The sequence below is a fragment of the Duganella sp. BJB476 genome (assembly GCF_003416895.1).
Classification (GTDB): domain Bacteria; phylum Pseudomonadota; class Gammaproteobacteria; order Burkholderiales; family Burkholderiaceae_D; genus Rugamonas.
This window is the reverse complement of sequence record NZ_QVIO01000006.1, coordinates 1-57671: the sequence shown is the minus strand read 5'-3', so window position 1 is coordinate 57671 and position 57671 is coordinate 1. Positions and strand designations below refer to the sequence as shown.

41 protein-coding genes (1 of these 41 running past the window's edge) are annotated in these 57671 nt (G+C 62.8%); 14 read left to right on the top strand and 27 right to left on the bottom strand.

The genetic code is table 11. From position 1 onward, the window contains the following. Nucleotides 1–60, top strand: the 3' portion of a protein-coding gene (locus D0T21_RS22180; protein ID WP_116993572.1) for a 2-hydroxyacid dehydrogenase. Its footprint begins 936 nt before the window's first position; the window shows 60 of its 996 coding nt (coding positions 937–996); the start codon falls outside the window, past its left edge; it ends in the stop codon at nucleotides 58–60. Between the two features lie 3 nt (nucleotides 61–63). Here D0T21_RS22180 and D0T21_RS22175 read toward each other — a convergent pair whose 3' ends face one another. Continuing rightward, a complete protein-coding gene (locus D0T21_RS22175; protein ID WP_116993573.1) occupies nucleotides 64–2022 on the bottom strand; it encodes an ATP-binding protein in 1959 nt (652 codons plus the stop codon). After that, nucleotides 2019–2567, bottom strand: a complete 549-nt coding sequence (locus D0T21_RS22170) for a YfiR family protein (RefSeq protein ID WP_116993574.1) — start codon at nucleotides 2565–2567, stop codon at nucleotides 2019–2021. The genes D0T21_RS22175 and D0T21_RS22170 overlap by 4 nt, the downstream gene beginning before the upstream one ends. A 197-nt stretch (nucleotides 2568–2764) precedes the next feature. On the opposite strand from D0T21_RS22170, the gene D0T21_RS22165 reads away from it, so the two are divergent. The 3 genes from D0T21_RS22165 to D0T21_RS22155 all read left to right on the top strand — a co-directional run bounded on the left by D0T21_RS22165 (nucleotide 2765) and on the right by D0T21_RS22155 (nucleotide 7731). Next, nucleotides 2765–4879: a TonB-dependent siderophore receptor gene (locus D0T21_RS22165; RefSeq protein ID WP_116993575.1), complete on the top strand. Its 2115-nt coding sequence runs from the start codon at nucleotides 2765–2767 to the stop codon at nucleotides 4877–4879. Next, a complete protein-coding gene (locus D0T21_RS22160; RefSeq protein WP_116993576.1) occupies nucleotides 4863–6170 on the top strand; it encodes an ABC transporter substrate-binding protein in 1308 nt (435 codons plus the stop codon). Before D0T21_RS22165 ends, D0T21_RS22160 begins: the two co-directional genes overlap by 17 nt. A 178-nt stretch (nucleotides 6171–6348) precedes the next feature. Beyond that, on the top strand, nucleotides 6349–7731 hold the full coding sequence (locus D0T21_RS22155; protein WP_116993577.1) for a DUF3422 family protein: 1383 nt from the start codon (nucleotides 6349–6351) through the stop codon (nucleotides 7729–7731). 5 nt (nucleotides 7732–7736) lie between these two features. On the opposite strand, the gene D0T21_RS22150 is transcribed toward D0T21_RS22155, so the two are convergent. Both D0T21_RS22150 and D0T21_RS22145 read right to left on the bottom strand, forming a co-directional pair. Beyond that, nucleotides 7737–8870, bottom strand: a complete 1134-nt coding sequence (locus tag D0T21_RS22150) for a hypothetical protein (protein ID WP_147328155.1) — start codon at nucleotides 8868–8870, stop codon at nucleotides 7737–7739. An 11-nt stretch (nucleotides 8871–8881) separates the two neighbouring features. Next, nucleotides 8882–9718 (bottom strand): alpha/beta hydrolase, encoded by an 837-nt coding sequence (locus D0T21_RS22145; protein ID WP_116993579.1) that lies wholly within the window; start codon nucleotides 9716–9718, stop codon nucleotides 8882–8884. Between the two features lie 141 nt (nucleotides 9719–9859). On the opposite strand from D0T21_RS22145, the gene D0T21_RS22140 reads away from it, so the two are divergent. The 3 genes from D0T21_RS22140 to D0T21_RS22130 are packed head-to-tail and all read left to right on the top strand — an operon-like array spanning nucleotide 9860 to nucleotide 12868. Next, nucleotides 9860–10639 (top strand): alpha/beta fold hydrolase, encoded by a 780-nt coding sequence (locus D0T21_RS22140; protein WP_116993580.1) that lies wholly within the window; start codon nucleotides 9860–9862, stop codon nucleotides 10637–10639. A 58-nt stretch (nucleotides 10640–10697) separates the two neighbouring features. Continuing rightward, nucleotides 10698–11699, top strand: a complete 1002-nt coding sequence (locus D0T21_RS22135; protein ID WP_116993581.1) for an acetamidase/formamidase family protein — start codon at nucleotides 10698–10700, stop codon at nucleotides 11697–11699. Beyond that, entirely contained in the window at nucleotides 11696–12868 is a 1173-nt protein-coding gene (locus tag D0T21_RS22130; protein WP_116993582.1) for a M23 family metallopeptidase, read from the top strand. The genes D0T21_RS22135 and D0T21_RS22130 overlap by 4 nt, the downstream gene beginning before the upstream one ends. On the opposite strand, the gene D0T21_RS22125 is transcribed toward D0T21_RS22130, so the two are convergent. Next, nucleotides 12865–13257 (bottom strand): MerR family transcriptional regulator, encoded by a 393-nt coding sequence (locus D0T21_RS22125; protein WP_116993583.1) that lies wholly within the window; start codon nucleotides 13255–13257, stop codon nucleotides 12865–12867. The genes D0T21_RS22130 and D0T21_RS22125 overlap by 4 nt on opposite strands. A gap of 70 nt (nucleotides 13258–13327) precedes the next feature. Here D0T21_RS22125 and D0T21_RS22120 point away from each other — a divergent pair, with 70 nt between their 5' ends. Continuing rightward, nucleotides 13328–14569 (top strand): NADH:flavin oxidoreductase/NADH oxidase family protein, encoded by a 1242-nt coding sequence (locus D0T21_RS22120; protein WP_199538614.1) that lies wholly within the window; start codon nucleotides 13328–13330, stop codon nucleotides 14567–14569. On the opposite strand, the gene D0T21_RS22115 is transcribed toward D0T21_RS22120, so the two are convergent. The 13 genes from D0T21_RS22115 to D0T21_RS22055 form a co-directional block, all read right to left on the bottom strand. Then, nucleotides 14558–16759 (bottom strand): glycoside hydrolase N-terminal domain-containing protein, encoded by a 2202-nt coding sequence (locus tag D0T21_RS22115; protein WP_229211594.1) that lies wholly within the window; start codon nucleotides 16757–16759, stop codon nucleotides 14558–14560. The genes D0T21_RS22120 and D0T21_RS22115 overlap by 12 nt on opposite strands. Before the next feature lie 46 nt (nucleotides 16760–16805). After that, on the bottom strand, nucleotides 16806–18350 hold the full coding sequence (locus D0T21_RS22110) for a beta-xylosidase (protein WP_116993584.1): 1545 nt from the start codon (nucleotides 18348–18350) through the stop codon (nucleotides 16806–16808). A gap of 1 nt (nucleotide 18351) precedes the next feature. Beyond that, a complete protein-coding gene (locus tag D0T21_RS22105; protein WP_116993585.1) occupies nucleotides 18352–21228 on the bottom strand; it encodes a TIM-barrel domain-containing protein in 2877 nt (958 codons plus the stop codon). Nucleotides 21229–21242: 14 nt separating this feature from the next. Further along, entirely contained in the window at nucleotides 21243–22889 is a 1647-nt protein-coding gene (locus tag D0T21_RS22100; protein WP_199538615.1) for a DUF5597 domain-containing protein, read from the bottom strand. 20 nt (nucleotides 22890–22909) lie between these two features. Beyond that, on the bottom strand, nucleotides 22910–25897 hold the full coding sequence (locus D0T21_RS22095) for a TonB-dependent receptor (RefSeq protein ID WP_116993586.1): 2988 nt from the start codon (nucleotides 25895–25897) through the stop codon (nucleotides 22910–22912). Nucleotides 25898–26227: 330 nt separating this feature from the next. Beyond that, complete coding sequence (locus D0T21_RS22090) at nucleotides 26228–27370, bottom strand: sugar ABC transporter permease (RefSeq protein WP_116993612.1); 1143 nt, start codon at nucleotides 27368–27370, stop codon at nucleotides 26228–26230. Between the two features lie 5 nt (nucleotides 27371–27375). Then, on the bottom strand, nucleotides 27376–28899 hold the full coding sequence (gene xylG, locus D0T21_RS22085; RefSeq protein ID WP_116993587.1) for a D-xylose ABC transporter ATP-binding protein: 1524 nt from the start codon (nucleotides 28897–28899) through the stop codon (nucleotides 27376–27378). A gap of 58 nt (nucleotides 28900–28957) precedes the next feature. Then, entirely contained in the window at nucleotides 28958–29962 is a 1005-nt protein-coding gene (gene xylF, locus D0T21_RS22080) for a D-xylose ABC transporter substrate-binding protein (RefSeq protein ID WP_116993588.1), read from the bottom strand. A gap of 38 nt (nucleotides 29963–30000) precedes the next feature. Beyond that, a complete protein-coding gene (locus D0T21_RS22075; RefSeq protein ID WP_116993589.1) occupies nucleotides 30001–31773 on the bottom strand; it encodes an IlvD/Edd family dehydratase in 1773 nt (590 codons plus the stop codon). Next, nucleotides 31770–33704, bottom strand: a complete 1935-nt coding sequence (locus tag D0T21_RS32880; protein ID WP_373886693.1) for an SDR family oxidoreductase — start codon at nucleotides 33702–33704, stop codon at nucleotides 31770–31772. Before D0T21_RS32880 ends, D0T21_RS22075 begins: the two co-directional genes overlap by 4 nt. Before the next feature lie 133 nt (nucleotides 33705–33837). Then, nucleotides 33838–35064 (bottom strand): DNA-binding transcriptional regulator, encoded by a 1227-nt coding sequence (locus D0T21_RS22065; RefSeq protein ID WP_116993591.1) that lies wholly within the window; start codon nucleotides 35062–35064, stop codon nucleotides 33838–33840. 84 nt (nucleotides 35065–35148) lie between these two features. Further along, nucleotides 35149–38487, bottom strand: coding sequence for a GDSL-type esterase/lipase family protein (locus D0T21_RS22060; protein ID WP_116993592.1), 3339 nt, complete (start codon nucleotides 38485–38487; stop codon nucleotides 35149–35151). A gap of 106 nt (nucleotides 38488–38593) precedes the next feature. Then, nucleotides 38594–39763, bottom strand: coding sequence for an MFS transporter (locus D0T21_RS22055; RefSeq protein WP_116993593.1), 1170 nt, complete (start codon nucleotides 39761–39763; stop codon nucleotides 38594–38596). Between the two features lie 87 nt (nucleotides 39764–39850). Between D0T21_RS22055 and D0T21_RS22050 the strand changes: the two genes are divergently transcribed. Then, complete coding sequence (locus D0T21_RS22050) at nucleotides 39851–40132, top strand: hypothetical protein (RefSeq protein WP_229211593.1); 282 nt, start codon at nucleotides 39851–39853, stop codon at nucleotides 40130–40132. A gap of 26 nt (nucleotides 40133–40158) precedes the next feature. On the opposite strand, the gene D0T21_RS22045 is transcribed toward D0T21_RS22050, so the two are convergent. Both D0T21_RS22045 and D0T21_RS22040 read right to left on the bottom strand, forming a co-directional pair. Then, nucleotides 40159–42054, bottom strand: coding sequence for a methyl-accepting chemotaxis protein (locus D0T21_RS22045; RefSeq protein WP_229211619.1), 1896 nt, complete (start codon nucleotides 42052–42054; stop codon nucleotides 40159–40161). Between the two features lie 174 nt (nucleotides 42055–42228). Further along, a complete protein-coding gene (locus D0T21_RS22040) occupies nucleotides 42229–44928 on the bottom strand; it encodes a phosphocholine-specific phospholipase C (RefSeq protein ID WP_116993594.1) in 2700 nt (899 codons plus the stop codon). 401 nt (nucleotides 44929–45329) lie between these two features. Between D0T21_RS22040 and D0T21_RS22035 the strand changes: the two genes are divergently transcribed. Further along, nucleotides 45330–46910, top strand: coding sequence for an isocitrate lyase (locus tag D0T21_RS22035; RefSeq protein ID WP_116993595.1), 1581 nt, complete (start codon nucleotides 45330–45332; stop codon nucleotides 46908–46910). A gap of 131 nt (nucleotides 46911–47041) precedes the next feature. Here D0T21_RS22035 and D0T21_RS22030 read toward each other — a convergent pair whose 3' ends face one another. Further along, entirely contained in the window at nucleotides 47042–47920 is an 879-nt protein-coding gene (locus D0T21_RS22030; protein ID WP_229211592.1) for a GNAT family N-acetyltransferase, read from the bottom strand. A gap of 94 nt (nucleotides 47921–48014) precedes the next feature. Here D0T21_RS22030 and D0T21_RS22025 point away from each other — a divergent pair, with 94 nt between their 5' ends. Next, on the top strand, nucleotides 48015–48533 hold the full coding sequence (locus D0T21_RS22025) for a transglycosylase SLT domain-containing protein (RefSeq protein WP_158568037.1): 519 nt from the start codon (nucleotides 48015–48017) through the stop codon (nucleotides 48531–48533). Between the two features lie 93 nt (nucleotides 48534–48626). Here the strand turns inward: D0T21_RS22025 and D0T21_RS22020 are convergent, their stop codons facing one another. Both D0T21_RS22020 and D0T21_RS22015 read right to left on the bottom strand, forming a co-directional pair. Beyond that, nucleotides 48627–49457, bottom strand: coding sequence for a CPBP family intramembrane glutamic endopeptidase (locus D0T21_RS22020; protein ID WP_116994526.1), 831 nt, complete (start codon nucleotides 49455–49457; stop codon nucleotides 48627–48629). Nucleotides 49458–49486: 29 nt separating this feature from the next. After that, nucleotides 49487–49960 (bottom strand): MarR family winged helix-turn-helix transcriptional regulator, encoded by a 474-nt coding sequence (locus tag D0T21_RS22015; RefSeq protein WP_116994525.1) that lies wholly within the window; start codon nucleotides 49958–49960, stop codon nucleotides 49487–49489. A 129-nt stretch (nucleotides 49961–50089) separates the two neighbouring features. On the opposite strand from D0T21_RS22015, the gene D0T21_RS22010 reads away from it, so the two are divergent. Beyond that, nucleotides 50090–50431, top strand: a complete 342-nt coding sequence (locus tag D0T21_RS22010; protein ID WP_116994524.1) for a YciI family protein — start codon at nucleotides 50090–50092, stop codon at nucleotides 50429–50431. A 51-nt stretch (nucleotides 50432–50482) separates the two neighbouring features. Here D0T21_RS22010 and D0T21_RS22005 read toward each other — a convergent pair whose 3' ends face one another. Next, nucleotides 50483–51391, bottom strand: a complete 909-nt coding sequence (locus D0T21_RS22005) for a proline dehydrogenase family protein (protein WP_116994523.1) — start codon at nucleotides 51389–51391, stop codon at nucleotides 50483–50485. 602 nt (nucleotides 51392–51993) lie between these two features. Between D0T21_RS22005 and udk the strand changes: the two genes are divergently transcribed. After that, complete coding sequence (gene udk / locus D0T21_RS22000) at nucleotides 51994–52635, top strand: uridine kinase (protein ID WP_116994522.1); 642 nt, start codon at nucleotides 51994–51996, stop codon at nucleotides 52633–52635. Nucleotides 52636–53057: 422 nt separating this feature from the next. Here udk and D0T21_RS21995 read toward each other — a convergent pair whose 3' ends face one another. Both D0T21_RS21995 and D0T21_RS21990 read right to left on the bottom strand, forming a co-directional pair. After that, nucleotides 53058–53624, bottom strand: a complete 567-nt coding sequence (locus D0T21_RS21995; RefSeq protein ID WP_147328154.1) for a hypothetical protein — start codon at nucleotides 53622–53624, stop codon at nucleotides 53058–53060. Nucleotides 53625–53750: 126 nt separating this feature from the next. Next, nucleotides 53751–54635 (bottom strand): serine protease, encoded by an 885-nt coding sequence (locus D0T21_RS21990; protein WP_116994520.1) that lies wholly within the window; start codon nucleotides 54633–54635, stop codon nucleotides 53751–53753. A gap of 220 nt (nucleotides 54636–54855) precedes the next feature. On the opposite strand from D0T21_RS21990, the gene D0T21_RS21985 reads away from it, so the two are divergent. Next, nucleotides 54856–55866 carry a helix-turn-helix domain-containing protein gene (locus D0T21_RS21985; protein WP_116994519.1) on the top strand — a complete coding sequence of 337 codons (1011 nt, stop codon included), beginning with the start codon at nucleotides 54856–54858 and terminating at the stop codon, nucleotides 55864–55866. A 42-nt stretch (nucleotides 55867–55908) separates the two neighbouring features. On the opposite strand, the gene D0T21_RS32080 is transcribed toward D0T21_RS21985, so the two are convergent. Further along, the gene (locus D0T21_RS32080; RefSeq protein ID WP_158568036.1) at nucleotides 55909–56076 is read right to left on the bottom strand and encodes a hypothetical protein; all 168 of its coding nucleotides are present in this window, start codon (nucleotides 56074–56076) and stop codon (nucleotides 55909–55911) included. Between the last annotated feature and the right edge of the window lie 1595 nt (nucleotides 56077–57671).

Sequence of the window (57671 nt, the reverse complement as noted above, 5' to 3'; positions counted from 1 at the left end):
AACCTGGCCTGCCACATGAACGGCGCGCCATGCGCCAACCTGCTGCCGGTCAGCTCATGACGGTCAGCTGGTGACGGGCAGCGTCAGCACGAAGCGGGTGCCGGCGCCAAGTTCGCTCTCCACTTCGATCTTGCCGCGCAAGACGCCGTAGACGATGTTGTAGACGATGTTCAGGCCCAGGCCCGAGCCGCCCCGTCCCAGCTTGGTGGTAAAGAACGGATCGTAGATGCGGCCCATGTTCTCGGGCGCGATGCCGGCGCCGTTATCGCGGATGACCACCTGAACCCACTCCGCATCGAGCATGCGGGCGGAGATCAGTATCTCGCCCTCGCTGCAGCCTTCGAAGGCGTGCGTCAGGCCGTTGTTGATCAAGTTGATGAGCACCTGGCCGAACGGCCCCGGATAACTCTTCATCTGTATCGTCACCGGTATCTCCTGGCGCACCGTGATGCCGCTCTTCTTGAACGACGGCAGCAGCAACAGCAGGATCTCATTGGCCAGGTCGCACAGCAGGAACTCTCGGCACTGCGAGGTCGTGCGGTCCACCGCCACCTGCTTGAAGCTCGACACCAGGTCCACCGCCCGGTGCAGGTTGCGCAGCACGATCTCGCCGCCGCTGGCGACATCGTCGACAAAGGCTTGCAGCGTCGAGCGCTTCATGCCATCGGCGGTCAGCTTGGTGAAGGAGCGGGTCTGGTCGATCAGCGTGCTGACCGCCAGCAGGCTGTTGCCGATCGGCGTATTCAGTTCATGCGCCACGCCGGCCACCAGCGATCCCAATGCCGCCAGCTTCTCGCTGCGCACCAGCTCATCCTGCGCGCGCCGCAGCGTCTCCAGCGATTCGGCCAGGTCCTTGTTGGCGTCGACCATCTGGCCGGTGCGCAGCTGCACCAGCTCTTCCAGCTTGTCGCGGTACTGGATCAATTCCACCTCGCTCTTCTTGCGGTCGGTGATGTCGGTCGAGATGCCGCCCATCGCCCACACCCTGCCGTGGTCGTCGCGCAGGCAGAATTTTTCCGAGATATAGGTGCGCACCACGCCCTGCGCATCCGGCACGCCTTCCTCGTAGATGTAGGAATGGCTCGATTCCAGCGCGCGCCGGTCACCCTCGCGTATCACCTTCACCGTGTCGTCGTCGAACATGTCGGCGTCCCTGTGGCCGATCGGATCGGGCGAGCCTGGCGGCAGCACTTGGCGCAGCCGCTCGTTGACCATCAGGTAGCGCCCCTCCAGGTCCTTGACGTAGATGACGGCCGAGGACTTGTCGGCGATATTGGTCAACAGCGACTGGCTCACCCGCAGCGCCGCATCGCGCGCGGCGACGGTGGCCAGCATGGTGTTGAAGGCTGCCGACAGCCGCCCCACTTCGTCATTGGAAAAATGCGGCGCGCGCAGATCGTAGCGCTCCTCGCGCGTCACCTGGTCCGCCACTTTCGACAGCGCCAGCAAGGGCTGCGTCACCAGCCGCCGCAGGCCAACCGCCTGCAATATGCCGCCGATCAGCAACGTCATCATCACCACCGCCAGCACCAGGCCGTATTTGCTCAGGCGTTCGGCCAGCGGCTGCAAGGCGTATTCCACCTGCAGGTAGCCAACCACCTCATGCTGGAAGCGCACCGGCGCCAGCATCGACAGATAGTCGCCGTGGAAGCGGTGGCCGGACGGCGCCATCTCCTCCGACCAGTCGCATTGCGCGGCGCCGCTGCGCGCATAGTCAGCGAAGCGCTGGTGCTGTGCATCGAACAGGCAGGCGCTGTGGATGTCCGGCGTGCCGCGCAGCGCCGACAGCGTGCGGGCAGCGGCCGGACGGTCGCCGAAATTCAGGTCGACGTCGAGGTTGAGCGACACCAGGTCCATGCGGCTGGCCAGGTCCTGCACCAGCCGCACCCGCACCACGCTGAAGTCGTAGGCGATCAGCGCCACCAACGCCACCAGCATCGCCGTCATCGCCGTCATCAGCGAGACGATCAGCAGCTTGCGCTGCAAGGCCAGGTCGTGCCAGCGCAGGCGAAGCCCGCTCACTTGGGATCTCCGCCGACCACGCGTTCGGCCAGCGCCAGCATGCGCGGATTGAGGCTGACGCCGGAATGCTTGGCCGCCGTCAGGTTGACTTCAAAGCGGATGCTGCCATCGACCAGCAGCATATTGATCATGCCGCCGTCGGCCAGGAAGGAGGCGGAGTCGCCGATGGTGAGGATGGCCTGTTCGCGCATGCGCGTCAGCCATGCGCTCTGGCGGCTGCGCTCGGGCAGCGCCAGGTAGACCGCGTGACAGGGTTCGGTTTCCTCGACCCGGTTGACGATGCGCAGTTCCAGCGGATGACTGCCGGCTGCGCGTTTTTGCAACTGCCGCGCCATCTCGACCGCGCCGGGGCCCACCATGCACACCACCAGCGGCGCATGCGGCTCGACCAGCGCCGGCGCCGGCCAGCTGGCGTAGCGGGTGAAGTTGAGGATGTAGGCGGCCTTGACCTGCTGCTCGGGGATAGCCTGCTCGGCACGCACGGATACGCTTGCCAGCAACAGCGTGGCCAATATCCTGATTTTCGCAGCGCCCAGTCGTCTCATCACGAACGCCCCTCCCGGCGGTTCCAACGCCCGTTGATTTTATCCGAATAGCCCCCGATGCAATATTTTTTTGCATAGTGGTAAGGCCTTGTTCTCTAAACACAACGCATCGTGCGGACGGCAAACTTGCAGCTTGTGATCGTGTCGGAATTGGTGAATACTTTGTTAAATAATTCGTGCAGCATAGGGGAAACCTCTTGAGCGAACGCACACTGTATCGCAGCACTTCCCGCCGGCGCCTGGCACTGCTATCGGCTGCCTGCGCGCTGCTGCTGCCGCTGGCCGCCGCCGGCGCCGACGGCGCCAGCGATGACGACACGCTGTTCGACCTCAGCCTTGACCAGCTGCGCAACGTCAAGGTGCTGACCGCCACCAAGACCGCCACCCCGCTGTACGCCACGCCCGCCGTGGTCACGCTGGTCACGGCCGACGACATCGCCCGCTACGGCTACCAGACGCTGGCCGAAGCCTTGTCCCACGTGGCCGGCTTTGTCGAGAGCGACGACCGCCTCAACCACAACTTCGGCGTGCGCGGCATCAACGCCGGCGCGCAGTCGGCCAGCCGCGCCATCAAGATTTTGCTGGACGGCCAGCCGATCGCCTTCCGCAGCACCCAGCAGCAGTTGACCGGGCTGGAATTCATCCCGCTCAACATGGTCGAGCGCATTGAGATCGTGCGCGGCCCGGTGTCGGTGCTGTACGGCGCCGACGCGCTGCTGGGCGCCGTCAACGTCATCACCCGGCGCGACGGCACTGAGCAGCGCCTGGCGCTCAACCACGAATGGTCCGGCGGCGGCCGCAGCGCCGACCTGCTGTCGGCCAGCGGCAGCGTCCAGTTCGGTGCGGCCGGCGGCGCACCATCACCGTACTGGCTGGCCTGGGGCCTGCAGGCGGCCAAGGCCGACCGCAGCGGCCTGGCCTTGCCGCGCATCTCGCCCGACTACAAGCGCTACGCCGCGCTCAGCCCGGCCCCGGTGGACGACGCCGATCCGCGCAGCCTGTACCTGCGCGGCGGCTGGCGCGGCGCCAGCGACGAGGTGCAGGCCAGCGCCTTCTGGCAACGGCAGGACAGCGACAACGTCTTCGCCAACCTGAATCCGCTGCTGCGCCCGCCCAGCCACGTGGTGCTGGAACAGGGCTTTGTGCACCTGGAGGCCAGCCACCGCTTCAACGAGCAGCATACGCTGCGCGCCAGCCTCAATTACGGCCAGGGCGAGCCGGGCAGCGGCGACATCTTGCGCACCGGCGCCGCCGACTACTACCTGCTGCGCGACTTCGGCTACAAGGCGGTCGACGGCAGCGCCGAATGGCTGTGGCAGCCAGGCCCGCAGACCAGCCTGCTGCTGGGTGCCGATGTGCTGCGCGACCGCGAGACGCTGGAATCGTTCCGCCGCCACAGCCTGGTCGACGGCAGTAATTTCCAGCTCAGCCAGCCTGGCGAAAAAACCCTGCGCAACACCGGCCTGTATGCGCAATGGCAGTTCCCGCTGGTTGGCAAGTGGCAAGCCATCCTCGGCGGCCGCCAGGACCGGCACTCGGTCTACGGCACCCAGGAATCGCTGCGCGCCGGCGTGGTCGGCACGCTGCCGGGCGACTGGGGCTTGAAAGTGCTGGGCGGCACGGCGTTCCAGGCGCCGTCCGCCGAGCTGCTGTACCGCACCGCCGTGCAGCCGGGCGACATCAAGGGCAACCCCGACCTGGCGCCGCAAAAATCGCGCACGCTGGAACTGCAGCTGAGCACGCCCCCCCGGCCGCACTGGAACGGCGCGCTGACGGTCTACCACACCAAGGTCAGTGAGCTGGTCACGCTGGAGCAGGAATTCTTCAACCTGGTGGCGCGCAACACCAGCGACAGCAAGGTCAACGGCGTGGAGCTGGAGCTGCGCTACCAGCAGGACTGGTTCAACGCCTATGCCAACCTCAGTCGCGCCAACGGCAGCCGCGGCATCAACCGCTACACGCTGGCGCCGCTGGCCCAGCGCAGCGACGGCGAGCTGTTCCCCACCAACAGCGCCAACGCCGGCGCCAGCGCCAGCCTGATGGGACAGAAGCTGCTGCTCAGCCTGGACAACCGCTATGTCGGCCCGCGCCCGGCCGCCACCTCCAACGTGCTGCTGGCCAACCAGGCCTACCATCTGGCCAGCTATGTCGACACCACGCTGGGCGCGCGCTGGAGCATCAACGCCCGCTCCAGCCTGCGCCTGCAGGTGCGCGACCTGTGGAACAGCCAGTACGTCGATCCCGGCGTGGGCGGCATCGATTATCCTTCGCTGGGACGGCGCTATGGAGTGCAATATGAATACCGCTACTAGCCGCCTGCTGGCCGCCGCGGCATTGGCCACAGCCTTGGCGCTGCTGGCGTCCTGCGGCGGAGGAGGCGGCGGCAGCGGCGACGCCACCACGCCGCTGCCGGCCAATCCGATCCAGGCCATGATCGATCCCGCCGCCATCAACATCGGCTCGGTCGGCTGGCGCACTTCGACCCGCGACGCCTTCCTGCTGGCGGCCAAGCAGATCAACGATGCCGGCGGCGTGCTGGGCAAGCGCCTGAACGCCATCGCGCTGGTCGCGCGCGACAACGCCGAGGCGCAGGACATGGGCCAGCAATTGCTGGACGCCGGCGTCATCGCGCTCAACGTCTCGACCTCCACCCGCGTGCTGAACCTGCTGCCGCAGGCACTGGCCAAGGGCGTGCCCATCCTCACCGAATCGAGTTCCGCGCCGTCGCTGAGCACCGTGGCCGACAACGACCTGATCTACCGCATCGGCGTCTCCGACGTCGACGCCACGCCGGTGCTGGCCAAGGTGGCGTGGGAGGCGGGCAAGCGCCGCGCGGTGGTGCTGATCAACGCCGGCGACGCCTTCGGCGCCGGCCTGGCCAGCCTGTTCTCGCCCGCCTTCCAGAAGCTGGGCGGACAGGTGGTGGCCACCGTCACCATTCCGTTCGGCCTGAAGAACGGCTTCGCCAGCTACCTGCAACAGGTCTACGACGCCAAGCCGGACGTGATCCTGAACGGCATCCTGGCGGCCGACATCTCGGCCAACGTGCTCAACGAATCGCTGCCGTTCCAGAGCGGCGCCATGTGGCTGCTGCCCGGCACCGCCGCCGGCAACCAGACCTTCCTCGACAACCTGGCCGATCCGGGCAAGCTGATCGGCGGCGCGCGCGGCTCGGCCGCCACCATCGGCGCCTACGGCAACAGCTCGTATCAAAGCTTCCGCACCGGCTACATCGCCCAGTACGCCAGCGAACCGCAGGACTTCACCGCCCCCACCTACGACATCGCGATGGTGATGGCGCTGGCCATCGAGCGGGCCGGCCTGGTCAACAACAGCAAGAGCCCCACCGGCCTGATGGTGCGCGACAGCCTGCGCTTCGTCATGAACGCGCCGGGCGACAAGGTGAGGCCGGAAAACATCGGCGCCGCCCTGGCGCTGGTCAGGGCCGGCAAGGACGTCGACTACGCCGGCGCCTACGCCGACATCGACTGGGACGGCGTCGGCGACATCGTCGGCCAAGTGCCGTTCACCGTGTTCCGCCTCGACACGGCGGCCCGCAGCTGGGACGCCAGCCAGCAGCTGATCATCGCCCTGCCCCGTTGAGCGGCATCACTGGCGCTCAAAAAGTGATCGCTTCGACACGTTTTCCCCGGTAACATCAGCGTTCCGCATGACTGGTATGCGGAATGCGTGGTTGTGCCGGTGCGATACGCTGGCTATACTGCACTGCAACAATGCGCGTTTTTTCACATCCGATCGCAGTCTATTCCCGGGGAAGGTCATGTCTCTCGCTTACCGCGCCAATGCCGATTTCGCCAAGTTGAACCATCCGATGCGGGTGCCGCTGTCGGCGGAAATCCACTCACGCCCCTTCCTGCAGCTGCAAGCGCCGGAAAGCCTGACCCATTTCGCGCTCTACGTGCAGCAGGACCAGCCGTCGCAGAAATTCCACCGCAGCAGCCAGCACCAGATCCTGGAACAGCTGTGCATGCACTACGGCGTGGCCGCGCCGGCCCCGCAGGCGCGCTATTTTTTCCATGACTTCGACCGCTTCCGCCTGAAGTGGGAATGCCACACCGAGTTCGCCACCTACACCTTCGTCGAACGCGGCGAGCCGGGCGCGTCCTGCGGCGAGGCCTTCGAGCGCATGCCGCTGCAACACGTGCCGCAGGAATGGCTGGCCGGACTGCACGGCAAGATCATCGTCGCCGCCCATGTGCTGCTGTGCAAGGGCGAGCCGGACGACAATGGCGCGGTGGGCGCCATCCGCGACCTGTTCCAGGGCAAGTCGCTGGTCGGCAGCAGCGTCGGCAGCGGCGCCGAGGTGTGGACCGATTTCCTGATCCAGCCGGACGGCTTCAGCCGCTTCGTGGTGCGCGACCTCAGCCTGCGCGAATTCCAGGCCGGCCGCCTGGTCGGCCGCCTGCTGGAAATCGAAACCTACCGCATGATGGCGCTGCTGGGCCTGCCGCAGGCGGAAGCCAGCCAACCGGTGCTGAACGGCATCGAGAACGAACTGGCCGACCTGACCGCCACGCTGGTGCAGGGCGACCAGTCGGACGGCGCGCCCAACGAGGCGCGCGAAGAGCAGGCGCTGCTACACCGCATCACCAGCCTGGCGGCGCGGCTGGAAAAACTGTCGGTCAACAACAGCTACCGTTTCGCGGCGGCGCAAGCCTACTTCAGCCTGGTGCAATCGCGCATCCAGGAGCTGCGCGAAGTACGCATCGCCGGCATGCCGACCCTGGCCGAGTTCATGGGCCGCCGCCTGGCGCCGGCCATGCACACCTGCACCTCGGTCTCGCAGCGGCAGGAAACGCTGGCCAAGCGTATCGCCCGCAGCAACGATCTGCTGCGCACGCGGGTCGGCATCGAGCAGGAACGGCAGAACCGCAAGATCCTGCAATCGCTGGACGCGCGCGCGGCGCAGCAGCTGCGCCTGCAACAGGCGGTGGAAGGTTTGTCGGCGGTGGCGATCTCGTACTACACGCTGGGCCTGATCGGCTACGCGGGCAAGGCCATGAAGGCCAGCAACGTGCCCATCAATCCGGACATCCTCACCGGCCTGGCGGCGCCGCTGGTGTTCATCGGTGTGTGGATGGGCTTGCGCAGGCTGCACAAGCAGCTGACCGGACCGGGCAGTTCGCAGGCCCGCCACGCCTGACGGTCTCAGGGAGCGACGCTGACGTCCAGCTCCTTCTTGCCGGCCCAGCGGCCTTGCAGCGCGTGGGCTGGCTCCGACCAGCCCAGCTGCAGCGTCGCACTGACCTTGTCGCCGCTGCGCTCGTTCAGCACCAGCTTGCCGTCGCGCTCCGCGCCGTCGAGCGCGATGGGCTGGCGGAATTTATCGTAAAAATACGTCCCGTGGACGCCGCCGTCGTCGTCTTTGTCCAGCATCATCGTCACCGCCATCGTCCCCAGGCTGCCATGCAGCACCTGGCCGAAGTATCCGCCGCCCGCCGGCACCGGCCCCGTTCCCAACAGCAGCGCCTTGCCGTATCCGCTCAACTGCGGCGACAGCTCGGCATAGGATATCGCCAGCTTCACGCTGCCGACATCGTCCAGCGCGCGCTCGGCATGGCTGGAGCAGCCCGACGAATAGATGGTGTACTTCTGCGCGGCCGCCTCCAGCTGGTAGGAGCGGAACGCCGCCAGCAAATCGGCGTCCGACTGGGTGGCCCGCTGGTTTTCCGCGTCGGCGCAGTCGGAATTGAGCGCCACGCGCTGTTCAAGATCGTCGAGGTCGTCCTTGGATGCGTTCTTTTGCTTGCGCAGCGCGTCCAGCGATGCTTTCTGCTTAGCCGTCTCGCCGCGGTAGATCGCCAGGCGCTGCTTGCGCATCTGCCGCGCCAGCTCGCGCATGCCGGCGGCCGTGAAGAGGTCCTCCGCCTGCAGCGAGCGGCCGCTGGCCATGTCGAAGCTGTAGTACGCCTGGCTGCTCTCGCAATAGGCGGCGCAGAATTCGCTGTCGAAGGCGACGGTCAGGATGCGGCCATCGTTGCGGCCGACCTTGAAGGATTGCGTCGCGATACCGTCCAGGACGATGCCGTCGGCCGCGCCCACCGCCTTGCCCGCCTGCTTGGGCGCCAGCACTCCGAAGCGCGAGAGAAACAGCTTGTCGTTGATTTTGGCCGACAGCACCGGATCGCCCGCCTGCACCAGCGGCATGACGATATCGCCGGTGGGCACCGGCTTGCCATCGGCAGACTTGCCCTGCACCCCCACGCTGCGCACCAGGGCGGGCACGGCCGCCTGCGCCAGGCCGGCGCAACAGAGCAGCAGCAACAAGGGAGAAACACGCATGAACGGGGCCGTCATGTCTGGCCGAATCGTCCGCGCAGGAAGCTGGCGATGCGATCCTGCGTGGCTTCCAGGTAGGGGATGTTCATGTGGTCGGAATCGGGAACGATTTCGTCCGCATGCAATTGCCCCAGCTTCTCGACCAGCAGGTCGGTATGCGAATGCGGCACCACGTCGTCGGAGGCGGCGCGCAGCACATAGGTCGGCGCTTTCAGGTGGTGCGCGTACTTCACCGATTCGAATTTATGCCGCAGCACATACTCGACCGGGATCGCCTTGAACTTGCGCTTGGCGATGGCCAGGATGGAATCATAGGGCGTGATCAGCACGATGGAATTGGCGTCGCGCTCCATCGCCACCTGCACCGCCACGCCTGACCCGAGGCTGCGCCCGACCACGGCGATGCGCTTGGGATCGACATGATGGCGTTCGCTGAGCCAGTCGAACAACATGCGGCCGTCGTCGACGAAATGTTCCTCCGCCGGATCGCCGTGCGAATCGCCGTAGCCGCGATAATTCACCGCCAGCACCGCCATGCCAGGAAATAGCTTGCCGGCGTCGCGCGCCACCCAGGACACTTCCTCCGAACGGCCGCCAAAATAAATCACGCCCGGATGCGGTCCCTTGACAGGTGGAGTCATCAGCCAGCCGGACAGCCGCGTGCCGTCATTGGAACGCACCACGATGGGCCGCGTGCGATGGCCGCTGCTGTAGGGCTTGAGCACCTCGCGCTTGCTGCCCAGCGGATTGAACAGCAGCCGTTTCTGGTTGGCCGCCACCGCGGCCGTCAGCCCCATCCAGAGCACACTGACGAGACCGGCAAAACCCGCGACTTTTTTGGAATTGTTCATGACCTCTAGTTTACTCTCGTCCCTCGTGTCCACGGTACGAAAAATGAAGTCGTGCGTGGTATAGGCCACACATAGTGCCGCGCGGCCAGTTTCACAAGAGCCGGTATAATACGCGCTCCGTTTTTTCGTGCATTCCCGATAATGAAACCTGCTGTCGTACTGCTGCATAGCTCCATGAGTTCCAAGGCCCAATGGGCCGACCTGATCGCTCAACTCGAAAGCAATTTCCGCTGCATCGCCGTCGACCTGCTCGGCTACGGCGCCTCGCCCTTCCCTACCGACGTCGACGCCGGCTATGTCCACACGCTGGCGCATGAAGTCGACGCCGTCAACGCCGCCGTCGCCTCGCGCCTGGAGCCGGGCGAAGCCTTCCACCTGATCGGCCACTCCTTCGGCGGCGCCTCGGCGCTGCACATGGCGCGCCGCATGCCGGCCCGCGTGCTGTCGCTGACACTGTTCGAGCCGGTGGCCTTCCACCTGCTGCCGGCGCAGCATCCGGCGCGCGCCGAGATCGTCGCCGTGGTGGAGCGCATCAACGCCTGTGGACCGGAGCAGGACCGCGACGCCACCCGCATCTTCATCGACTACTGGAACCGCGCCGGCGCCTTCGACGCCGCGCCGCCGGCGGCACAGGACAAGATGATCGGCATGATCGTCAAGGTGCGTCTGGACTTCCAGGCGCTGCTGGGCGAAGCGGCCACGCTGGACGATTTGTCGGCGCTGACGATGCCATCGCTGGTCATGTCCGGCGCCAACAGCCCGGCCTCGACCCGCCTGCTGGCCGAAGCGCTGGCCGCCGCCCTGCCCGACGCCACGGCGCTGCAAACGCGCGGCGGCCATATGGGGCCGATCACCCACGGCGCCGTGGTCAACCCGGCCATCGTCAACTTCCTGGCCGACGCCGAAGTCACCACCGATTGACAAGCCCCGCGCAGGTGTGACACTGTCGGTGCTTCGCCACCAGCCGGAGTCGTTACGCATGCGCCGTCCTAGCTTATTGCTGTCCGCAGCACTGCTGTGCCACTCCGCCACGGCGGCCGACTACAACCTGCCGGCTCGGCCGGATACCGTGGCCTGGGGCTACTACTCCGGCCAGTCCAAGCCGGTGCTGACGGTGCATAGCGGCGACACGGTGCGCATGCAAACCCTGTCCACCTGCGGCACGCCGGAGCGCATGATCGCCAACGGCGTCAAGCCGGAAGACATCCCGCCCTACACCGCTGCCATCTACAACGAAGTCAAGGACAAGGGACCGGGCGGGCATATCCTCACCGGCCCGGTCGCCATCGCCGAAGCGGAACCGGGCGACGTGCTGGAGGTGCAGATCCTCAAGGTGGACCTGGACGCCAACTTCGCCTGCAACGGCTTCGCGCTGGGCAAAGGCTTCCTGCCGATGGAGTATCCGTACAGCCGCAGCAAGATCATCCCGCTGGACCGGCAAAAGATGATCGGCCACTTCGGACCCGGTATCGAGATTCCCCTGAGGCCCTTCTTCGGCAGCATGGGCCTGGCGCCGGCCGGCGGCAAGATCGACAGCGCGCCGCCGTTCGCCCACGCCGGCAACATGGACAACAAGGAGCTGGTGGCCGGCACCACGCTGTACATCCCGGTGGCCGCCAAGGGCGCGCTATTCCAGGCCGGCGACGGCCACGCCGCGCAGGGCAACGGCGAGGTGGATATCACCGCGCTGGAGACCTATCTGAGCGGCAGCTTCCGCTTCATCGTCCACAAGGACCGCCACCTGATCTGGCCGCGCGCGGAAACCCCGACCCATTACATCTCGATGGGCTTCAGCCCCGACCTGAAGACCGCCACCGAACACGCACTGCGCGACATGATCGATTTCCTGGTCGCGGAAAAGCACCTGGGCCGCGACGACGCCTACATGCTCGCCAGCGTGGCGGTGGACATGGAGATCACGCAGCTCGTCGACGGCAATGTTGGCGTGCACGCCATGCTGCCGAAACGGATCTTCAAATGAGGCCCGGCCACTTGGTCGTGCCGGCCGCGCTGGCGCTGTTGCTGGCGTGCGCCGCAACGGGAGCTGGGGCCGCGTCGCAGGCGCAGGTCGAAGCGCATGCGCTGCACGCGCCGCAAACGGTGGCGGGCAGCGACGGTGTGCGCCGCCTCTACTACGAGCTGGATATCGGGAACTTCTACGCAGACACCGGCGTGCTGAAACTGACCGAGGCCGCCGTCTACGCCGACGGCGACGCCAAACCGCTGGCCACCTTCAGCGGCGCTGCATTGGCCGGCCTGCTGCGCCCCAACAAGGAGCTGGAAGCCGACAACAGCCTCGCCATCGCCGGCGGCATGCATGCGCTGCTGCTGATCGCCGCGCCTTTGCCGGACGGCCGCAAACCGCCACACACGCTGCGCCACAAGCTCACCTTCAAGACCGCCAAGGGCGAACTTCAAACCGCCGACGACATCGCCGTAGCGGTCGACGCCAGGCCGCCGGTTGTACTGGGCCCGCCCCTGCGCGGCGGCCTGTGGCTGGCCGACGAAGGCCCCGGCCACGCGCAATCGCACCACTGGGGCAGCGTGATCGCGCAGAACGGCCGCCTGACCATCCCTCAACGCTACGCCATCGACTTCTTCGGACTGGACACGCAGGGCCACGCCGTGCGCACGCCGGTGGAAAAACTGGCGGAAAGCCGCGTCGAGGATTGGACCGGCTGGAACAGCGACGTGCTGGCCGCCGCCGACGGCGTGGTACGCGACACCCGGGACGGCCTCGCCGACCAGAAGCCTTTGTCGCCGCAGGAAGAGCCGGCAGAACTCAGCGCCCGCACCCTGTACGGTAATTTCATCGTGCTGGAGGTGCAGCCCGGCGTGTTCGTCCACTACGCCCACCTGCGCCAGGGCAGCGTGCAGGTCAAGCCGGGGCAGCGCGTGAAACGCGGCGCGCTGCTGGGGCACCTGGGGCTGACGGGCGCCGCCGGCGCACCGCACCTGCACTTCCACGTATCGGACCAGGCCAGCTTCGCCGACTCGCAAGGCCTGCCCTTCGTGTTCGACAGCTACACGCCCGCGGGCCACAGCAGCGAGAGCGAAGCGCTGAACAGCACCTCGACCATCAAGCTCGCGCCGCAAGCGCCCAAGCTGCGCCGCCGCATGCCGCTGGACGGCGACATCGTCGGCTTCTAGCGCTTTGCCGCCGCCAGGTCGGCATTGCTCAGGCATTCATTGTTCGCCCAGGACTGCTGTAGCCTCTGCCGCGTGTCCAGCAGCGATTCGCGCTGGGTGCGCAGCGTCTGCATCATCTGCTCGATCTCGCCCAGGCGCGCATCGAGGTTATGCAGCAGCCCATCCTGGAAGGCAGCACCTTCGAGCTGCGACACCGCGCGTATCGCCTCCAGCGTAAAGCCGAGGTTCTGCCCGATCTGGATCATGTGCAGACGTTCCAGCGCCGTCTCCGCATACACGCGGTAGCCGTTGGCGCCGCGCACCGCCTTCGGCAGCAAGCCAGCCTTCTCGTAATAGCGGATCGCCGACGCCGCAAGGCCCGAACGCTCCGCCAATTCGCCTATTTTCATATTTCGCTTGACCTTAAAGTGAACTTCAACCTTAGGATACATCATTTCCTACACCAAGCCCGGATCCGACATGATGTTCACTCCACTGACACTACCGAACGGCAGCACCCTCCCCAACCGCCTGGCCAAGGCCGCGATGGAAGAAAACATGGCCGACGCCGGCCAGCTGCCCGGCCCCGCGCTAAACCGTTTATACCAAAGCTGGGCCGCAGGCGGCGTGGGCCTGATCATCACCGGCAACGTCATGATCGACGGCCGCGCAATGACCGGACCGGGCGGCGTAGTGCTGGAAGCAAGCACGCAGCTGGAACCGTTCCGGCAATGGGCGCAAGCGGCAAGCCAGCAAGGCGCGCAGGTGTGGATGCAGATTAACCATCCCGGCCGCCAGGTGATGGCCAATATGGGCGGCAACGCCTGGGCGCCGTCGGCGGTGGCGCTGGACTTGGGCAAGCACAGCAAGCTGTTTGCGCAGCCGGTCGAGATGAGCACCGTGCAGATCGAGGAAGTCATCAACCGTTTCGCCGCCACCGCGCGCGCCGCCGAACAGGCAGGCTTCAACGGCGTGCAAATCCACGCCGCGCACGGCTACCTGCTCTCCCAGTTCCTGTCGCCGCTGACCAATCGCCGCCGCGACAACTGGGGCGGCAGCCTGGCCAACCGCGCGCGCCTGCTGCTGGAGGTAGTGCGCGCCGTGCGGGCGCGTGTATCGCCCCGCTTCAGCGTGGCCGTCAAACTGAATTCGGCCGACTTCCAGCGCGGCGGCTTCTCCGAGGACGACGCCAGGCAGGTCGTGCTGCTGCTGAACGAGCTGCCGGTGGATTTGATCGAACTGTCGGGCGGCAGCTACGAAAGCCCGGCCATGCAGGGCCGCACCGCCGACGGCCGCACGCTGGCGCGCGAAGCCTACTTCCTGGAGTTCGCCAAGGAGCTGGCGGCGGTGGCGCGCATGCCGGTCATGACCACCGGCGGCATCGCCCGCAAGGCCGTGGCCGAGCAGGTATTGGCCAGCGGCGTCGCCGTGGCCGGCATTGCGACCGCGCTGGCCGAAGTGCCGGACCTGCCGCAGCAATGGCGCGCAGGCCGCGAACCGGCGGCGCTGCCCGCGCCGGTGGAGTGGAAAGATAAGACCATGGCGTCGCTCGCCTCGATGGCGCTGGTCAAGCGCCGCATGCGGGCGCTGGGCAACGGCGACACGGCGCAGGCACGTCGCTACTCGCCGCTGCTGACCATGATCGCCGGTCAGGTCCGCATGGCGCTGCTGACCAGGCGCTATCGGGCCTGGCTCACAGCCGCCGGCCAACTACAAGCGTAACCGCCGGCTTTCGCCAACCTTCAGGTTCAAGGAAACCACCTTGTCGCCGTAGCGCACCTTGCCGGGGCCAGAGCCGGCGGTGCGGCGTATCGTGGCCAAAGTCAGCTTGCCGCCAGCCCATGCCACGTCAACTTCATAGCCGCCCCGTGCGCGCAGGCCCTTGACCGAACCGGCCTGCCACGCCGACGGCAACGCCGGCAGCAGATGGATCTCTCCGGTCTGCGACTGCACCAGCATCTCGCAGATCGCCGCCACGGCGCCGAAATTGCCGTCGATCTGGAACGGCGGATGCGCGTCCAGCATGTTCGGATAGGTCCCGCCCGCGTTGTTACCCTCGCTGCCCTTGCCGCTTTGCTGCGCGGCGCGCGCGCCCGGCTTGGCCAGCTGCCCGCGCAGCATCTTGTAGGCGTGGTTGCCGTCCAGCAGCCGCGCCCAGTAAGCCGTCTTCCACGCCATCGACCAGCCGGTGCCGGCATCGCCGCGCCCTTCCAGCGACTTGCGCGCGGCGGCGGCCAGTTCAGGCGTTTGCGTCGGCGAGATCTGGCGACCGGGATAAAGCCCGAACAGGTGCGACACATGGCGATGCGCATCGCCGGGCGTATCGAGCACCGGATCTTTTTTCTCTTCCAGCCATTCCAGCAGCTGGCCCCAGCTGCCCACGCGCGGCGCGGCCAGCTTGTCCCGCATGGCGGCGACCTGCGCGCGGAAGGCCTGGTCGTCGCCCAGCACGTCCGCCGCTTCGACGGTGTTGTTGAACAGGTCCCAGACGATTTCCTGGTCGTAGGTGACGCCGTCCTCGATCGGCCCGTGCTCCGGCGACCAGCCCAGCGGCGCCACCAGGCGGCCATCCGGCAGCTGCTTCAGGTAGTCCTGCCAGAAGTGCACCGCCTCCTTCATCGTCGGATACGCCACCTTGCGCAGGAACGCCTTGTCCTGCGTGTAGGCATAGTGCTCCCAGAAATGCTGGGCGTACCAGGCGTTGCCGGTCTTGTTCCAGATATAGCCCATGGCGCCGAACGGATTCGATTCGGTGCGCACCGTCCAGCCGCGCACCGGCTTGCCGGCGCTGCTGACGAAAGTCTCCGTGCCGGCGATCACCTGGCGATACACCGGCGCCATGCCCTGCACCAGCGCGAAGAACGGCAGCGCGTTCTGCGACAGGTTGGCCGGTTCCGCCGGCCAGTAGTTCATCTGAATGTTGATGTTGGTGTGGTAGTCCGAATTCCAGGGCGGCGTCAGGTTGTTGTTCCACAGTCCCTGCAAATTGGCGGGCAGCGAATCGCGCGAACTGGAGATCAGCAGGTAGCGGCCGTACTGGAAGAACTGGGCCTCCAGTTCGGGATCGTTGCCCTCCGCCGTGTAGGTGGCGATACGCTGGTCGGTAGGCTGCGCGCGGCGTGCCGACACGGCCGTGCCAAAGTCCACGCTCATGCGATTGAACTGCGCGTGAAAATCCTTCTGGTGCTCGGCCAGCAGCGCCGGCCACGGAAGGGCAGCAGCGCTGACCTGCGCCGTCACGCGCGGCAGCGGATGCTCACCCTGGAACTTCTTCGTCGGATCGAGAGCGTAGCTGGTGCCGGCGCCCAGTATCAGCGTCACCGCATCACAGCGGGTGAAAGTGATCCGGTTGCCATCGACCGCAATCGCCCCGCCCTCGTTCAGCACCTGCACCTGGCTGGCGTAGTCCATCGCATTGCCCGGCAACGAACCTGTGGCGACGATGCGGTTGCCCAGCGCCTTGATCTGCGCGTCGTGCATATCGGTCAGCTCGATCGAGCCGGTGTACTGTCCACGCTTGTCCGCACTGAGGCGCATCGCGATCACCTGCGCCGGATAGCTGGCGAAAGCCTCGCGCTTGAACTTGACGCCGCCATGTGTGTAGCTCACGCTGTGAAGGCTTTGACCAATGTCCAGCTGTCGCGCGTAGGCCGTCGTCCCCTGCTCATGCCCCGGCAGGTTGATATAGACATCGCCAAACGGCTGATAAGCGCCCATCGCCTTGTCGTCGCCGGTCCACAAGGTGATGTCGTTGAACTGGATGCGCTCCCGCGCCAGCTGGCCGAAGATCATGGCGCCGATGCGGCCATTCCCGATCGGCAGCGCCTCCTGCTCCCAGCCTTGCGCCGTATCGGGCGCAGGCCGGTCGTAGCGCAGCGCGAGATCGCCGGCCGCCGCAGCGGCAGCAAGCAAAACACCAGCACCAATGACTGCTACACGAAGCAAAATTTTCACGAGTCTATTTCGGTGTTATGTTGATCAACACGACATCGTTGACGCGCATCGGAATCTGCGCGCTCCCAACACCGGACTTGGCGATGCGTATGCTGCGCACCTCCGGACGGTCCTGCGTCTGGCCTTGCAGCGCTTCCAGCTGCGCGGCCGTCAGCGTCTTCGGCGCGCCCATTTCGATATACGCGGTATGCGCATCGTTGGCCTTGAAGCCCGTGCGGTGGATGCTGAGCTGATAGAGGCCTGGCTTGAACCCTTTCAGATCCAGCTTCAGCGGCGTCGAGGCTCGGGTAGGCTGCACGGCAGTATAGAACGGACGATTGCTCTTCTCCTGCTTCGGCGTCTGGAAGTCCCACGCCAGCACCTGCGCGCCCTTCCCGTCGCGCGCCACATAGCTTTGCGCATCGGCGGTCTTCAACTCCGTCGCGCCCAGCTGGTTCAGGTACTTGTACGCGAACCAGGCCGGCTTGCGCACGCCCTGTGGATTAATGAGACCAAAGCCGCCTTCGAACGGCGCGGTCGGCGGACCGGGCTCCTCGAACAGATCGCTGTAGGTCCAATAGCTCATGCCCTGGACCAGCCCTTCGGTGGCTTTGAGCTTGCTGAGGATGTAAGCCGCACTGATATAGGAATCATGCACCGGATCGCGCGGCGTGTAGCTCGTGCTCCATTCAGTGAAGTACATCGGCAACCCCGTCCTGCCGGCCTCGTTGATCTGCTTGCGCACATTGCGCACATCGCCGACGACGGCGTCCGGCGACGGCGACAGCTTGGTATCGCCAACGCCATTCTCATCGAGGAAGCCGCCATCCACGCCGTAGGTATGCGTGGTGACGAAATCGACCGGCGCACCGCTGGCTTTCGTATGCGCCAGGAACTCCGGCACCCACGCGGCACCGGCGGTGGATGGGCCGCCGACCCGCAACTCGCTGTCGACGTTCTTGATGGTGCGCGCGGTGGAATCGTACAACTCGAAATAGGCCTGCTGATCGGCTTTCTCCCAGAAGCCGTCAAGATTCGGCTCGTTCCACACTTCGAAGAACCAGCTGCGCACTTCGCTCTTGCCATAACGGTCTTCGGCATGGCGAACAAAGGCATCCACCAGAGCAGCCCATTTCTTCGGATCGGGATGCGATGTATTACCCTTCCAGTAGAAGATGCTCAGGTCCGAAGTCTTCATCGCCTGCGGCGTGAAACCCAGCTCCACAAAGGGCTTGATGCCGATCTTGAGCAAACGGTCGTACAGGTAGTCCAGGCGCGTCCAGTCATACACTGGCTGCCCATTCACCTCCTTGTAGGTGCCCAGAACATCGTGAAAGATGGCGTGGAAGCGGATGTAGCGGAACCCCAGTTCATCCTTCGCGATCTTGAGCTGGGCCAGGCTGTCGTCGCGTATCAGCGTGCCGGGATAATCCGAACCAACCGACAGATCGGCAAAGCGGTCGCGCGGTGCGGACGGTCCTTGCAGATCGACCGGAATGCGGCGCACCTCCGCGGCGCCGCACAGCTGCGCGGCGAGCATGGCCGCCGCTATCATTGATTTTTGAAACATCTTACTTCCTTACCGTGATCGATTTGCCTTCGTACTCGACTACCTTGTCGGCGGCATCGAAATCATCCGAACTCGAAACGCCGGCCTTGATGAAGCGTAGCTTGAACTGGCGCTTGCCGACCATGCCCTTGTACTTGCCCACGCGCTCGCCGATGGTGACCACGCCGGTCTTGTCGTTGTAGCTCAACGGGATGCGGCTGAACTCTCCGCGCAGGTAGGCATTGCTCACACCATCGTCCTCGTACAGGCTGAACTTCCCATCGGCGCCGGTGTAGACGTTGAGGGTGATCGGCGCATCCGGCTTCTCGTCCACATACTGCGTCACTGGTCCCATCGGCAGTATCGAACCGGCTTTCACCAGCAGCGGCATGCGGGTCTCCGGCGCCTTGATCGCGGCGGTGCTGCCACCTTTGTGCACTTCACCGGTATAGAAGTCATACCAGTTCGCGCCTTGAGGCATGTAGACGCTGCGTTCGCGCGCGCCGTACACATACACCGGAGCGACCATCAGGTTATGGCCGAACAGGTACTGGTCCTTGATGTCCTTGACCGCTTCGTCCTTCGGGAAGTCCATCACCAGCCCGCGCATGATGGCGCCGGATTCGTAGTGGATGTCGGCGGCGGCCGAGTAAATGTAAGGCATCATGCGATAGCGCAGCTTGTCGTACCAGACCATCGAATCGCGCATCGGCGAGCCTTCAGGCGCAATCTCGTGGATCTCGCGCTTCACCACTTCGCCGTGGGAACGGAACAGCGGCGAGAACGCGCCGAACTGGAACCAGCGCAGATTCAGCTCGCGCCATTCCTTCATGTCTTCCGCACTGCCCTTGGCGGCGCCGGTGACGCGGTTCTCCTGTGCCGAGCCGACATCGCCGACCTGGTAGCGGACTTCCTGCGCATAGCCGCCGATATCGTGCGTCCAGTTCGGAATGCCCGACATCGAGATGCTCACGCCTGCCGAGATCTGGTCGTACAGGTTGTTCCAGCGGCTGGCCGTGTCGCCGCTCCACACCGCGACCGCATTGCGCTGGATGCCGGCGAACCCGGAACGCGACAGGATGAACTGGCGCTTGTCCGGCTGGTCGCGCTTCAGGCCTTGATAGAAGCCCTCCGTATGCACCAGGCTATACGGATTGAAGGTGATCTCGCCGCCGCCGTACACGGTGGGACCGATCAGCTTCTTGAAGTCCGCGACGCTGGTGTTGGACAGCACGTCCGGTTCGGTGTTATCCATCCACCAGGCGTCGAAACCCATGTCGACCAGCTTCGGTTTCATCTGGCGATAGTAGATGTCACGCGCTTCCTTGGTGTACGGATCGTAGTGGCTGTTCTTGTAGCCCGGTCCCACCCAGTCCAGGGCGCCGTCCTCGACGTTCTTGGTCCACATATGGCCCTTGGCCGCAAGCTCCTTGTAGTTGTCGGTGTTCGAGTAGAACTTGCCCCAGATCGAAATCATGATACGTGCATGGGACTTGTGGGCCTCGTCCAGCATCCCCTTCGGATTCGGGAAACGCACCTTGTCGAAATCGTGCGAGCCCCATTGATCCTGCGGCCAGTAGAACCAGTCCTGCACCATGTTATCCACCGGCCAGCCCTGCTTGCGGTACTCACGCAGCACGCCGAGCAGTTGCTCCTGCGTTTCGTAGCGCTGGCGCGATTGCCAGAAACCGTAGGCCCACTTCGGCATCATCGGCGCCTGGCCGGTCAGGTGGCGGTAGCCGGCGATGACCTTGTCCATGCTGTCGCCGTTGATGACGTAGTAGTTGATGCTCTGCGCGACTTCCGACGAGAAGGTCAGCGAGTGGCGTTCCGCATCGGGCAGCGGATCGTTGTGCGTGATGGCGACCATGCCGCCGGACGGCTTCCACTCCAGGTGCAGCTTGACCGGCTTACCGGCCTCGAACTTCACCTCGAAGTTGTGATACCACGGATTCCAGCCCTGGCGCCACACGTCCATGACCTGCTTGCCGTCCAGCGTCAACGTCGCATAGTCCGACGAGTACAGCTGCATCTTGTGCACGCCCGGCTTGTCGGAACTCAGCGTCGCATCCCAGACCACTTTGACATCGTTCAGTGTTTTCAGGTCGCCCAGTTCCTTCGGCCAGTTCTCGGCCACGTCCTTCAGGTACTGGTAGGCGATGTCCTTCTCGTGGCGGGTCAAGACCAGCTTGCCGCCGACGTAGTAGCGCGCCGTCAGGCCGCCAGCCTTGCCGTCGTCGTCGACCAGCTTCAGGTCGCGCACCATCGGTCCATAGGGCTTGGCGTCGCCGAAGCGCGAGATCGAATTGTTATCCCATAAAACGCCGTAGTTCTTGTCCGAGACGACGAACGGCACGGCGATCGCCATGTTGTGCTGCATGAGCAGAACGTCCTCGCCGTTGAGATTCATCTGCGCGTTCTGGTGCTGGCCCAGGCCGTAGTAGGCGTCCTTGGTGCCGTGGTTGAAGCCTTCCTTGATCGCCATGAACGGCTTGCCGGCGACATCGACCGGCGCCATGCTCTCCGAGGCCTGGCTCAGGAAGGCCTTGCCGGCCGCATTGAAGAACTGCACCTCGCCAGTCGCCAGCGACACCGCCACCGAAATCTTCTTCGCCTTCAGCGTGACCTTGTCCTTGCCTGATAAGGAGACATTGAAGTTACCGCTAACAGGAGCCGCCACCGTCATCAGCGATGGCATGAGCTCTTTACCCGATCGATCGAGCTTCACCACGTGGATGATGTTATCGCCCATGACTTCGAGCCGCACCTCTTGCGCCGCGCCCGAATCAGGCTTCACCACCACGCCGGTGGAGGTCTTCTCAAACGTGCCAGCCAGTGCCTGGCCCGACACCATGACCGCCAGGCACGACGCCGCAGGCACTATCGATTTGAATCGCATCTCTTTTCCCTTTTTTAGTAAGTACCCAGTTTGACCTTGAGAACCACCGGATTGCCGGTCAGGTTCAAACCGAAATCTGTCTGGTCGCCGTTCCAGTTGCGCTCCATGATCCATTTGCCGGACGGGTCGAAGTGTCCCTCCTCCGCCCGCGCCAGCATGGACGGCTTGCCGTCGCTGCTGGCGAAGCTCACGCGCGCGTGCTGCCCTACCACGATAAATTCGTTGTCGCCGATCTGCGCGATCGACACGCCGCCGTTGGGCTGCTCGGTATCGGCCGGCACATCCTTGACCTTGGACAGCCACTCCGCATCGCCGAACTGCCACATGCGGAAGCTGACGGTGGCCGTCCAATTCTTCAGCGCGACGGTCTGCGGCTTGCGGTCGTCGCCCTCGGCCACGCCGTGGGTGCGGCCTTCAAACGCCCACTTGGCCCACTGGCGTTCCATCGGCCGGAAGGCTGCGTAGATTTTGCCGAACGGCGCCACCATCGTCTTGTCGGTGGCCTTGGAGCCCAGCGGGAAATTGCTGTAGTCCGCGTAGTCGATGCCGAACGGCGAGAAGGACAACGAGCCGCGACCCAGTACCAGGTAGGCATAGCGCACGTACTGGGCGGCGTTGCTCATCTCCGGCAGCATCAGCGCATTGTCGGCGCGTTGGAATCGGTCCAGCGTGGCATTGAATTTATCCGACTCCGGCGCATAGACGTCCGGCGCGGCAATATCGATGTGCGGCGCGGCGGCCTTGTAGATATCGATCACGTCGTAGGTCGGTCCGCCGCTGGCGAAGTTGCCCTTCCACGGCATCACCGGCGACTCCAGCGGATCGCGCAGCGCGTTGTTGACGTACATCGGCAGGTTGTAGACGGCGCGGCCAGCCTTGGCGATTTCCTCGATATAGCTGGCGATCGAATAAGCGTGGAAGTATTCGTCGGCGTAGTCGCCGTAGACCTGCTTCCAGCTGCCGCTGGCAGCCAGCGCCACCGGCGATTTTTTATGATCCAGCACGGCCTGCGGCACGTTCTGTTCAAACGCCGCCTGCGCCTTGGGCGCAAAGTCGCGTGCGTAGCCGTAGGTGCCGACTTCATTCTCGACCTGCATCATGATGACGGTGCGCTGCGCCGCATCGGCCTTCTTGATGTGTTCCATCAGCGCGACAAAGGCCTTGCGGTCGGCCTTCATGGTCTCCTCGCTGTTCGGCGACAGGCAGTAGATCGTCTTGCCGTCCTTGTCCAGCATGCGCGGGAAGCGCTTGTTATCGAACTTGACCCACTCCGGCGTGTACTGCGGGCCGGTGTTCTTCCAGGTGCCGAACCACAGCAGCACCAAGCGTACCTTGTGCTGGCGCGCCTGCGCCAGCAAGGTGTCGACATAACTGAAATCGAACTTGCCTTCGACCGGTTCGATCTGTTCCCACGCCACGGGAATCTCGACGGTGTTGGCGTTCATGTCTTTGATGGCCGGCCACACCTTGCTCAAGGCCAGCGGATAATTGCTGGAGTTGTGCACCTGTGCGCCGAACATCACAAACGGCGCGCCATTGACCATCAAGGCGTGGCGGCCGTCCTTCTTCACAATCTGCGGCAAATCGGCGGCCGCCGCGCCAGCTGCGGCTAAAGCGGTAAAACTCAAAACGGTGACGAGCTGGCGGGCGGTATGCTTCATGCGATCAAGCCTTTTTCAAGTTAGAAGGTGTAACGCAGTTGCGCAGTGTAGCGCGGGCCGGTGACGAACCATGCGCGGCCCTTCATGCCTACGCTCTGCTGCATCAGCTGCTTGAACTGCGAGTTGGTGACGTTCTGCGCTTCGAAGCCCAGGGACATATGCTCGTTGATCTTGTAGAACATCGACGCATCCAGCTGGCCGTAGGCATCCGCCCACACAGGCAGGCCCCACACCACGTTCTGCTTGCCGACGTCCGGGCTGGCCGGATTGGTGTCGGTGCCGTCGCTACCCTGGGTACCGTTGACATTGACCGCCTGCAGGCTCTTCGAACGCCAGTTGTAAGCCAGGCGCGCCGACCATGGACCTTTGTCGTACATAAGCGCCAGGTTGAACGATTGACGCGACAGGTTTTCCAGCGGCAGGTTGCCGAAGGTGGTGCCGTTGGTGTCGCAACCGTTCAGCGTCAGGTTGACGTTGGCCGCCGAGTTCTCGCTGGTGCAGTAAGCCTGGTACACAGGTTTGTACAGATCGCGCTTGCTATCGACGAAGGTGAAGTTGGCCTGCAAGCCCAAGCCAGACCACAAACCTGGCAGCTTGTCGAAGTACTGCTGGTAAGCCAGCTCGATACCGCGTGCATAACCCTTGGCGCCGTTAATCGGTCCCGTCACCGAGAAGTTCTGCAGCTTGCCGGTGACGTCCGGTATCGCATACAGGTAGGTCTGGTTGATGACGATGTCCTTCAGCTGCTTGTTGAACACCGCCGCCGTGAACGAACCCGCCGGCGCGAAGTACCACTCCGCCGTCAAGTCCATCTGCCTGGAGGTGGTCGGCTTCAGGTAAGGGTTGCCGGAGCCGGTACCCGTCTGGCTGATGCTGTTGATGGTGGTGACGTTCGTAGCCGTATTGGTGGTGCTGCTGGCCGTCTGCTCCATCGAGGTATAGGCTTGCAGCTTGTCGAAGTCCGGGCGCGACAGCGCGCCGGCGAACGCAAAGCGGAATTGCAGCGTATCCGACGCCTTCATGCGCAGGTTCAGGCTAGGCAGAACATTGTGGTAGTTGTTCTCGTAATCCTGGGCCTTGGCGAACGGCGCGATGATAGGGATCGCCACGCCGGTGGTGGTGTTACCTGCCGGGATATTCGGCGCGGTCGATTTGAAGACCGTGTAGCCGTGCGCGGTGCTGGCGGTCTTCACGTAGCGCACGCCCAGGTTACCGTCGATTGGATATTGCAGGTTATCCCAGCCAAAGCGGATCTGGCTATACAGGGCCTGGGTCTTTTCGGTCTGGTCGTTGGTGCCGGCAGGGTCGGTGCCAAAGGTCGCGGCTTTCCATACGTCGCAGGAGGTGCTCACTTCCGCGCACAGGATGTCGTGATACTTGTGCAGCGCCGCGTAGCTGTCCGGGAAGCCCTGCGCCAGCGAGACGTTCGGGAACACCACCGACGGCACCGAGACTTTACCGTTGAAGAAGTTGGTAAAGCTGTGCAGGTTGGTGTTGCCGCTGAAGCGAGGATCGCTCAGGTAAGCCAGGCCGCTGATGTTCCAGCCCAGCTGCCATGGCTGCGAAATCGGCGACCAGTTGTAGCTTGGATTGGTATTCTGGGTCAGCGCGTCGCGGTCGGTCAGGCGCACGCCGAAACGGATGTCGCGCAGCACCGGATGATCGAAGTCGTACTTGGCGTCGGTCTTCCACGCGGTCTCATGGCCCACGCTCTTGTCCTGGTGTTCCATCGTGAACGCCCAATAGTAGTTCTTGGGATCGGCCAGGTTGGCGCGGTCGGAGGCGTCGAAGATCAGGTTGGGGACATTACCGGTCAGGTCCAGCTGCTCCTTCGGCATCTGCACGCCGGTGGCCACGGTCGAATCGAGGCTGCGGGTGCTGGCCCGGATGTGCTGCAAATCGGTGGTGATGGTCCAGCGGTCGTTCGGACGCCAGCGCAGGTTCCACGACAGGTCGGTGGTGTCGGACTTGCGGGTGGCGGAACGGGTGTCGTCGCCGAAGTTGATGCCGCCGTCCTTGGTGTCGGTCAAAACACCCGTCAGCAGCGCACCCTTGGAATCATAGGTGCCGTTGGTGACCTGGATGTTGTAGGGGCTCGATTGCGCGAAGATCGCCTGCTCGTCCCACGTCATGGTGTAGCGCGACTTGAAGTAGGTCAGCGAGCTGCTGAGCTGATCGTTGGCCTTCCACTGCAAGGCGCCGTATGCGCCTTCGCGGCGGCGGTTGAACTCCAGCGTGCGCCATTGTGCGCCCTTCGGCACCCAGATGGTTTTGCCGGATGCGTCCTTCAATGGATAGTAGGGCTCGACCTGGAAGGCGTCGGTGCGGGTGCCGCTTTCCGAGTAGGCCAGGTCCAGCAAGGCACCCACCTCACCGATCGGCGTCTTCCAGCGGTTCGACACCATGCCCGACATCGACGGCGACGTTTTGCCCTTTTTCAGTTCCGAATAGGTCTCCTGGCCGGAGATGGCGCCGTGGAAGCCCTTGAAGTCGAACGGCAGCGCGGTGCGCAGGTTGACCAGGCCGCCGACGGCTCCCTCGACCTGTTCCGCCGACGGGTTCTTGTAGATGTCGACGCCGGCCATCAGTTCAGGCGGCACGTCTTCGAAGTTCAGCGAACGGCCGCCGTTGGCGGAGAACGAATCGCGGCCATTGAGCTCGGAGCGCACATAGCTCAAGCCGCGGATCGATACGCCCGAGCCTTCGACCGAGAAGTGCTCCGGGTCGCCCTTGGCCATGGTGCGGTCGATGGTCACGCCCACGATGCGCTGCAAGACTTCCGTCACCGAGCGGTCCGGCAGCTTGCCGATATCGTCGGCGACGATGGAATCGACGATTTCATCGGAATTCTGTTTGATCTTCTGCGCCGACTGCAGCGCTGCGCGCTGGCCGGTCACCACCACTGTTGCACCGGTATCGGTAGGGGTGGTTTGTGCGAACGCCTGGCCCGACATGGATGCCATCTGGGCCAGGCCCAACGCGATCGCTGTTTTCTTAAACTGTTTCATCTATGATCTCCGGAGTTATACGAATTATTCATGGCTCTTTGGCCATCTGTTACGGGTGTTTTTGTCAGGCGAACGGGTTCGCGGGCGCTGAATGGCGCAGGGTTGTCATCGTCATTTGATAGTGTCTCGCTTTTGGTTTTTTTATCGTTATGGCTTACTGGCGGGGTGCCAGGTCATACGATGTTATGAGACCATTTTGCAAGTTACGCCAACTGGCCGCAATTGCGAAATTCACCAAGCGGGAGAATGATAATCAGCAAGCGTAGCGTCGATCAGACAACGTAGCGGCTGAAGCGGCGCGGCCCCGCGTTGTGGGCCGCGCGAAAAACATCAACGGCGGCTGGAGCGCGTGGCCACGTCGACCCAGACGGCCAGCGTCAGGATGCAGCCCTTGACGATCATCTGCCAGTACGTGTCCACGTCCAGCATGGACATGCCGTTATCCAGGCTGGCCATCACCAGCGCGCCGATCAAGGCGCCGTAGACGGTGCCGGAGCCGCCGCGCATCGAGGTGCCGCCGATGAAGCAGGCCGCGATCGCATCCAGCTCGCCCGAAGTGCCGGCCGACGGCGAGCCGGCCGCCAGCCGCGCCGTGTTGACCAGGCCCGCCAGGGCGCACATCAAGCCCATGATCCCGAAGATCCACAGCTTCACCGCCTGCACGTTCACACCGGACAGGCGGGTCGCCTCCATGTTGCTGCCCACCGCGTAGATACGGCGGCCAAACACGGTCTGCGTGGCGACGTAGCTGAAGACTCCCAGCAGCACCAGCAACAGCAGCACCGGCAGCGGTATGCCTTCGTAGCTGTTCAGGGTTCGCACGAAGGCGAACAGCACGGCGCCGATGGCGGCCAGGCGCACGCCGTCGCGCCACATCGGCGGCACCGGCAGGCCGTGGCGGCCCAGGTTCAGGCGCTGGCGCCAGGTCAGCACGGCGGCCAGCGCAAACAGCGCCACGCCCAGCGTCACGCCCAGTTCCGGCGACAGATAGCCCTGCCCCACCTGCACCATCGCTTCCGACACCGGCGCCACCGTCACGCCGTCCGTCACGCCCAGCACAATGCCGCGATAGGCCAGCATGCCGCCCAGGCCCACGATGAAGGACGGTATGCCCGCATACGCCGTCAGGTAGCCGTTGAACAGGCCTAGCAACAGGCCGCAGGCCAGCACCGCCGCCACCGTCACCGGCAGCGGCATGTGGTGCGTAACGTCGAGCACCGCCGCCACGCCGCCCAGGAGACCTAGCAGCGAGCCTACCGACAGGTCAATCTCGCCGGAGATGATGACGAAGGCCATGCCGCAGGCCACCACGCCGGTCACCGACATCTGCCGCATCAGGTTGGACAGGTTGCGCGCCGAGATGAAGCCGCCCTCCGTCTTCCAGCTGAAGAAGCTCCAGATGATGGCGATGGCGATCAGCAGCGCGAGGATTTTGTACTGCGTGAACAGTTGTTTGAGTTTATTGGTATGCATGGTCACTATGAATGATCGAGCGCCGCAGACAGCAGCATTTCCTGGGTCAGGTCCTGGTTGATGAAGTCTCCGCGCAACTGGCCTTCGCCCATCACCAGCACGCGGTCGGACACGCCCAGCACTTCGGCCAGCTCCGACGACACCATGATGATGGACACGCCTTGCTTGGCAAGTTCCAGCATCAGCTTGTAGATCTCGTACTTGGCGCCGACGTCCACACCGCGCGTGGGCTCGTCAAGTATCAGAACCTTGGGCCGCGTCAGCAGCATCTTGGACAGCACCGCCTTCTGCTGGTTGCCTCCGGAGAGCGAGGTAATCGGCAGGAAGGGGCTGGCCGTCTTCAGCCCAAGCCGGGCGATTTCCTCGCTGACGGTTTTCAGCTCGGCCTCGCGGTCGATGCGGGTGAAGCGCGCGTAGCGGCCCAGCACCGACAGCGTGATGTTCTGGCCCACGTCCAGGTCGCGGATGATGCCGTGCTGCTTGCGGTCCTCCGGCACCAGCGCCAGCCCGGCGCGGATGGCCTTGAGCGGCGTACGGGTATCGATCTTCTCGCCGTTGAGCCACACCTCGGCCTCGCAGCGGCCGTTGTAGGCGCCGAACAGCGCGGACACCAGCTCCGTGCGGCCTGCCCCCACCAGGCCGGCGATGCCGAGGATCTCGCCCCGGCGCAGCGTGAAGGAGACGTTGTCCACCTTCCTGCGGTCCGGTTTCTCGGTGTCGTAGCACACCACGTTGCGGGCTTCGAACATCACCTCGCCCTGCGTGCGTTCCAGTTTTGGATACAGCTGGTTCATCTCGCGTCCCACCATCTGCGCGATGATCTGCCGCACGTCCATCTGCTGCATCGGCGTGGTGGCGATATGCTTGCCGTCGCGGATGACGACGATGGTGTCGCAGATCGCTTCCACCTCATCGAGCTTGTGCGAGATGTAGACGCAGGCCACACCCTTGGCTTTCAGGCCGCGGATGATATCGAGCAGCACTTCGATCTCCGACGCCGTCAGCGACGACGAGGGTTCGTCCAGGATCAGCAGGCGCGCATTCTTGTTGAGCGCCTTGGCGATTTCGATCAGTTGCTGGTGGCCACCGCCGTAGTTCATCACCGGCAGCACCACGTTGACGTCGTTGAGCTTTAGTTCCTTGAGCAGGGTTTCTGCGCGCTGGTTCATGGCCGGATAGTCCATGCGGCCGCCGGGCAGCGTGATCTCGTTGCCGAGGAAGAGATTCTCCGTCACCGACAATTCGGGCACCAGCATCAGTTCCTGGTGGATGATGACGATGCCGGCCGCTTCGCTTTCGCGTATCGATTGCGCCTTCATCGGCTGGCCGTCCATCAGGATCTCGCCGTCCCAGGTGCCGTGCGGGTAGACGGCGGATAGTACTTTCATCAGGGTCGATTTGCCGGCGCCATTCTCGCCGCACAAACCGATGCACTCGCCGGGCCTGACTTGCAGGTCGATGCCGTCGAGCGCGGGAACACCGCCGAATTTCTTGACGATGCCCTTCATTTCTAGCAAATAGCCGGACATACGGGTTCTCGCAGAGGTGAGGTGCGGGAACCCGTGGAACGCGTCCCCGCCAGAGGAATTACTTGGCCGCGAGTTGGGCTTTGGTGTAGAAACCGTCGGTGACCACCAGGTCGATATTCGCCTTGGTCAGCATGGTCGGTTTCAGCAGCAGCGTGCTGACCTGCTTGAAACCATTCTGATATTCCGCGTTGTATGCCGGCTTCTCATTGCGCACCAGCTGGATCGACAACTTGGCCGCTTCGGAAGCGATCAGCTTCAACGGCTTGTACACCGTCATGGTCTGCGAACCAGCGATCACGCGCCGCACCGCCGCCAGATCCGCATCCTGCCCGGACACCGCCACCTTGCCATCGAGCTTCTGCGAAGCCAACGCCTGGATCGCGCCGCCGGCGGTCGCATCGTTCGACGCCACCACCGCATCGAGCTTGTTGGCGTTGGCCGTCAGCGCATTTTCAACGATGGACATGGCCTCGGCCGGATTCCAGTCCTTGACCCACTGCTTGCCCACCACCTTGATGTCGCCCTTGTCGATCAGCGGCTGCAGCACCTTGAGCTGGCCTTCGCGCAGCATCTTGGCGTTGTTATCGGTCGGAGCGCCGCCCAGCAGGTAGAAGTTACCCTTGGGCTTAATCGCCACCACACCCTGCGCCTGCATCTCGCCAACCAACTTGTTATCGAAGGAGATATAGGCATCGATATCCGCATTGAGGATCAGGCGGTCGTAGGAGACCACCTTGATCTTGGCCTTCTTGGCCTCGCGCACCGCGTTGTTCAGCACCGTGGCGTTGTAAGGCACGATCACCAGCACATCGACACCGCGCGAAATCAAATTCTCGATCTGAGCGATCTGGCGCTGCTCGCTGGCGTCGGCCGACTGCACATAGACCTTGGCGCCCTGCTGCTCGGCGGCGGCGACGAAGTAATCACGGTCGCGCGCCCAGCGTTCCAGCCGCAGGTCGTCGATGGAAAAGCCGATTTTCGGGTTCTTGGCGTCGGCCATGGCGTTCCCGCCGGCGCACACCAGCATGACGGCGACTGCCGCCGCGCTCAGTAATTTCTTCATTGTTACGGTCTCCTGTTTGTTCGGTGGATCTTTGTCCACTAATGATTATGGCGTGCCTGGTTATTGGCCACTCCACGATATGGTACAGCCAGTTCCATGCAAGCGCCGTTTTCCATTTGTCCGACGGTGCTGCGGTAGATTTCCTGCCATGGCGTCTGGCTGGCAGGGATGGCCGGAATGCCGTCCTTCTTGCGCTCCTCCCACTCCGCCGCGCCAACCTGCACATCGCAACGGCCGGCGTTCAAATCGACGCGAATACGGTCGCCGGTACGCAGCCAGGCGAGACCACCGCCGACAGCGCTCTCCGGCGACGCATTCAGTATCGACGGGCTGTCCGAGGTGCCGGACTGGCGGCCGTCGCCCAGCGTCGGCAGCGCATTGATGCCGCGCTTGACCAGCGCATCGGGCGGCTGCATGTTGACCACTTCGGCCGAACCGGGCCAGCCTATCGGGCCGGCGCCGCGTATCACCAGCATGCAGTCCTCGTCGATGTCCAGCGCCGGATCGTTGATGCGGGCGTGGTAATCGCCGGAACCGTCGAACACGATGGCGCGGCTTTCGAAGATGTTCTCACTACCCGGCGTGCTCAGATAGCGGGCGCGGAAGGCGTCCGAAATCACGCTGGTTTTCATGATGGCGAAGTCGAACAGATTACCCTTCAGGACAAAGAAGCCCGCATCCTTCTTCAGCGGCTGGTCGAACGGATAGATCACTTCACGGTCGTTCGTCTCGCGGCCTGCCAGGTTGTCGCGCATGCTGCGGCCGGTGACGGTGGGACGGTCCGAGCGCAGCATGCCCTGCTGCTCCAGCTCCCACATGATGGCCGGCACACCGCCGGCGCGATGGAAACGCTCGCCGAGGAATTTTCCGGCCGGCTGCATGTTCAGCAGCAGCGGCACGGCATGGCCGTACTCCATCCAGTCGCTCGAATGCAGTTCGACGCCGGCGTGGCGCGCCATCGCCATGATGTGCTGCTGGGCATTGGTGGAGCCGCCGATGGCGGCATTGACCACGATCGCATCGAGGAAGGCTTCACGATTCAGGATGCTGGACGGCTTGATATCCAGCCGCGCCATCTCGACGATGCGGCGGCCGGTTTCATACGCCATCTGGCCCCGTTCGCGGTACGGCGCAGGGATCGCCGAGCAGCCGGTCAGCGACATGCCCAGTGCCTCGGCCATCGCGTTCATGGTGGAGGCGGTGCCCATGGTGTTGCAGTGCCCCGCCGATGGCGCCGAAGCGGCGGCGATCTGCAGGAATTTTTCATTGTCGATCTCACCGGCGGCCAGTTGGCGGCGGCCCTTCCAGATCGCGGTGCCGGAACCTGCCAGTTCGCCTTCGAACCAGCCGTCCAGCATCGGCCCGCCGGACAGCACGATGGCGGGAATGTCCACCGTCGCTGCGGCCATCAGCTGCGCGGGCGTGGTCTTGTCGCAGCCGGTGGTCAGCACTACGGCGTCGATCGGGTAACCGTGCAGGATTTCCACCAGCCCCAGATAGGCCAGGTTGCGGTCGATGGCGGCGGTCGGGCGCCGGCAGTTTTCAAAGATCGGATGCAGCGGGAATTCCATCGCGATGCCACCCGCATCGCGGATGCCGTCGCGCACGCGCTTGGCCAATTCCAGATGGATGCGGTTGCAGGGGCTGATGTCGCTGCCGCTCTGCGCGATGCCGATGATGGGACGGCCGGAACGCAGTTCCTCCGGCGTGATCCCGTAGTTCATGAAGCGCTCCAGGTACAGCGCCGTCATGTCGATGTGGTCGGGATTGTCGAACCAATCCTGCGAGCGGTAGCGGCGTGGGGTACTCATGCGCCGTACCAGCCTGCGTCGACGAAGTAATCGCGCCCGGTGCAACGGCCGGCGTTGTCGGAGGCCAGGAACAGCGCCAGCGCGGCCACGTCGTCCACCTGCACGCGCTGCGGCAGGCACTGGCCTGCCAGGATGCGCGCTTCCTCTTCCGGCGTGTGCCACAGGGCTTCCTGGCGCGGCGTGCGCACCGCGCCGGGGATGATGCAGTTGACGCGGACGTTGTGCGGACCTAGGTCGCGCGCCAGGCCGCGCGTCATGCCCTCGATGGCGGCTTTGGCCGTCATGTACAGGGTCAGTTCCGGCAGCGCCAGGTGCCACGAGATCGAACCGAAGTTCAGGATCACGCCACCGCCACGCTGCTGCATGCCGACGGCGACAGCCTTGGCGCAGAAGTACTGGTGACGCAGGTTGACGGCCATGCGTTCGTCCCAGTATTCCGGGCTGACGTCGACCAGCTTGTGGCGGTCGTCGTTGGCGGCGTTGTTGATCAGTACATCGACCTGGCCGATGCGGTCGAAGGCCGCAGCCAACGCATCGAGATTGGTCAGGTCGCAGCGCACGAAGGTCGGCGGTACCGCTTGTGTCGACAGGCGGCCTTGCAGCGCCAGCGAATCTTCTTCGGCGATGTCGAGGAAGTACACCTGCGCGCCCTGCTGCGCAAACGCCTCCACCATGCCGGCGCCGATGCCGCTGCCGCCGCCGGTGATGACCACGCGCTTGCCTGCCAGGCTAGGATAGATCGCTTGCTGCACCCTGGTCTGCAGGGCCGGCGCAGCGCGCACAGCACCCGCGCCGCGCGCCCGGTTCAGCAAGGCCCGCACGCCAAACGTCCACGGCGCGATGGTGTCGCTGCGCTGCACATGGTTGACCAACGCGCCCAGCGACGGCGTCGAGATGCTGACGCGATCGCCCAGGTGGTGCGTGAAGCCGCCGCCGGCGGTATCGCGGTCCTTGATCGGCGAGAACATCGTGCCGAGGAAGAGCATGAAGCCGTCCGGGTATTGATGATGGCGGCCGCAGACCTGGCTGACCAGGTCGAGCGGATCGCGGCTGATTTCGCGCATGCGGCTGGCGCCGGCCAGGTGGAAGTCGTCATCCATGCCTTCGATCAGCATGCTCACTTCCGCGTTGCGGATGGTGTCGATGGTGAAGTGCTCGTCGAACAGGCGGATGAACGGGCCAATGGCGCAGGAACCGTTGTTGTCCTTGGCCTTGCCCAGCAACAGCGCGCTGCGGCCTTCGATGTCGCGCAGGTTGACGTCATTGCCCAAGGTGGCGCCCAGCACGCGTGCCTGGCTGTTGACGGCCAGGACGATTTCCGGTTCCGGGTTGTTCCATTTCGAATCGGGATGCAGGCCGACGTCCGCGCCCTGCCCCACCGCCGACATGGGCTGCGACTTGGAGAACACCTCCGCATCCGGGCCGATACCCACTTCCATGTACGGCGACCAGAGGCCGCGTTCGATCAGGTCCGCCTTCAGCCGCGCCGCTTCCGGCGAGCCGGGACGGATGGCCGACAGGTCGGAGCCGATGATGGTCTGGATCTCCGCGCGCAGTGCGCTGGCGCGGGAGGCGTCGCCGCCGGCCTGCTCTTCGATCACGCGCTCCAGCAGGCTGACGGCGAAGGTGACGCCACAGGCCTTGATCGCTTGCAGGTCGCACGGCGCCAGCAAGCGCGGGGCGCCGGCGAAGGCCTTGCCGTCCAACGCATGCGCCATCAGCTGCTGCACGCTGCCCAGCGATTCGCCGGGTGCGCTGCGGGCGATGTCGAGGACATCGTCGCGCTCCAGCAGGTCGGACATGGTGGGGGCGTGGCCGGTGATGTCGAACACCTCGCCGTTGCGGACGGCCACCACGCAAGGCCCGTCGATGACGCCATCGCGCCAGACACGGCCCACCAGAACTGCCCGTTCGACATCGTCGGGCAGCATCGTTTTCACATTATTTTCCAAGGTCTCTCTCTCCAAGCTGGCAAGCAAACTGCGTGGAGGATTTTGACCCGATTCCCCAGTGACGGCAATTATGAAACTCACCAATCACGGTCATGTTTTACGCGTCCGCCGCTCAGGCGACGCTGCGCAGGTCGGCCACGTCGACGCCGTTGTCGACTTTCTCGTCGGCGCCGCCCTGCATCGCCCGGTCCTGGTAGGCGCGCGGCGTGCAGCCCAGCTCCCGCTTGAACACCGCGTGCATGTACTGCACCGATGTGAAGCCGCAACTGAGCGCCACGTCGGCGATGCTGCGTTCCCCGCGCGTCAGGATCTCGGTGGCGGCATCGAGCTTGAAGCGCAGGATCACATCATGCACGCTGCAATCGAGCTCCTGGCGGAAGTAGGATTCCAGCGACGAGCGCGAAATGCCCACGTACTCGGCCACCTGGTGCGTCTTGATGCCCTGGCAGGCGTACTGGCGGATGAAGTGGCGCGCCCGCATCACGTGCGGGTGCTTGGGCGCTTCGTGGCGGGTCGAAGTCAGCACGTTGATGCCGACCGGCGGCACCAGGATGCGCGTGCCGCCCAGGCGCACGCCGTGCAGCATCTGGTCCAGCAGGTGGGCGGCGGTGCGGCCCATCTCCTGCGCGCCCTGGATCACGGAGCTGAGCGGAATGCGCGTCAGCATGCGCGCCAGCGGGTCGTTGTCGATGCCGATCAGCGCCACCTGCTCCGGCACCTCGATGCCGGCCATGATGCAGGCCTGCAGCAGCTGGCGCGCGCGGGCGTCGGTGACGGCGATGATGCCGACCGGCTTGGGCAGGCTGTGCAGCCACTTGATCTGCTGCTCCACCGCCTCGTCCCAGGACGGCGCGCTGGTGCCCAGGCCGCGGTAGATCTGCGGTTCCATCTTGTCCTTGCGCATCAGCGTGCGGAAGGCGGTCTCGCGCTCCTGCGCCCAGCGGTTCTCCTGCGCTTCCGGCAGGCTGAACATCGCAAAATTGCGCAGGCCAGCCTCGATCAGGTGATCGTGGGCCATCTTGATCAGTTTGAAGTTGTCGGTGGCGACGTAAGGCACGGCGTCCGGGTAGCTGCTGTCGTCGGCGTAGGAGCCGCCCACCGCCACCACCGGGATGCGGCTGCGGCTGAGCGCGGCCGCCACGGCGGGATCGTCGAAATCGGCGATGATGCCGTCGCCCTGCCAGTGCTCGATGCCGGGCAGGCGCAGGCGGAAGTCTTCCTCCAGGAACAAATCCCAGGAGGCGCGGGTGCTGCTCAGGTGAGCGGCAATCCCTGCAATCACTTCGCGGTCAAAAATCTTGTTCGCGTTAAACAGCAGCGCAATACGGTGGGACTTCATCGACATTTTCAACGACCTCAATCTCGGCACCAAGTATTGTGGCATGTTTCCGATCCTGTTCCGATGAAAAAGGCGAACCCGTCCCTATTTGGCGACAATCGGCTTGCCAGTCACTATGCCGCGGCCTGCCGTGCTCATATACACAACCCCGTAGGTATTGGCATCTCCGATAACGAATTGGGCATCGCCCGGGCCACCGTATTGATGATTATCGTCATTAATCCTCATCCAGCTGGCGCCGCTGTCGATCGAACGGAACACGCCCCGCACGCCGCCCACCGAGCCCCAGATATACACCGCCGGGTAGTCCGCGCCCGGCGCTGCCTTGCCGAAGCCCACCGCCGCCGCGTGGCCGACGTTGGCGAGCCTGGCGAAGCTGGCGCCGGAATCGGTGGAGCGCGCCAGGCCGCCGTCATACAGCGCGACCCAGACGTCGCCTTCCCTGCCGGGCGCGGCCCGCACCACTTGCGATCCCTTGGCGCTGCCCACGGCGCCTGCGGGCGCGAAGCTGGCGCCCGCATCGGTGCTGACCAGCATGGTGGCGCCGCTCAGTGCATAGAACTTGCTGGCGTTGACCGGATCGGCCACCGGCCGCGCGCCGTTCAGCCCCTTGACGGCGTTCCAGCTGTCGCCGCCGTCGTTGGAGTAGTAGCCGGTGGAGGATTTTTCCGGACTGTGCACGATCACCTTGCCGTCCGCGCTCAACGCCAGCTGTCCCTGCTTGCCCTTCATGCTGGCGGTCTTCGCCCAGCTCACGCCCATGTCGCGCGACACATACATCGCGCTGCCGACGCGCGCCAGCACATTCGGACTGGCGGCCGCGTAGTCCAGCCCCCAGGTAGTGCCCATGGTCGGCGTGTGGATGGGCGCGTAGCTGCTCACGTCGGTGTGACGAAAACCATCGTAATCGCCGATGGCCGAAACGACCGGACCGCCGGGAATGCTGACGATATTCAGCGGCACCGATTCCTCCAGCCCCGCATCCTCGAACTTCCACACCGCCGGCGCGGCATGGATGTCGCCCGTTTTAAAAATGCCATTGCCCGATACGACCATCACGGTGCGCGTGTCGAAGGGATCGAACTCGATGCTGGAGGTCCAGTGCATGAAGCTGCCCGCGATCCAGCTCACGCCGTTGGGATCTATCCGCACGCCCTGGTCGACGATGCTGTTCCAGCGCTTGCCGCCGTCCAGCGTTTCAAAGAACCGGTCGCCCATCGTGCCGGGCTTCCCGTAGTAGTTGGTGGTGGAGACGATCATCCGCTCCTGGTTGGCCGGATCGACCGTGATGCCGCCGTAGGCGCGGTTCAGCGGCGGCGAGATATCGCTCCACTTGCGGGCGGCGATATCGTACTTCCATACCGCGCCCTGCTCCATGCCTTCGCCATGCGCCACGTCGCCCCACGGACCAGCGCCCTTGGCGTAGACCACCACCAGGCTGCCCTTGGCCAGCACCGCGCGCTGCGGCATCAACGCCGTGGGGCCGCCGCTCAACGCGGTGAAGGTCTTGCCGCCGTCGCCCGACAGATACAGATTGGCGCCCACCGATCCAAAGCGCGATACGCCGGCGAAGATGCGCTGCGTGGCGCCGCCGGCCGCACTGGCCGGGTCCAGCACCACGAAGCTCAGGCCGTTTTTGTTGGGCGTGTCCGCCACCGGCAGCCCGTCCAGATGCTGCCAGCTCAGGCCTTCGTCCACACTCTTGAACATGCCGTTGGCGCGCGTGCCGATGTAGAGGATCTTGCCGTTGAGCGGATCCACTTGCAGCTTCTCGCCATTGCCGCGCCCCATGCCGTTGCCGTGCACCTTGAACTGTTTGGTGACATCGATCTTGGTGAAGCTGCGGCCGTAGTCGTTCGATTTCAGGATCGCGCTGGCCCCGCCGTTCAGGTAGCCGATGCCGGCCGACAGATACAGCTTGCCCGGCGCATTCGGATCGATGGCGATGGACTCCACGCCCAGCAAGCCGGTCTCCTGGTCGGACACCCAGTCCAGCAACGGTATCCAGCGCTGGCCGGCGCCGTCCCAGCGGTAGGCGCCGCCGACGTCGGTGCGGAGGTAGACCAGGCCCTTCTCGGCCTTGCTGGTGACGATGCCGGAAACATAACCGCTGCCGCCGATGGCGACGTTATCCCACGCGTAGGCTTCGCGCCCCATCAGCTTGTCCAACGCTGGCGCCATGGCCTTGGCCCAGATCTTGTAGCCCTGCTCGTTCGGGTGCAGCAAGTCGGGCATGATGTCCTTCGACAGCGTGCCGTCGGCAGCCAGGAACGCCTGGTTGATGTCGAGGTAAAAAATATGCCGGTTGTCGGCAAAGCCGGAGATGATGGCGTTGACCTTTTCGTTGATCTGGCGGAGCTTGTCGTCCGGCTTCTCGCCGCGCGGGAAGATCGCCAGCAGCAGGATCCTGGTGTCGGGCAGGCGCCGGCGCAGTTCGTCGATATTGCGCCGGATGCCGGCGGCGGTGGTCGTCGGATCTTCCTGGCGATGGCCGGTGTTATTGGTCCCGAACATCAGCACCGCGACCTTGGGCGCGAGGCCGTCCACCTCGCCGTGCAGCAGGCGCCACAGCACGTTCTCGGTACGGTCGCCGCCGAAGCCCAGCGCCAGCCCGTTCATCGGCTTGTAGTAGCGCTCCCAGACCGGCGCGCCGCCCTTCTCCCAGCCCTCGGTGATCGAATCGCCGATGAAGACCACCTCGGCCGATTTGCCTAGCGCCTGCGCTTCGGCCAGTTTCTGCTCATGGCGCGGCGTCCACCAGTCGATCGCCCAGGATTCGTTCAGCTTGTCCGGCGTGACCGACACGGTCCTGTAGTCCGGGCAGCTGACATTGGGTACGCCGCTGGCCTGGAATTTGATATTGGCCACCGATACATCGCCGTTGCCGTGGGCGTCGAGCGCGAAGGGCTGCGCGATGGCGCGCAAATCGTCGCCCTCGTGCACAAAGCAGCTCACCGGCACCGCCACGTGCTGCCAGCCCTTGCCGGCGAAGGCGCGCGCAGGCAGCACGTAAGGCACGTTGCGGCTGCACTCCTCGCCGCAACCGACCGCGAAGCTCAAGCCGCCTTTCGCCAGGTCCTTGACGTTGACATCCAGCGACAGCACGCCATGCGCCAGATAGGGCCGCAGATCGACCGGCTTGCCGCCTTCCACGCGCACGCTGGCGTACCAGGAACTGAAGCGCATGATCAGGGCGTCGCCGTCCTTGTCGACGCTGATGCGGCGGTCCTGCACCCGGCCCTTGGACGGGACGCCGGCGTTGGCGCCTTCCAGGGTGATGTGCTCTTCGTAGTCGGCGACGGTGATGTGCCAGGATGCCAGCGGGCCGCCGACGTAGAGATTCAGGTCTGGCGCCGGCGCCGCCAGGGCGGACGCCGACCAGGCGGCCAGGCACAACGCCAGGCGCCAACGGATAAAATTCATGGGGGCTTGTCTCAATTGAAATTGTTGTGAGTATATTCTGCAAGCTGCCCCCGCACGCGGCAATTGCGAAAATCACCAAGGCGGCCAATGATATTGGGGGGGGGCTTCAGCGGTCCAGCGCGGTTTGCACGCGGTAGGACAAGGGCAGCGTCAACAGCAGCAGCGCCGCCAGCGCCATCACCGCCACCGGCACGCCGGCCACATCGCCCAGCCGGCCGAACAACACCGGCGCCAGCGCGCCGCCGCCGATGGTGCCGGTGTAGAAGCGGGCGAAAGCCTGCTCGCGCTTGCCCGCGCCGGCCAGCTCGGGCACGGTGCCGTACAACACCGACGAGGTGCCGTTCAACGCCAGCCCCAGCAAGGGCAGCATGGCCATCATCGCCACCAGCGGCAACCATACCGACAGCAGGATCAGCAACGCCGTGGCGGACTCGGTGATCCACACCGTCTTCATCATGCCGATGCGCGCGCCCAGGTAGCCGCACAGCAGCTTGCCAAAAGCGCCGCCGACAAACAGCAGCGACAGGGCCAGGCCGATGCCGGCGGTGCCGGCGCCCTTGCTCTGCAACAGGAACGGCAAAAAGGTCAGGAAGCCCATGCGCACCGCGCTATCGAGCACACCGGTCGCGATCAGCGCGCGCAGCCCGCTGGCCGAGCCTTTGCCGGTCGCGACCTTGGCCAACGCCGCCTGGTGGCGCGCCGATTCGGCCGCCGTCGGCAACAGCCACCACAGCAGCGCGGCCGCCGCCAGGCCCAGGCAGCCGATCAGCGTCACGCTGGCCTGCCAGCTCACCACCACCAGCAGCAGGCCGACGGCGCCCGGCACCAGCGTCTTGCCGATGTCGCCGGCAAAGTTGTACTGCGCCAGCGCCTCCTTCACGCCGCCGCCCGCCTCGTGCGTGTCGGTGACGATGGACGAGGCCAGCGGATGCTGGGTGCTGGCGCCCAGGCCGCCCAGCAGCAAGGAGATCAGCAGCACCGTCATGCCGCCGGCCAGGCCGGCGATCAGGTAGGCGATGCCGGCCAGCGCGGTGCCGCCGATCAGCATGCGCTCGCGACCCCAGCGCCTGGCCAAGCGGCTGGCCAGCAGCTGGAAGCCGGCCATCATGCCCGAGTAGGCGCCGCGCAACAGGCCCACCATCGCCAGGCTGATGGCAAATTGCGCCTGCCAGACCGGCAACAGCACGTAGATCACGTCGGTCAGGCCATCATGGATGGCATGGGCGCTGCAAGCGGCGATCAGCGAGCGCCGGCGGACATTCTGGGTATCGGTCATGGTGGTGTTGGTGTCGGCAGTGCCGCGATTGTAAAGGATTGCAGAAACTGCGCGACATTACCGGTCCGGAGCGCGTACATTGGTGGCATGACGCCAGCCATCAAGGAGATAGCCGTGCCGACCAAGTACATCGACGACTACGAAGTGGAGATTTCAGCGGAACGCCTGGAGGGTTGCCAGCTGTGGGGCGCCTACGTCGCCGTGTTCGCGCCGTCCGGCACGCCCATGCATCGCCTGAACGTCAAGCGCAAACACCGGGTGGCGGTGATACAGCGGTTTGAGGACGCGGCGTCGGCCTGCGCCGCCGCGGAAGTGGCGGCGCAGGATATCGTGGCCTCGATCAAGGCCGGCCCGACGGGACGCGCCTAGCGGCGGCCCCGTCCTTACTTGCCGGTTCAGTAGCGGACAAACTGCGATTCGTCGGGCGCTTCCACGGCGATGGCGCGCAAGGCGGCCGGACGCATGCGGATCGGGCTGCCGCCATCCCGCTGCCGGCCAGGCCTCCCGCCGGAACCGTTCACGACAAAGAAGCCCATGGTCTGCTGCAGTTCTTCCGCCTGGCTGCTCATCTGCTCGGCGGTGGCCGCCAGCTCCTCGGAACCGGAAGCGTTCTGCTGAGTGGTCTGGCTCAGCTGGCTGATGGCGGAATTGATCTGCGCCAGGCCGGACGATTGCTCCTCCGAGGCGGCCGTGATTTCCTGCACCAGGTCGGAAGTCTTTTTAATGTTGGGCACCATCGCGCCCAGCATCTGTCCGGCCCGTTCGGCCAGGTCCACGCTGCCGCTGGCCACCTGGCCGATTTCCTGGGCCGCCACCTGGCTGCGTTCGGCCAGCTTGCGCACCTCCGCCGCCACCACCGCAAAGCCCTTGCCGTGCTCGCCCGCGCGCGCGGCCTCGATGGCCGCGTTCAGCGCCAGCAGATTGGTCTGGTAAGCGATATCGTCGATGATCAGTACCTTGGCGGCGATCTGCTTCATGGCCGCCACCGTCGACCGCACCGCGTCGCCGCCTTCGCTCGCCTCGACTGCGGCGCGGCTGGCCATGGCGTCGGTGACCTTGGCGTTGTCGGTGTTCTGCGCCACCGAGGCGGTCATCTGCTCGACCGAGGCCGAGGTTTCCTCGACGCTGGAGGCTTGCTCGCTGGCGGCCTGCGCCAGCGACTGCGAGGTGGCGCTCACTTCCTCGGAAGCGGCGGCCAGCGCCTCGGCGCTGTTGTTCACTTCGCTGACCACCTGGGCCAGCTTGCTCACCGTGTTGTTGGTGAATTCCTTCAGCTCGCCGAACGCGCCCTCGTAGGGTTTGTCGATGGTCTTGGTCAGGTCGCCTTCGGACATCGCGCCCATCACCCGCACCACGTCGGCGATGCTGGCGCCGGTGGTGATGGCCAGCTGGTTCAGGCTCTCGCCCATCTCCTGCTGGAAGCCCGACATGCCGGCCAGGTCCACGCGGGCGTCGAAGTTGCCGCGATTGGCGGCCGCCACCAGGGTGCGCTGGCCGTCGACCACCTTGCGCATCTTCACCATCATTTCGCTGATGGCGTACAACATGCTGCTGCGGTCGTCGGACTTGAGGCGCACTTCGCCGCTCAAATCACCTTTGACGACGCGGTCCATCAACTCGGCCGCATAGTAGGGCTCGCCGCCCAGGCGCTTGACCAGGTCGCGCGTGATCAGCCACGCGATCAGCACCGCCGCCAGCACCGCCGCGATGGAGAGCGAGACGACGACCTTGCGCGTCGCCAGATAGGTCTCCTCGGACGAGGCGGCTTCCTGGTCCATCAGGTCGCCCTGGAACTTGGCCATCGCCTCCAGCGACGCGGCGTAGGCGTTGTTACCTTCGGCAAAATCGTTCTTGAGGAATTCGATGGCTTTTTTCTGGTCGCTCTTGGCCAGCGAGTAGAGCGTGTCGTACTTGGTAGTCAGCGCCTCGCCTTTGCCGGCGATATCCTTGAACAGCGCGCGCCCTTTCTCGGTGCTGATCAGCTTGTCCATTTTGTCCAGGGCATCGGCGACCTTGGTCCGGTTGGCTTCGACCAGGCGGCGAAACTTGTCGCGCTCTTCGTCGGTGTTACTGAGCATCATGCTGCGCAGTTGGCGGCCATTGTCTATCGTGTACCGGATGACGTCTTTCGAGAACACCACCTTGGGATAGCGGTCTTCGGTAATCCGTTTAACGCCGTCATTGAGCGCCGCAAGGCGCATGGTACTGACCACCGACAACACCAACAGCAGGATTACGACAGCGCCAAAACCCAGACCCAGGCGGGTCGCCACTTTCATGTTTGCAAACATCATGTCTCCCTAGAAGGAACGTTATGTGTTGCTAAAGCTGGCATCAGGGCAAACTTAACGTGAAGAGCATGCCACCGGGACACATTCTCCGCTTGCAAATAGGCTGGGTCAATCAATTAGATGCAGGAGGTGTGGTGTGATTTCACCACACCTCGCAATGTGCGTCGGCGCAGGTCAGGCGACGCTGAAGTTGGCGGGACCAGCCAGGATGGCGTAGCCGTCGTTGTAGAGACACCACGCGCTATAGTTGCCGGATGCAAGTTTGCTGGTATCGAAACTGGCGCTGCCGCTGGCCGCTGTCACGTACTGCCAGGCGATGTAGCCGCCGCCGGCGGGCGCCACGCCGGCCTTCCAGATGCCGATCCAGTTGGTGCTGTTGACCTTGGCTGCCGGCAGCGCATAGTTGAAGACGATCGCCACGCCCGGCTTGACGCTGGCGGCCGAGGCGGTCAGCTGATTGACGCTGACCGCGACCGGGCCGCCCAGCGCCACAAACGCATTCTGGTACAGATACCAGGCGTTGTACTCGCCCACCGCCAGCGCGCTGGTGTTGAACGACACGCTGCCGCTGAAGTTGGGCGCATACGCCCACACCACCGCATTGCCTTTGCCGGGCGAGGTGCCGGCCGCGTACAGGCCTATCCAGTTCTTCGCGTCGATCTTGCCCGGAGGCGCCGTGTAGCCGAACACGGCGGCTCCACCGCGCGTCACGTTGGGCGTGCCGGTGCTGAGAAAGATCTTGACGCGATTGGTGCCTATCATCGGATCGGTGTGGCTGGCCTGTCCGGTTTCCACGTGGCCGGCGGCGCGGCGCAGCCATTGCGGATCGGCGTCGCTGGTGACGCTGAAATCGTACCAGCCGAAACTGCCCGACAGATTGCAAGGCACCGACAAGGTCTGGCCCGCGGCCACGCTGTAGCTCGCCACCGCCGCGCCGTAGGCATTGTCGGTGACGGTGAAGCTGCACGCCTGCGTGCCTTCCAGGTTGGACAGCATCAGGCTGATGTCGCCGTTGCTGCGGTCGTAGCGGGTCTGCAGTTCCGGCCGCGCGCCGCCGGCGATGGCCAGCGCGCCCTTGAACTGGCGCAGGTAGCCATTGGCGCCGTGTGCGCTGAGGTCGTAGGCGGTGCCGGTCCAGTTCCACATTTCGTGGGCGATTTCCTTGTCCGCTTCGACCGTGTAATACCACGGGCCGTCGCTGCGCAGGCTGGAATACACGATGAACGCCGCGCCGGCCTGGCCGCTGTTGGCGAAGCTCAGCTCGAACTGCTTGGCGCCGGCCAGCCGGCCCTGCACCGACAATTCGTACGGCAACGCGCAGGCGATGCGCGGACCGGGCGCGCTGGTGCTGGGCTCCTGCCTCGGCAGCGACTGCACCACCGGCGGCGTCGGATACGGCTTGCCGGAAACGCGCTGGTAAGCCGCAGTCTTCGGCACGCTGGCGGGCCAGGCGCTGTTGGGCGCGCTGAAATCGAAGGCCGAGGTGAGATCGCCGCAGACGGCGCGGCGCCACGGCGAGATCAAGTCGCACTGGACATTCGCGCGCGCCTTGCCGTGTCCCGCCACCAGCCACTCTTCCAGGAAGCGGATCTTGGAGGTGTGGTCGAACAGCTGCGAGCACACGCGGCCGCCTTTGCTCCACGGCGAAATCACCAGCATCGGCACGCGCGGCCCCAGGCCCACCGGCACGCCCTGGTAGTTTTCATGCGCGCCGATGTCGGCCAGCGTGGTCTTGCCCATGCCGTCGTTGAGCGGCGCGATATCGGGCGGCACGTGGTCGAAGAAGCCGTCGTTTTCATCGTACATCAACAGGAACACGGTCTTGGACCAGACGTCCGGATTGGCCACCAGCGCGGCCAGCAGGCGCGCCGTGATGTTCTCGCCGGCGTTGGGCGAGTTGGGCGCGTGTTCGGTGTAATCGTTCGGCGAGCAGATCCACGACACCTGCGGCAGGCGGTTATTGCGCACGTCGTCGGCAAAGGCGTTGACCAGCCAGTCGCCGGTGGTGCCGGTGGAGTTGGCGGCGGTGGAACCCGGCGCCAGCGTGCGCGCCTTCTGGTACAAGGGCGCGTTGGAACTGAGATGGCTGCCGTCGGGGTTGACCCGGAAGTTCTTGAAGTAGGCCAGGTAGTTGTCGCCGTAGTTGTCCCACTCCTGATACACCTTCCAGCTGACCTGGTTCGCCTCCAGCACTTCGGCGTAGGTGCGCCAGTTGGGCGCGCCGGCGGTGACGCTGGCCGTGACGTTGTCCCCGGCCGGGTCGGCGTTGTAGTAGCCGGCCGCGCTGATGTTGTACAGGCTGCCCATCGCGCCCATCCAGCCCTGGTTGCTGCCGGTGAGCGAGTACAGGCGGTTCGGATCGGTGGCGCCGAATATCGAGCAGTGATAGGCGTCGCAGATGGTGAAGGCGTCGGCCAGCGCGTAATAGAACGGCAGGTCGCCGCGATCGAAGTAACCCATGGACTGCGGAGTCTTCTGCTTGACCCAGGCATCCCAGCCCTGCCAGGTGGCTTGCGATCCCTTCCAGGTGTGGTTGGTGCCGACCGACAGCGCGCTGGTGTTCTTGGCGTCGAAATGGAAAGGCAGCACGTAGCCGCCGGTGCCGTCCGGCTGGTACCAGACCGGGCGGCCGTCCGGCAAGTCGATGGCGCGTGGATCGTCGAAGCCGCGCACGCCGGGCAAGGTGCCGAAGTAATGGTCGAAGGAACGGTTCTCCTGCATGAAGATGACCACGTGTTCGACGTCGGCCAGGGTGCCGGTGACGTTATTGGCGGGCACCGCCAGCGCCTGACGTATCAGGTCGGGGAACATGGAAGTGGCGGTCGCCCCCGCGCCGGCGGCGTAGCGGAGGAATTTGCGGCGGCTGATGGACATCGGCTGGGCTCTCGTAGGCAGGGAAGCAGCGATGATAACGAGCAAATATGACAACACGGTTGCACATAGCTGATAAAGATTCATTAACCGGCGCGCAATGTTGCTCAGATCGCCGATACGCCAGCCAGCTCAAAAGCTGAAAAATCGTTTCACATCGCGAAATCGCCGTCGAAAACCTGACGAGGCTTTTAGCTCACCTTTTGAAAATTCGTTTCACATCCCGAAAATTAATACTCAAGTCATTGAAAAACAAGGAATTAAATTTAGTTATATGTCTTATATAAGACCTTGATGCAGTGCACCAGAATGGCCTACTATTTAGTCATGCAGTTTGCTTCAACAAAGACGCAGCGGCTCACTCGACGATTTTCTCAAACTTGCTTTATTTTTAGGAGATACACATGTCCCAATATCAAGACGACATCAAGGCAGTTGCTGGTTTGAAAGAGCAACAAGGCAGCGCCTGGAACGCCATCAATCCCGAGTCGGCCGCCCGCATGCGCGCGCAGAACAAATTCAAGACCGGGCTGGACATCGCCAAGTACACCGCCAAGATCATGCGCGCCGACATGGCCGCCTACGATGCGGACCCATCCAAGTACACCCAGTCGCTGGGTTGCTGGCACGGTTTCATCGGTCAACAGAAGATGATCTCGATCAAGAAGCACTTCAACAGCACCGACCGCCGCTACCTCTACCTGTCGGGCTGGATGGTTGCCGCGCTGCGCTCCGAGTTCGGCCCGCTGCCGGACCAGTCGATGCACGAAAAAACCGCCGTCTCGGCGCTGATCAAAGAACTGTACACCTTCCTGCGCCAGGCCGATGCCCGCGAACTGGGCGGCTTGTTCCGCCAGCTGGACGCCGCTGAAGGCCCAGCCAAGGCAGCCATCCAGGCCCAGATCGACGGCCACGTCACCCACGTCGTGCCTATCATCGCCGACATCGACGCTGGTTTCGGCAACGCCGAAGCGACCTACCTGCTGGCCAAGCAATTCATCGAAGCTGGCGCCTGCTGCATCCAGGTTGAGAACCAGGTGTCGGACGAGAAGCAATGCGGTCACCAGGACGGCAAGGTCACCGTGCCGCACGAAGACTTCCTGGCCAAGATCCGCGCGATCCGCTACGCCTTCCTGGAACTGGGCGTGGACGACGGCATCATCGTCGCCCGTACCGACTCGCTGGGCGCAGGCCTGACCAAGCAGATCGCCGTGACCAACGAACCAGGCGACCTGGGCGACCAATACAATTCCTTCCTCGATTGCGAAGAAGTGTCGGCCGACGCGCTGGGCAACGGCGACGTCATCATCAAGCGCGAAGGCAAGCTGCTGCGTCCTAAGCGCCTGCCGAGCAACCTGTTCCAGTTCCGCGCCGACACTGGCGAAGCGCGTTGCGTACTCGACAGCATCACCTCACTGCAAAACGGCGCCGACCTGCTGTGGATCGAAACCGAAAAACCGCATATCGCCCAGATCGGCGGCATGGTCAGCGAAATCCGCAAGGTCATCCCTAACGCCAAGCTGGTGTACAACAACAGCCCGTCGTTCAACTGGACGCTGAACTTCCGCCAGCAGGTGTACGACGCGATGAAGGCCGCAGGCAAGGATGTGTCGGCATACGAGCGCGCCCAGCTGATGAGCGTGGAATACGACACCACCGAACTGGCGATCACCGCCGATGAAAAGATCCGCACCTTCCAGGCTGATGCAGCCCGCGAAGCCGGCATCTTCCATCACCTGATCACGCTGCCGACCTACCACACCGCCGCGCTGTCGACCGACAACCTGGCCAAGGAATACTTCGGCGACCAGGGCATGCTGGGCTACGTGGCTGGCGTACAGCGCAAAGAGATCCGCCAGGGCATCGCCTGCGTCAAGCACCAGAACATGTCCGGCTCGGACATCGGCGACGACCACAAGGATTACTTCAGCGGCGAAGCAGCCCTGAAGGCCGCTGGTAAAGACAACACCATGAACCAGTTCTAATCACGGTTCCAGCCTCACAAGAAAGCTCGCTTCGGCGAGCTTTTCTTATTGGTGAAACCTCAGGCAGGTCTTGGCTTGCGAGAACGGGGTCAGTTCCGGCATCGTGCCATCGCCGCTGCGAGAGGACAACGTCAGCCCAATTCGAAACTGGTGATGCCGTACTGCCTGTCCATGCTGATTTCGGGCTGCTCCCGCGTGTACATGCGCGCCGTCTCGAAACAGCGTTGCATCTGATGACGCTCGGCCAGCGCTACGGCAGCCGGGTTCAGTTCCGGCACATCAAGAAACACCGGCACATCCGGCGCCAACTTGCCCAGCACGCTGGCAAATAATTGCTCCGCCACGGCGGGCGTATCGGCAAACAGCGGGCCAACCTTGTACCCCGTGCGACACGGCCGTGCCACCGCGTAGCCGGCCAATCCCCGCGCACCCACGATGCCAAGCGCAATATGCTGCCGCTGCCCTACCCATTCGTGCAGGAAGCGGTCACGCTCCTCCGGAAAGAAGCTGCGATCATAGCGGCGGATTTCCTCATCGCCCAGCGCGGACAGCGGTATCGCCAGGCACGCATCCATCGGCCGGCCAGTCCCCCGCCCTTCATACCGGAAATTGCGATGCGCGAGACGGAAGCCTGACCTGGCATAGTTGGCCTGCTGCGCCAGCACACCATCGAGCCCGACGTTGCGTCCGGCCAGTCGCGCCATCGCAGCCTGCCACAGCGCCCAACCATGGCCACGGCCACGCCAGGCAGGCTTGACGATGTAGCCGCCGATGAAGCCGAAACCGGCGCCATACTTCACCGCAAAAATACTGGCGACCAGCTCGCCATCCACCACCCCGGCCAGAAATCCACCAGGGTCGGTGGCATAAAAACATGCCGCGTCGTGCAGGCCGGGATTCCAGCCCTCGGCCTCCGCCCAACCCAGCACGACTTCAAGCTCGGCCTCATTCATCTGACGTACTTCCAGCGGCGATGCAACCATGTTCAGCTCCCGGTCGGCGACATCCAATTCTAGCGCGCCATCGACTCCTGCGTTGCCTCAAATCGCGGCCACACATCCAAACAATAATGAATCACTAGCGCCTGCTACGGGAGAATTTATTATGGAACATCCCACTGAAGAAATCGTCGACGCGACCAGGCTGCGTGAAATCCGCAAGCTCGTTGAGGCCAACAATCAATCCTCGCTCAGCAGCGACATCATCATCTGCCAGATCTACATGGAATCACGATTTGATAAAAACGCCCACGCCCAAGGCAGCTCGGCCCGGGGACTCATGCAATTGCTGAAAGCCCCCGTGCGAGAACTGGCGCGCCTGGCCAACCTCGCCAAAGCCCCCAAGGACCGCAGGCCGGAGACGGAACTCTACCGCGAAGCCGATGCTTTCCACGACAGTCCGCAGTTTGTCGACGAGGCCACCAACATCCGAACCGGCACCGCGTATCTGCAAGCGCTGATAAAAAAGAACACGGCAGCCGGCGCGAAGTTCCCCATCGTCGAGGCCTTCAAGGACTATCGCGGCATCAGGAACGGACTTTACTTCAGCAAGATCCAGACGGCGGCAAACAAGCTGGCCGCAAACCCCGACTCCATGCAGATCTTGTGGGATATGGTTCAATGAGGTTGGCCGTCAGCCTGCTTCTGGCATGGACGACCTTAACACCGCATGCGCCCGAGTTGCTCAAGACATGCGATAAGTGCTGGTCTTGCGATATCACACCTTGCCGGCAAAGGCCTTGCGCACGCAGAACACGGCGGCGGCGCCAATCAACAATACGACAATCAGCGAAGCCTCCACGCCGAATACACCGCCGGTCAACAAGGCATCGCCCGCCAGCTCGCCGCGCAGCAAGCCATCCGTGGCCGCGTGGCCCGATACGGTCGACGAGAACACGGTACTGACGCAATAGTTCCAAGCGATGTGGGTACCGATGCAGATCCAGAGCCGGCGCGTCTTCATGTAGAGCGCGGCCTGCAACACGCCATACGCGGCCAGCGAAGCGATCGCCAATACCGAGATGCCCTCATTCGGCAGATGGCCCAGGCTGAACAGCAGCGCGGAAATCACGATGGCAGGCTTGCTGCCCAGCGAGCGCTCGATCACACCGAAGATCACGCCGCGGAACATCATCTCCTCAGCCATGCCAACCAGCACCAGTTCAGCCAGCGGCAACAGCATCGCGAAACTCAGCGCGTTGACGCCCTCGAACCGATAGGCACCGAGTGCTCCCAGCACGGCAAAGCTGGACATCACCAGCCCGGCGCCGATCAACAAGCCAACGCCCACTTCACGCGCCATGCCCTGCGTCGCCAGCTCAGTCGGCTGGCGCTTTTCAATACGGCGGACATAAAAGCGATAGCCGAACCACACGAACACGGCAGCCAGCAGTTGCGGCCACGCGACGCGGTACGGCTTGGCGACCAGCTGCGAGGCGACGATCATCGTCAGCGGCACTGCGGCAAAGGTCAGCACCAGGCCGAGCACGATGCGGACCACGGGATTTGCCATCAGCCGCGATGCCACGGTCGGTTTATTCGATGCCATGTTCAGAGTAGTTTCCATAATCGCTTTCTTCAGGGAGTTGAACGTACTTTCTTGCTTGCTGCGCCAATGCGCTCGCCGAACGAGCGTTGTTCCAGCACGGCGATGGCTTGTGCCAGACACTCGGACAATGGAAACTCCAGCTCCGCATCCAGGCTGTCGGCCGCGCGCTTGGTGGCCTGCCAGCACGCCTGCAGATGGGGCAACAAATCCTCCCCCTGCTTGCTGAGACGCACCACGCGCTGCCGGCCATCCTCGCCGCTGGCAGCCACCAGCAGCAGGCCTTCCTTCTTCATCAGCGCCACCGTTTGCGTGGCCGCAGGCTGCGTGATGCCGGCCAGTTCGGCCAGCTCGCCGACGGTCGCGCTTTGCTGCTGCGCCAGTACCTTCATCACCGGCGTGTAGCGCGGCCGGTAATCGAGGCCCGCGTCGGTATAGGCTTGCTGCACCGCGCCGTCGAGCAGTTCGATCAGATGTCTTAGTTGAGTTCCGAGTCCTTGTTTCATGTGGCGATAGTATCACCAATTACATAAGCACTTATATAAATATTTGAAAATAGTTTGGTTCGTTTTGTCGATTCCCTGCCCCATCGTTCGTCGTGAGAATGAAGACCGTTCTAGATCAAGGAGAAAATCATGCCGCAATTTCTGGTTGCCATACACCACCCCGATGACTTCGACCCGGACACCGCCGAAAACCAGGCGTTGATGGACGGTATCCACGCGCTGAATGTTGAGATGGAGACTGCCGGTGTCAGGCTGTTCGCAGGCGGCCTCCAATCGGCGCGCAGCGCGAAATCGCTACGCGCCCAGTCCGACGGCAAGGTGCTCATCACCGATGGGCCCTACCTGGAGGCCAAGGAGCATATCGGCGGATTCTGGATGCTGGAAACCAAGGACCTGGAAGAGGCGCTGGCCTGGGGCCAAAAGGCCGTCATCGCCTGCCGGGCGCCGGTCGAGGTTCGCCAGTTTTATTGACGAAGTGCTCGCACCGGTTCCGGCAAAAGGAACGCGTTATCCCTGCCGGCGTCAGAGTCCGATCAGCGCCCTCGCCACATGACCGGCGATGGCGGGACTCTCCTTCAGCCTACGCGTGCTATAGCCATACCAGTCCACACCAAATGGGACGTAGATGCGTACGCCATAGCCCATATCGCGCAACTGGTCGCGCAAAGGTTCGCATACGCCCAGCAGCAACTGAAACTCGAAGCGCGTGCGGTCGATCCCTTTGCTGCTGGCCAGGACGATGACTTGCCGGGTTAGCTCGACGTCATGTGTGGCGACAGCGACGAAGGTGCCGGCGTCGAAACAACGCGCAACATGGTTCAGGTAATGAGCGTTGATGGCGCGCCGGTCGTGCCAGGCCTGGTCGACCAGATGGGAACGCTCTTCCACATAGATACCTTTGCAAATGCGCAAAGTCATGCTCGTGCGCGCGAGCATCTCAATGTCTTGGTAGGTGCGCTGCAAATAGGCCTGCAAGGCCAGCGCGACATTGTCATGGTCGCGTTGCAGGCGCAGGAATAAGTCGATTTCCAATTGCGTACAGCGCACATCCTCCATGTCGATGCACACGCAATTCTCGTTCTCTCGCGCAGAAGCGAGAATGCGCCGGGCCAGGCCTTCGCAATGTGCCACATCGAGCAAGAGTCCCAGCGCACTAGGCTTGATGGAAACGGTGGCCAACAAACCATCGGCTGCGATCGCTTCGAGCGCATCGATATATTCCGTGGCCATGGTCTCGGCCTGCTGCAAGGTCGAGACCGTTTCGCCCAGCACGTCTAGCGTGACGAGAAAGCCTTTGGAATTGAGCTGCCGCACACGCGCAAGCGCATGGGCCAGCGTGTCGCCGGCGATGTAGCGACGCGAGATGCGATGGATCGCTGCGCGGGGAAGCCAAGGGATGGCGCGCGCCAGCAGGGTATTAAAAATTTGCATGTCTGTATCCAGGATGAAGAACGGGCAGCCGCGTCCCCGCCGCAGGCATACGACGAAACAAGGAGGGACGAAGCGAATCAGCCGGCCCGCGCGTGGCGGGAACGGCAAGAGGCAGCAGCGCTCCGCGACGGTTAAGCCGCGCAGCAACTCCCGCTAGGGACGTTCAATGCATCGATGGAGGCCAGGCGGCGGCGTGCATGCTTTATTTCCAGGTCAGCGCTTCAATATCGGTGGACGATGAACACCGACGTGGTATGCACGGCGGCGTTATTCAGAATGCCACACACTCTATCGTACTTCTCCTGAGTGTGCTTCAACTGAGATATGTGCCTGATTGCAATTTGTGCGTTCAAGCTTAGCACGCAATGGCATTTAAACAAGAATTGGAAGTTTCATTTTTCTCACCATTGGAATCAAAAACGCAACAATCTCTTTGCTCCCCTGTCAATATTAGAGAAACGGCCACTAGACGCTCTGCGGTAGATCACACCTCACGTTCTGCCATTCGTTGCACGGGCTATCATCAAGCAGTGTCACAGGAATGCTTCATATGGGATCAGCCGGTCCCTGTCAGTTCGGTCGCGGTTCCGGTATCATTCGGCATGAATACGATTTCTTTCCAACCGTTTATTATTGGCGTCGCAGGCGGTAGCGGCAGTGGCAAGTCCACGGTGTCCCAGAAAGTGCTAGCTGCGTTTGGCGCTGATATGGTCTCGGTCGTGATGCAGGACGATTACTACTGCGACCAGACCCATCTCCCCCCTGAAGTCCGCCCTCAGCAGAACTACGACCATCCGCAGGCTTTCGAATGGTCATTACTCGTGCAACATATCCAAGCCTTGCGCAATGGCGAAGCGATCGAGATGCCAGAGTACGACTTCACGCTTCACAACCGCTCCAACCGGACCATACCGGTTAAGCCAGCCCCGGTGATCGTGATCGAAGGCCTGTTTGCTTTGTATGACTCGGACTTGTGCGACATGATGTCGCTGAAGATCTATGTCGACACCGCCTCCGACATCCGCTTCATCCGCCGTATGCAAAGGGATATTACTGAACGCGGCCGCTCGGTAGAAAGCGTCGTCAGCCAATATCTGGAAACAGTCCGTCCAATGCACAAGCAATTCATCGAGCCGACCAAGCGCAACGCCGATATCATTATTCCGCATGGCGCCAATGGCCCGGCGGTCGATATGATTACTACCAAGGTGGCGAGCGTTATCGACCAGTTGAAGCGGCCCTGATTTTATCGTCTGGGGAGCGCGCGTGAGCGCGTGAGGGGTAGTTCTGGCTATGTGACTAAGCCAGGGTAATAGTTCTCTGAGGAATTTTGCTCTGCGCGCGGCGCCTCCGACGCGCCACCGCAAAGCGGTGGCAGATGGACGATTCGGAGCGGCTCGCCCCTGCAGGGGCGATGCCTTCGAATCCCCCGCGCAAGGCCCGGAGAGGGGAAGTCGAATCATGCCTTGAAACCTGCATGACTGCTGGATTTGATGAGTGGCGAAAAGGCTAATACCGTCAACCATACCGTCAAAAAATCACCCACGCGCCTCACGCCACTGTCCCAGTATTGGACCGCCAATCGCTTCAATTGCGGTGTTCAAATTTCTCTTCGAACGTCGCCGGGTTACAACACAACAAGCAGCCCCCCTCCTGTCAGCTGCCTTCATTGGGCGGCCTGCTGCCGTTCGCTCTTGGATACGCCGCTCGCGAGATCCGGCACACCAACCAATTGCAGAATCGCGTCCTGCCACGCTCCGCCCTCGCGCGCATCAAACTCCATACTGCGCGAGGGAACCACCAGCGACACGATACCCGCGCTCCAAACGACATCAAAGAACTCCGGGTTTCGTGCTGTTATGCGTGCGATAGCGTTTTCGGAGTCCCGCCGCGACAACGGAATGCCAATCAACAGGAATAGAGCAACGCCCCCGGCGAAACTAAGTAGCCAGCCCACACCTGCCTGCTTGAAACCCACGAGCACCAGTATGCTCACAAGGATCAGAACGGGGAACTTCCAGACCGGCATACCGCGACCGAACCAAGTCTGGTAGGCATGAATCATTTCATCCTTAATGTCACGCGAAAGCGGTCCTACTATGCGAATCCGGGCGTCGCCCTCGCTGATGATAGTGGCCAGCACGTTACATAGCAAATGGTCGCGGTGATCTGCGGCCATTGCGCGCCACTCAAGACGATCTGCTTCATCAAACTCAAAAGTCGGTATGGTCATTATGCACGGTCGGTGTGAACATCGGACAAACTGCGACTATCAGCTATAGTTTGCCACAACCCATGCAGTTGACCTTACCATGAAAATAGCCCCGGAAAAATTGGAGCTTAGAATCGGGACAAGGGGCTAAGGGAATTGAAAACGGATCGTCTTCGATCCATCGGCGTGTCGCTGAACGCGCAGCCTCTCAATATCCTCCACCACAATAATGCCTAACTTGGCCAATTCCAAGACCTCGTATTTTCCCCCTGGCGGCAGCCCAGTCACCGGCAGGTCCATTTCTGTTACCAGCGCGGGCCAAAGTAAACTAACGGTAGAGCTATGGCTGTCGTCATCCTCTGACGGTGGCAATGAGCTGCAAACTATTCCGCAAAGACGCCCTTGATCGTCGAATACTGGCCCACCGCTCATTCCGCCATCAAGGCGAGCGTTAGTAAGGAAGCAGGGAAACGGGGCCATCACGCTGTCTCGTGACTGAGGATAGACTTCTAATACCGTGCCAGTAGCTTGCGCGGGTTCGGATATCACGCTTATTTCAACATCGCCCGAAAAAAGCCCAGCAATTTTTGCGCTTGAGCGTGGATAGCCAAAGGCCAGCACAGTAGACCCCGTAGCTGGGGGAGTTAACGCGATAACAGGAATGCGCCAGCGATACGCTTCTGCCGTATCAGTGTGCGGTAACAAGGCCAAGAAAGTGATGTCTAATGCTGTCGCGTTGTAGGTTTTTACGACGTTCCAGACGGCGATCTGCTGCTGTCCAATTATTTGAACTGCTTGTATAGAGAAATCAGCTGTGAATGCTCCATCTTGTGGGTAATCCACATTGTCGAACATCTTCATAAAGTCCGAAATGACATGCGTGGCGGTGATTGCCAAGTTGGACCCGACGATAATAGCTGTCCCGGACGCAAAACATTTTTCACCCTTCGAAGCTATCAAAAGAATGGCGTATTCGGTCAGTGGGGTCTCGTGACCAGTAGGTGAAAATTGTGGTTGGGTCTCCTGCTGCATAATTCCATCCTATGAAGTCTGCTACAGTATCCTATCATCGAATTTGGTGGACTACTGACCAGATAAGTAAGCCCCGGTGTATAAGGTTTGGCGTTGAAAACCTCGAAGTTGATGAACGCTGCCCCATGCGCGAACTGTTTTTTTTCTAGGACTTCGCATTTAGCCTCAAAAAATCTGGCCAAGCAAATCGCCAGCACAACAATTGAACAAGGAGACTACGATGGGTCGAGCTGAAGATTTATTTTCCCGCATCGAACGGGAGGGAATGGCATTCATTGACTCGCTAATCGCCGATAGGGCATCAGAAGAACTGTTTCTCGAATTCAAACGTTCAAGTGACTCAGGCCAAGGCAGCCGGCTCCACGAGCACGACCGCGCTAATCTACGCAAAGCGATTAGCGGCTTCGCAAATTCCGAAGGGGGTGTAGTAGTTTGGGGAATCGACTGCTCGAAGGACAGTAGGATTGGAGACGTCGCCCAAGCAAAGGTTCCTATCACAAATACGCGCAGGTTTGTAAGCTGGATCGAAGGCGCAGTTTCAGGCTGCTCGGTGCCACCTGTGACTGGCGTTAGATCAATTGCAATAGAACTCGATGCGAGCACCGGAGTTGTCGCCACACTTATCCCCAAAAGTCCGCACGCACCGCATCAAGTCGCTGGCGAAGGGAAGTATATGATCCGCGCTGGCTCTGACTTCGTTCCTGCACCGCACGGCGTCGTAGCCGGTCTATTTGGCCATCCGCCTCATCCCGTTGTCTACCCTAATTTCATTGTAACTCCGGCCAGATTGCTCGCCGATGGGAAAGTGCTAGCTACCGCCGGTATCATGCTCGTCAACAATGGCCAGGTCGTTGCCGAAGACCTATTCGTTTCTATACTGTTTCCGCGTGTCCCTGGCACTGGGGACACGCTCGCTATGGAGAGAAAAATAGACTGGCCCGCCACATCTGTCGTAGGTGTTGATTGCTCCATAATTTCCCCTCGCGAAGTCAGGCTTGCTCCCGGCGGCTTCGTGACGGTAATGGCTGTTCATTTACGAATCGACTCTAACATCGACTCTGACTATCGCTGCAAGCTCACTGCCGGGTGTAAAGGGGCAATTCCCCACTCCGAAGATATTCTTGTCACAAGAGCTGAATTACTTGAATTAGCTTCGAATGCAAAGGCGGGGAAAGGAGACATGCACGAAATAGCTTGCAAGATGCTCGGCCTAAAAAGCAATCGTGCATAGCCACACGCTACTTGGCGTTGTGCGAGCTAGCGTAGCGACTCGTTACTGGACGATAAAAGCGCCGCCGTCACCGCGACACGTCGAAATCGCAACCGTCGGCTGCCCTCCGATATGCCCGTGATGGGTGATGGCAAAGCCACTGTCGATGGTTCGAGTGATGGTCATGACTTCCAAAATATCGGCCAGTTGTTCAAGGGTGATGCTACGCATAGTCGTTCCTCCAAAATGTATCGGCTCATGAGACCCGGAGCCGGTGACGGGATTGATGCTGAAATGGTTGCGCGTTTCTTGCGCATTGCTTCTCACAATGCGGTATGAGGGGTGACGACCTCTATAAGCTTCAAGGATGACGGTAGTGACGATGCGTCACCCCTCAAAGTCATCTCATTTCGTCACCCCACCAAGTCACCGAATTTCGGGGCGTGATGACGTATTCGAGGGGTGACGGGGATAATCGAGAACTACGTTCTCGAAAAGGGATACGCCCCCTACCCAACTTGAAATAAACGTTGATGCTTGGGATGAGTATCGCGCCACACGTATTCGTTTCGCTGGCGTCTTGGTACGAGCGCGGAGCATAGCGAAGGACTCCAGGAAACAAAAGGCGTTCTGCCGTTTGCACCAGAACTGGCGTAGTTACGCTAAGGAATGTGCTATGGCCGAGGAAGAAGTATTCGCAATGGGTTCGATACGTCCACTCATCGCTGCAAGAGTGCGTGACCGGTTGTTGAAGGCCCGCGAAAAGGATGTCGTTGATTGGATATCGCTGATGCGCCCTGAGGAATCCTAGGCGTATGTGTTTCAAGTCGTGAGAAGATTTTTTTTCAATCAATGGCATATTAACTGGACCACAAGCCTGCTAGTCGGCATTGGTCATCCAGCGCTGTGGCCCGCTAATTGGCGGTCCACTACTTCTGGCGATAACTATCCCTGAAAGTATCTCCGTCATTCCAAACCCCACGAATATGTAATTTAGAGGCGGAAATCTAAGCAAATTTAGGACGCAACTGCGCATATCAGATATCAAGCATTACCTGTATAAAATTACAGTATTGCAACTGAAGACACGAAGAATACAATGCAATTCAATTTACAGAACTCGCCCGGCGTTCTCGCTAGGCAAACTGAGCAGTCGGATTGGTACTCCAAGGGGACTGCGCAAAAGCCACAGTGCAATTGCTGAACCCACAAAGTACTGAAGTCTGAATGCGCCCTTCCGACTCTTCATGAGACCGGGTGCAGTCTTTGGAGGAGAGGCTATGGCCAAACCAAATTTGACAGGTTCAGCACCTTTGCATCAGAGGTTGGTGGCTTTTACGGGATTGTACGGGGCGCTTGCCCTAAACTTTCCGCCAGTAGTTGCCATTACCCTCACAGCATTGATAGCTTTACTGTTATCAAAACTAAAATGATGTAGAGGGGCGGTAACTGTGGCCCGTATTCAGCTCGGCTGGCGGGACACTTTCATTTTCTACCGATAGCCCAAAATAATCGCCTCTACGTGGCTCTCGTATTTCCAACTGCGCACCCGGTCCCGCGCCAACGGCAGGTAATACAGGCCCGTGCCGTTCTCGCATACGAATGCCTGGCGCGGGCTCACGGAACGGTTGTTGCCGGTGCCTTACGTGCAATCTACGCAACGGAATCTATGTAGTCAGCCCAGTCCTGCATCATTTTGGTAAGCGTCTTCCCAGTCACGTCTGTACGATCTGATCCGCTGTCCGCATGATTGAATAGGGTGCGAAATGAATTGTGCCCACAAATTCAATCATGGACACAAAAATTCAACCAGTCATTTCGTCGCC

What these genes read in the sequence shown, in the direction of transcription:
- D0T21_RS21990 (WP_116994520.1), bottom strand. Translation starts at nt 54,635, where the DNA reads ATGCAGCAGGAGACCCAACCACAATTTTCACCTACTGGTCACGAGACC.
- D0T21_RS22010 (WP_116994524.1), top strand. Translation starts at nt 50,090, where the DNA reads ATGCCGCAATTTCTGGTTGCCATACACCACCCCGATGACTTCGACCCG.
- D0T21_RS22130 (WP_116993582.1), top strand. Translation starts at nt 11,696, where the DNA reads ATGAGGCCCGGCCACTTGGTCGTGCCGGCCGCGCTGGCGCTGTTGCTG.
- D0T21_RS22015 (WP_116994525.1), bottom strand. Translation starts at nt 49,960, where the DNA reads ATGAAACAAGGACTCGGAACTCAACTAAGACATCTGATCGAACTGCTC.
- D0T21_RS22110 (WP_116993584.1), bottom strand. Translation starts at nt 18,350, where the DNA reads ATGTTTCAAAAATCAATGATAGCGGCGGCCATGCTCGCCGCGCAGCTG.
- D0T21_RS22095 (WP_116993586.1), bottom strand. Translation starts at nt 25,897, where the DNA reads ATGAAACAGTTTAAGAAAACAGCGATCGCGTTGGGCCTGGCCCAGATG.
- D0T21_RS21995 (WP_147328154.1), bottom strand. Translation starts at nt 53,624, where the DNA reads ATGACCATACCGACTTTTGAGTTTGATGAAGCAGATCGTCTTGAGTGG.
- D0T21_RS22135 (WP_116993581.1), top strand. Translation starts at nt 10,698, where the DNA reads ATGCGCCGTCCTAGCTTATTGCTGTCCGCAGCACTGCTGTGCCACTCC.
- D0T21_RS22090 (WP_116993612.1), bottom strand. Translation starts at nt 27,370, where the DNA reads ATGCATACCAATAAACTCAAACAACTGTTCACGCAGTACAAAATCCTC.
- D0T21_RS22060 (WP_116993592.1), bottom strand. Translation starts at nt 38,487, where the DNA reads ATGAATTTTATCCGTTGGCGCCTGGCGTTGTGCCTGGCCGCCTGGTCG.
- D0T21_RS21985 (WP_116994519.1), top strand. Translation starts at nt 54,856, where the DNA reads ATGGGTCGAGCTGAAGATTTATTTTCCCGCATCGAACGGGAGGGAATG.
- D0T21_RS22035 (WP_116993595.1), top strand. Translation starts at nt 45,330, where the DNA reads ATGTCCCAATATCAAGACGACATCAAGGCAGTTGCTGGTTTGAAAGAG.
- D0T21_RS22100 (WP_199538615.1), bottom strand. Translation starts at nt 22,889, where the DNA reads ATGAAGCATACCGCCCGCCAGCTCGTCACCGTTTTGAGTTTTACCGCT.
- D0T21_RS22155 (WP_116993577.1), top strand. Translation starts at nt 6,349, where the DNA reads ATGTCTCTCGCTTACCGCGCCAATGCCGATTTCGCCAAGTTGAACCAT.
- D0T21_RS22160 (WP_116993576.1), top strand. Translation starts at nt 4,863, where the DNA reads ATGAATACCGCTACTAGCCGCCTGCTGGCCGCCGCGGCATTGGCCACA.
- D0T21_RS22055 (WP_116993593.1), bottom strand. Translation starts at nt 39,763, where the DNA reads ATGACCGATACCCAGAATGTCCGCCGGCGCTCGCTGATCGCCGCTTGC.
- D0T21_RS32080 (WP_158568036.1), bottom strand. Translation starts at nt 56,076, where the DNA reads ATGCGTAGCATCACCCTTGAACAACTGGCCGATATTTTGGAAGTCATG.
- xylF (WP_116993588.1), bottom strand. Translation starts at nt 29,962, where the DNA reads ATGAAGAAATTACTGAGCGCGGCGGCAGTCGCCGTCATGCTGGTGTGC.
- D0T21_RS22075 (WP_116993589.1), bottom strand. Translation starts at nt 31,773, where the DNA reads ATGAGTACCCCACGCCGCTACCGCTCGCAGGATTGGTTCGACAATCCC.
- D0T21_RS22050 (WP_229211593.1), top strand. Translation starts at nt 39,851, where the DNA reads ATGACGCCAGCCATCAAGGAGATAGCCGTGCCGACCAAGTACATCGAC.
- D0T21_RS32880 (WP_373886693.1), bottom strand. Translation starts at nt 33,704, where the DNA reads ATGCTGCCCGACGATGTCGAACGGGCAGTTCTGGTGGGCCGTGTCTGG.
- D0T21_RS22040 (WP_116993594.1), bottom strand. Translation starts at nt 44,928, where the DNA reads ATGTCCATCAGCCGCCGCAAATTCCTCCGCTACGCCGCCGGCGCGGGG.
- D0T21_RS22145 (WP_116993579.1), bottom strand. Translation starts at nt 9,718, where the DNA reads ATGAACAATTCCAAAAAAGTCGCGGGTTTTGCCGGTCTCGTCAGTGTG.
- xylG (WP_116993587.1), bottom strand. Translation starts at nt 28,899, where the DNA reads ATGTCCGGCTATTTGCTAGAAATGAAGGGCATCGTCAAGAAATTCGGC.
- D0T21_RS22020 (WP_116994526.1), bottom strand. Translation starts at nt 49,457, where the DNA reads ATGGCATCGAATAAACCGACCGTGGCATCGCGGCTGATGGCAAATCCC.
- D0T21_RS22105 (WP_116993585.1), bottom strand. Translation starts at nt 21,228, where the DNA reads ATGCGATTCAAATCGATAGTGCCTGCGGCGTCGTGCCTGGCGGTCATG.
- D0T21_RS22045 (WP_229211619.1), bottom strand. Translation starts at nt 42,054, where the DNA reads ATGTTTGCAAACATGAAAGTGGCGACCCGCCTGGGTCTGGGTTTTGGC.
- D0T21_RS22170 (WP_116993574.1), bottom strand. Translation starts at nt 2,567, where the DNA reads ATGAGACGACTGGGCGCTGCGAAAATCAGGATATTGGCCACGCTGTTG.
- D0T21_RS22025 (WP_158568037.1), top strand. Translation starts at nt 48,015, where the DNA reads ATGGAACATCCCACTGAAGAAATCGTCGACGCGACCAGGCTGCGTGAA.
- D0T21_RS22065 (WP_116993591.1), bottom strand. Translation starts at nt 35,064, where the DNA reads ATGAAGTCCCACCGTATTGCGCTGCTGTTTAACGCGAACAAGATTTTT.
- D0T21_RS22120 (WP_199538614.1), top strand. Translation starts at nt 13,328, where the DNA reads ATGATGTTCACTCCACTGACACTACCGAACGGCAGCACCCTCCCCAAC.
- D0T21_RS22005 (WP_116994523.1), bottom strand. Translation starts at nt 51,391, where the DNA reads ATGCAAATTTTTAATACCCTGCTGGCGCGCGCCATCCCTTGGCTTCCC.
- D0T21_RS22150 (WP_147328155.1), bottom strand. Translation starts at nt 8,870, where the DNA reads ATGCGTGTTTCTCCCTTGTTGCTGCTGCTCTGTTGCGCCGGCCTGGCG.
- udk (WP_116994522.1), top strand. Translation starts at nt 51,994, where the DNA reads ATGAATACGATTTCTTTCCAACCGTTTATTATTGGCGTCGCAGGCGGT.
- D0T21_RS22125 (WP_116993583.1), bottom strand. Translation starts at nt 13,257, where the DNA reads ATGAAAATAGGCGAATTGGCGGAGCGTTCGGGCCTTGCGGCGTCGGCG.
- D0T21_RS22140 (WP_116993580.1), top strand. Translation starts at nt 9,860, where the DNA reads ATGAAACCTGCTGTCGTACTGCTGCATAGCTCCATGAGTTCCAAGGCC.